Consider the following 57494-nt stretch of genomic DNA (forward strand, 5'->3'; position numbering starts at 1 on the left):
TGTGCGCGGCGGCACCGTGCGTTCCGGTCTTCTTCCGGCCAAGACGGCGCTCTCCTCCGCGCTGCCCGCCCGTCCCCCGGCCCCGGCGTCCACGGCCCGGCCCGAGCCACGCCCGGGCGCTGCAACAGGCTTGCAGTGGGCGGCCGAGGCGGCAGGTTGACGCCCGCGCCGGGCTTCTCGGCTTCCGCGGCCACCCGGCCCGCGCCCGCCGCGCGGGTACCGGCCGCATCAGGAACCCCGCAGGTGACCCGGCCAGGGGCGGCGGGCGGCCGCGGCCCGGCGCGGTGCGCGGCCGTCGCACGTCAGGTCGCCGAGGGCGCCCGCGCCGGCCCCGGAGAAGCCGCTGCCGCCGCCCTGCCGGGGCCGGACGCCCCCGCCGGGAGTCGTCTCCCGCAGGGGCGTCAACGGGCCCGTGGGCCTCACTCCGAAGGGTGGGATCCCTTCACCATCCGGCCAGTTGTCCGGTACGAGGTACTGACGTCACATCACCTGTGTGGCTAACATCACGTCCAATGCGGCGATGGGGCCGAGGCGTTAGGGAGGCTGACGTGATGCACAAGATGTGTGTGATGGGCGTGCGCACGTCCTGGCGGACCGTCGCCGACGGCGAGTTCTTCTGCCCGGAGTGCGGCGGGGACCGCAACTACCTCCGGCAGACGGGACGCCGCCGCCTCACCCTCCTCGGCGTGCCCCTGCTCTCGCGGGGTGACGCGGGCCCGGTCCTGGAATGCTCCGCCTGTCAGGGCCACTTCGGCCTGGACGCGCTGGACCACCCCACCACCGTCCGCTTCTCCGCGATGCTCCGGGACGCCGTCCACACCGTCACGCTGGCCGTGCTGGCCGCCGGCGGCACGTCCTCCGGCGCCGTACGCGACACCGCCGTCGCCACGGTCCGCGCGGCGGGCTTCGCCGACTGCTCCGAGGACCAGCTGCTCACCCTCCTCGCCGCGCTCGCCGCCGACACCGGCAGGCTCACCGGCACCTACGACGCGGTGACCGGCGGCGACTGTGCCCCCAACGGCCTCGACCCCTGCGGCACCGCGCTGGCCATAGAGCTCCACGAGTCCCTGGAGCCGCTGGCCCCGCACCTCGCCCCGGCCGGGCGGGAGTCGGTCCTCCTCCAGGCCGCACATATCGCTCTGGCCGACGGTTCCTACACCCCCGCGGAACGCGAGGTCCTCACCACGGTCGGCACCGCCCTGATGCTCCGCCCGGCCGACACGAACCGGTTGCTGGCGGCGGCGCGCACGCCGTCCTGACCGCCCGCCGTGCCCGCCGCGGACCCGCGCGGCCCCCGAAACCCCCACGACCCCGCCACCGAGCCGGTGGCGGGGTCGCGGCGTGGAGCGGCCGGGGCCCGGTCAGGCCGGGGTCAGCCGGATCGGGAGGCTGCGCAGCCCACCGGAGATGAAACCGCCGGTGGGCTCCAGCTCCTCGGCGGGAACGGCGAGTTCGAGGTCGGGGAAGCGGGCGAACAGCGCCGGCAGCGCGATCCGGGCCTCCATCCGGGCCAGCGGGGCGCCCAGGCAGTGGTGCACGCCGTGACCGAAGGCGAGGTGCTCGGTGGCCTGCCGCTGGATGTCGAAGTGGGAGGCGCTCTCGCCGTGCTGCTCCGGGTCCCGGCCGGCGGCCGCGTAGGCCGGCAGGATCGCCTCGCCCTTGCGGATGGTGGGGCCGTCCGGGATGTCGATGTCCTCGACGGCGAAGCGGAGCGGGAGCGCGGCGATGCTGGGCGCCCAGCGCAGGGTCTCCTCGATGACGTCGTTCCAGGACGCCTCGCAGGAGAGGACCATCTTGAGCTGGTCGGGGTGCGTCAGCAGCGCGTGCACGGCGTTGCCGAGCAGGTCCACGGTGGTCTCGTGCCCGGCGCCGATCACGAGCAGGAGGGTGTCCAGCAGCTCCTGCTCGGTCATCCGCTGACCGTCGTCGTCCCGCGCCGACACCAGCAGGCTGGTGAGGTCCTCGGCGGGCTCCTCGCGCTTGGTGGCTACCAGCCCGCTGAGCAGCGTGTGCACGGCCGCCCCGGTGGCGGCGGCCTGCTCGGGCGTGGCCGTGGTGTCCATGATCGCCTGGACCAGGTGGGCCAGTTCGGCGCGCTGCTCACCCTCGGGAATGCCGAATAGCTCGCAGATGACCTGCATCGGCAGCGGGTGGGAGAACGTCTCGCGCAGGTCGACGACGCCCCCCGCGGGCACCGCCGCGAGGTCGTCGAGCAGGCCGGACGTGACCCGCTCGACGCACGGGAGCATCGCGTCGGTGCGCCGCGCCGTGAACGCCGGGGCGATCAGCTTGCGCAGCCGGCGGTGGTCGGCGCCGTATGCGGTGAACATGTTCGTCACGCCGATCCAGGACTGCAGCCAGCTGCCCCGGACGTCCTCGCGCTGCCACTCGGGCCAGTGGTCCCGGGGGTTCTTGGAGACGCGGGGGTCGGTCAGCAGCTGCTTGAGCAGGCCGTGGCTGGTGACGGACCAGGCCGCGATGCCGCCGGGCAGCTCGACGAGCGCCGCGGGACCTAGCGCGCGGAGGCGGGCTGCCTCTCCGTGGATGTCCGCTCCGACGGGGTCGATGACGACGGGCTGCTGTCCCATGGCGTAGCTCCTGCCTGGTCGGGAGTGATGGGGGTGAAGCGGGCGGGCAGCGCCGCGAGTGCTCGGTGGAAGGCGCCGTTGCGCCACACCAACTCGTCGCGGTCCACGGCGAGTTCGATGTCGGAGAGCCAGGCGGTGAGCCGCTCGATCGCCGTGGTGGCGATCAGCAGCGCGTCGCGCTGGACGGGGCATCCGTGCGGGCCCGCGGACCAGGACAGGTGCGAGCCGCTGCCCGAGCGGGTCCGCTCCAGGGGCGCCACGCCGAACTGGCTGTTGGCGGCCGCGTAGGACACCATCACCAGCTGCCCCGCGCGCACCCACGTGCCGTGGAAGAAGACGTCGCGGACGGGGAAGTGGGCCGAGTAGTTCCCCAGCGGCGGGTCGTTCCACAGCACCTCGTTGATGGCGTCGCGCGGGGTCAGCGCGCCGCCGGAGAGGGTGTTGTAGTAGCGGTCGTCGGAGAGCATCCGGGCGAGCGCGTTGCCGATGAGGTTGGCGAGCGGCTCGTTGCCCGCGCCCATCGTCAGGATGATGTTGTGGATCAGTTCCTCGTCGGACAGCCCGTTGGGGTGGTCCATGAACCACGAGGTGAGGTCCTTGCCGCGCTGGGCCTTCTTGGAGCCGACGAGCTCCATGATGTAGCGCTCGTACGCGGCATTGGCGGCCGCGGCCTCCTCGGGGGAGTTGCCCTCCAGCATCCCGGAGAGGGCCGCGATGAGCTGGTCGCTGTAGGAGTCGGGCATCCCGAAGAGGTTGTTGAACATCAGCAGCGGGATGAGCCGGGCGTAGTCGGCGATCAGATCGGCCCGGCCCTCCGCGCCGAAGCGCCGGATCAGGGTGTCCGCGGCGTGGTGGACGCGGGCGCGCAGCTCGTGCGGCTCGACGAGACGGAAGCCGTCGGTGATGACCTCGCGGTAGCGCTCGTGCGCCGCACCGTCGCTGAAGAAGACGTTGGGGCGCCAGCCCAGCATCGGCATGATCGGCGAATCGGCCGGGACGGTCTGCATCCAGGCGCGGGAGTCCTTGGACCAGGTGGTGTCGTCGTGCAGCAGGTCCAGCGCGGCCCGGTAGTCGGTGACCAGCAACGCGGTCACGTCGGGGGCGATCTCGACGGGCGCCAGCGCGCCGAACTGCCGCAGGTGCCGGTAGAAGCGGTGCGGGTCGGCCGCGAAGTCCGGGCCGTACAGCTTCACCGGCGCGGAGGCGTCGGGCTGGGCCGGGGAATGGCCGGCCGCGGCGGGCGGCACGGCGCCCGCCGGGCAGCCCGGAGGCGGCTGGGGCACGGCCTGGGCCGGGCAGCCGGGGGGCGGGGTGGCGCCCGGCTGGTGCGGGGAGGTCACGGGTTCTCCTCGGGCGTGTGGGCCAGGACATGGCCGACGAGCGCGATCAGCGCGTCGACGGACTGCTCCCGGTCGCGGGCGTCGCACAGCACGAGCGGCGTCTCGGGGTGCAGGTCGAGGGCGTCGCGGAGCTTTTCGACGTCGTACTGCGGCGCGTCGGGGAAGGTGTTGACGGCGACGGCGTAGCGCAGACCGGCTTCCTCGACGATGTCCATCACCTCGAAGGAGTCCGCCAGCCGGCGGGTGTCGGCGAGGACGAGGGCGCCCAGCGCGCCGCGGGCGATGTCCTCCCACAGGGGACGGAAGCGCTTCTGCCCGGGGGTGCCGAACAGGTAGAGCACCAGGTCCCCGGGGAGGGTGAGCCGCCCGAAGTCGATGGCGACGGTGGTGGTGGTCTTGTCCCGGACGCCGGCGAGGTCGTCGACGACCGCGCCGGTCTGCGTCATGACTTCTTCGGTGTGCAGCGGCGGAGTTTCGGAGAGCGCACGGATGAGCGTGGTCTTGCCGACTCCGAACGGCCCGGCGACCAGGAGCTTGACGAGCGTCTGGTCGGCACCGGAGAGGTACATGTTGCCGGTGTCAGGACTTGAGAGAGCGGAGTCCATCGAGAACCCTCTCCAGGATCTGCCGGTCGAATTGCTCGGCTTCGGGAATGGGGACACGGGCGTGCAGACGGCCGGCATCGACAAGGTCGGCCACCAGCACCTTCACCACGCTGACGGGCAGGTGAAGATGGGCTGCGACCTCGGCCAGAGACAGCGCGCCGGGCTGGAGCAGCTCCAGGATCCGGTGCTCTTCCGGTCGTACATCACTGGTGACCGGCATCCCCGAGCTGTGCAGCAGGGAGAGCCGGTCCAACGTGTTGCGGCTGGGGCGGGCGCGTCCGCCGGTCGCCAGATAGGCCGGTACGAGGCGCCTGTTGCTCTGGCGCGGGGTCATGCCGGGCTGCCTATATCCCGAGCCGGGCTGTTCATGACCTTCTTGCCCAGCGTGGTCACCTGGATCTGCATGTGGTGCGCGACGACGCCCATGTTCACCTCCGGTGCGCAGAAGACGGCCAGGCAGGTGTTCTCGCCTGCCGGGATGGCGAAGACGAAGCCCTCGTCGGACTCGATGACGGTCTGGCGCAGCTTGGCGGCGTCCCGGCCCGCGAACGCCGCGGTGACGGCACGGCCCGCGCCCTGGAGGGCGGACATCATCGCGGCGACACCCTCGGCGGAGTCGCGCTGCAGACCGGGCGAGCAGCCCTCGATGAAGCCGTCGCCGGAGATGACGGCTGCGTGGATAACATGCGGCAGCTCCAAGAGGGGTGCCAGCACCCAGGTCTTGTCCTCGGTGACACGGCGGCGGGTGGGGCTGTTCATGAGTGTGCGTTCCCTTCAGGACTGCGAGGGGGGTCAGGCTGCGCTGCGGCCCGGCCGGATTCGGTGCCTTGCTGGAGTGCGGCCCAGCGGGAGGCGGTCTCTTCCGGGGAGCGCGGCGGGTTCGGTTCGGTACGCGGGGCACCGTGGTCGAGTTCCGACGCCGGCTGGCGGCGTCGCCGGCGCGGCAGTTCGCCCTCGGCGGGCGCGGGCTCGACGGGCGGTGCCTCGGCGGGCGCGGGCTCGGCGGCCTGGGCCCGGTGCCGGGCAGGAGCCGCACCACGGGCCGCGTCCGCGGTGGGGGCGGGCGCCGAAGGGGTGGGCGCGGCACCGGTCGGGAGCATGCTGGAGGAACGGTCCGGCACGCCGGCACGGCGCGGCAGCGGAGCCATGACAGACATGGGTTGGGCGCTCTCGTCGAGGACGGTGAGGAGGGGGTCCCCCGGGATGTAGACGACCGCGCGCACACCGCCGTACGGGGACGACTCGACGTGCACGCCGTAGCCGTACTGGCGCACCAGCTGGCCGGCGGCCGCGAAACCGGACCGCGGCGGGTCGCCGAGCTGGGTCAGCAGCACGTTGTCCTCGCCGGACAGCAGCTCCGTCGCGCGCTTGATCTCGTCGTCGTGCATGCCGACTCCGTAGTCGTCGATGATGACGGAGGCGCCGCGGTTGCCCTGCTGGAGGGTGACGATGACGGGCAGTTCCTGGTGCGAGTGGTGCAGCGCGTTGGCCAGCAGCTCGGTGACGGTGATCGCGATCGGCTCGACGGCGCGGGCGACGACGGCGACCGGGTCGCGCAGCTGGTTGCTGACCTGCACACGCTCGTAGCCGCGCAGCCGGGAGGTGGCGCCGACGACCAGCTCGGCGAGGTAGGAGTCCTCGCGGGTCAGTCCGGGCCAGGCGCCGCACACCACGCCGGTGGCCTGGACGCGGCGCAGCGCCTGCTCGTTGAGGAAGTCCACGGTCAGCAGGTCCTGGGCGACGTTGGGGTCGTCGTAGCGGTGCTGCATGTCCTGGAGCGCCGTCTGAAGCTGGTAGAGCAGCGCCTGGATGGTGGTGGTCGCACCCCGCAGGGTGGACTGGGCGGCGGCGTCGACGCGCTGCCGCTCCGAGGTGACCGCCTCGCTGATCTGGTCCAGCACCGCGCTCAGCGCGTGGTCGGTCTCCGAGCCGGCGAATCGGGAGTCCAGCATGCCGCGTACGGGCACGTGGGGGTGGGCGAGGGCCATCGTGAGGTCGGGGATACGAGCCCCGGCCAGATGCCGGATCTCGGCCTCGGTGGCCCGAAGCCGGGCCGACAACTCCGTGTTGCTGTGGAGCGTGGCGCTGTGCTGTTCCTCAGCGGAGGTCAGGCGCGCTCTCAGGTCGACGCGCTGCTTCCATGCGCGGACCGAGAACGCCGCCAGGACCACGGCGGCGGCCGTACCTGCGCTGAGGCACCACAACAGCGCCTCCGGTATGGATGTCATCGAGATCCTCGTGTGGGGTACTGACTGGGTCGGCCGGCCGTCACGGCGTCGTGTTGCCGATCATCACCGGATGCTACCGGGGAGTTGACGTCCCGTGAGGGCCAGTTGGCCGGGGCGACGGAGAAGTACGGAAGGTCACCTTCCGCCCCCGATGACCGGACGATAACGTGATGCGGCCCTGCCAACCAGGGGGATGGCAGGGCCGATGATCCAGTGAGGCGAAGTCAGGACGCCCGCAGCGATCCGCCTTTGACGGCATCGACAAAGGCGGTCCAGCCGGGGGCCGGCACGACCAGCACGGGCCCGTGCGGAACCTTGCTGTCCCGCACGGGGACAACACCGGGGAGGTCGTCGACGACCTCGATGCAGCTGCCGCCGTTGTCGTCGCTGTAGCTGCTCTTGCGCCAGCGGGCTGCTCCCGGGAAGTCGTAGGCAACCTCGATGCATTCGCCGCCGTCGCCGTTGCTGTAGCCGCTCTTGCGCCACCGGGCAGTGCTCAGGTCGTACTTGCGCATCGCCTGTAGTCCTCCGCCGCCGACTCGATCAGGGCCAGGGACGCCTCCGGCGACAGCGCGGCGGCCCTGAGCAGATCGTAGGCGTCCTGTGCCCGCTTCACCAGCGCCGGATCGTCAAGCAAGTTGCCGGAAAACACCGACTCTGTATAGACGGTCGGAGGTGCGTCATCGAACTCCATGAGTCGCATCATTCCGGCCATGGCGGCGTGGGCTCCAGCTGAGTCCGGCAGAACCTGCACGAGCACTGTGCATTCTTGAGTGAGGGACACGACCTGCTCCAGCTGTTCGGCCATGCCCAATGGCCCGCCGACAGGGATGCGTAACACCGGCTCGTGCAGGATCACCCAGAACGCCGGCCTTTTGGCGCCTCTCAGGAGGTGCGCGCGGTCCATTCGGGCGGTGACCTTCTCCTCGACGTACTCGAAGCTGGCGAACGGGTTGGTTGCACGTGTGACAGCGCGGGCGTAGTCAGCTGTCTGCAAGAGCCCTGGCATAACTGTGGGCGCGTAATCACAGATCTTGGTTGCCATGCCCTCCAGTTCGGCGACCGCAGCAAAGTAGTCCGCGTACCGCTTGTCGTTGATCAGCTCGCGACACATCCGCTCGAAAAAACCATCGGTTTGCAGTACCTCATCGATCCGCTTGGCCACGTCTATCTGCGGCTTACGAATCGCCTGCTCGAACTGGCCGATATGGCCGCCGGATACGAATACCCGGCGGCCTAAGGCTTCCTGGGTGAAGCCCGCGTCCTCCCGTCGCCGCTTGAGTTCCGAGCCGAAAAACTCCCACGCCGCCTGTCGTTGACCATTGGCCATGGCTGACCGCCTTTTCCTGCCCCACAGTTGTGGTGCTGACCTCGTTGCGCAGCCTGGTTCCGTGCCGTCACGCTCTGAATGCGAACGGTAGGAATTCTCACGGAAAGTGTGACCGGTGATGCAGCGGATCAAGGCAGTGGAAAGTGCAACCAAGGAATTGCGTGAAGCCCTGGAACGCGAAGGCATCGTGCTGCCTTCGCTGCGCCCCGACCCCGTCTCGTGCGCGAATGAGTACATGCTGCCGCTCGTGGAATTGGGGCGGTGCACGATCGCGGTCGCGCAGCGGCTGACCGCCGCCCTGGGGGAGCGGTGAGCGCGGTGAACCGCCCCCCGCTCCGCTCGTTCGTCGTGGACACCCGCAGCGCGCGGGTCGGCAAGGTCGTGGCGGCCGACGGCGACCGCCTCCGGCTGCTGCCGATCGGGGGCGGCGGGAAGTGGGGCTGCACCGCGGGCGCCGCCCGCCCGGCGACGGTGACGGAACGGCTGAGCGCGGCCACCGCGTACCTGAACGCCCGCAGCAGAGGGGAGGCGGTCTGAGGTCAGTGCTGCCGCATGACGGCCTGGACGCGATTGGTGACGCCCAGCTTGCGGAGGATGGTGCTGACGTGGGTCTTGACGGTGGTCGGACTCAGGTGCAGCGTCTCGGCGATGCGTACGTTCGTGAGCCCGGCCGTCATGAGCCGCAGCACCTCCCGTTCGCGGGGTGAGAGCCGGGGCGAGGTGTCCGGCCGGTCGCTCGGGTGAGGGTGAGCCGGCACGGTCGTCGTCGCGCGGGTCACCTCGGGTACGTCGGCGGCCTTCCGGGCGCGCGGGGCCACCACGACGTGTCCGGAAGCCAGCAGCCGGGCGGCAAGGCCGAGTTCGCCGCCGCTCATCGCGAAGTCCAGGAATCCGGAGGCGCCCGCGCTGCGAGCCTGGGCGGTGGTCTCGGTGACCGGGTCGTCGGTGAAGACGCCGAGCGGCACCCGGTCCGCGAGGCGCCGCCCGGACTCCGTCCAGCCGGGGGAGCGAAGCGTGCCGGGGGCTCCGGCGAGGACCACTTCGGGGCGATGGGCCTCCAGTTGGCCGAGCGCTTCGCGTATGCCGCACATGGCGACGACGGTGACTCCCTGCGCCTCGGTGAACCGGCCGTAAAGCCGGGATCTCTCAGGTGAGTCGTCCATCGCGAACATGACTCTGGTCATGGGTCGATCCCCCGTTGTGCCAAGTGAAATCAGTGGTCGAAGGCCCGGCCGGCGGCCCGGTGGTCAGCCGGTCCGTGGGGCAGGGCGGGTAAAGATTATGCAATGCGGACATCGAGAGCAAAGGGTGTGAGGGCGTTCACGGGCGGAGATTGCGGAGAGGCGAGCGGCCCCCGATGCGGTGGTGGAGCCCCGGGATTCGGGGCGTCATCCTCCATTGGGAGGGGGTCTGTTGGCGGATGGTGGGCTCTGCCCCGCGCTGCCAAGATCGTTTTCGGCCCGCCGTCGACGCCCGGCGCGGCCTCGTCCCGCCGCTAACGAGACGAGACCGCTGTCCGTGGACACGTGTGGGCCGTGTCTGCCGCGAACTACCCGATGCCGCGGCGCCTATTCATCCACGGAGGAACCCTATGACCAGAGGTCAGCGTCTGCTCGCCGCCACCCTCATCACCGGTGCGCTGATCGGCGTCGGCGCCCCCGCCGCGTCGGCCGCCACCGCCGCACCGCATGCGGCGACCGCTGCCGTACGGACCGTCGACCGCGCCCCGGCCGCCGTCTCGCACACCGCTCCCACCTCGCAGTCCGCACCCGCCTCGGCGGCCGCGGCGGTCGACGTCAGGGCGGGCGTGCAGGCGCGCGGCATCAGCTCGGCGGCGAAGAAGCTCGCGGAGAAGATAGCCAAGAGCAAGTACGGCAAGAAGGCCATCGCGGCGGCGAAGAAGGGCCGCAACTCCTTCAAGTCCTGGGTGAACGGGCTCTCCAACTTCAACCCGCTGAAGTGGGCGATCAAGGCCGCGCCCGCATACATTCTCGATGAGGTCATCAGCTACCTCGTCAACCACTTCTAGGATATTTCGCGTTCGCCACCCGCGGCCTCCTTCTCCCGTGAGGAGGAGGCCGCATCGTGATGGGAAGTCAATGTCGCAACAGCGGGCAGTCGTCATCGAGCGGAACATATGGGCCTCGCCGGTGCTCTTCGTGATGGTTGCGTGGGTGCTGTTCAAGGCGGGCCAGGGGCCTGCCGCCTGGCTCGTCTACGGCGCGGGCTGGCTGCCGGCGCTGGGCATGCTCGGCTGGTGCGCGGCCCGGCGCCGCGCGCCCGGCATCGGCGCCGTCGTCGGCTTCGGGCTGCTGCTGGTCCTGGGCGGCCTGTTCTGGCTGAACCACGGGTGACCACGCGATGATCGAAGTCGTGGGCCTCACGAAGTCGTACGGCGGCAAGCGCGTCGTGGACGACCTGTCGTTCACCGTGCGCGCGGGTGCCGTCACGGGATTCCTCGGCCCGAACGGATCGGGCAAGACCACCACCCTGCGCATGCTCCTGGGCCTGACCCGGCCCGACTCCGGGCGGGCGCTGATCGACGGCAGGCCGTATCACGCGCACCCCGAACCCCTGCGCGTCGCCGGCGCCTTGCTGGAGGCCGGCTGGGCGCACCCCAAGCGGTCGGCCCGCGCTCACCTCACCTGGCTCGCGCACACCCACCGCATTCCCCTCTCCCGGGTCGACGAGGTGCTCGCGGCCGTGGGCCTGGCCTCGGTGGCCGGACGGCGCGCCGGAACCTACTCGCTCGGCATGGCCCAGCGCCTCGGACTGGCCGCCGCCCTGCTCGGCGACCCGCGCCTGCTGATCCTCGACGAGCCCGTCAACGGACTGGATCCCGAGGGCATCGCGTGGATGCGGACGACGATCCGCGCACTGGCGGCCGAAGGCCGTACGGTCCTCGTCTCCAGCCACCTGCTCGCCGAAATGGCGCTGACGGCCGATGAGTTGGTGATGATCGGGCAAGGCCGGCTGCTGGCCCAGCGCTCCGTGGCCGAGCTGACCGCGGGCGGTGCGGTGGACCGGAGCCTGGTGCGGACACCGGAACCGGAACGGCTGCGCGCCCTCGTCGCCCGGTCCGGCGGCACGGTCACCGACGCGGCGGGCACGGACGCCGGCTCCTTCCTCGTCCACGGGATGGGCTGCGAGGACATCGGACGGGCCGCCGCGCACGAGGGCCTGGTGCTCTACGAACTCACGCCGCGCCGGGCGACTCTGGAGGACGCCTTCCTGCGGCTGACCGGGGAATCCGTCGAATTCCGGGGCGCCGGCACGCCCCTTCCGCAGCCACCTGTGACGTCCGAAGGAGCAGTCCGATGAGCCTGGCGCTCGCGCGGGCCGAAACGGCCAAACTCCGCTCGCTCGCGTCCACCTGGTGGTTCCTGGGGGCCACCGTGGCCGTCTCGCTGGTCTTCAGCGCGCTGGGCAGGCTGATGGCCGACGAGGGCGCGCGGCCGGGAATTGCCGAGGCGATGACCGGGCCCGCCTTCGGCCAGATCCTGATCACCGTCCTCGCCGCCCGCGCGGCGACCCAGGAGTTCGCCACCGGCACGATCTGGGCCTCCTACCTCGCCGTGCCGTCCTGGCGGCGGCTGCTGTGCGCGAAGGCGGCGGTCCTGGCCGCCCTGGCGTGCGTGGCGGGGGCCGTACTCGCCCTGGGCGGACTGGCCGTCGCGGCACTCACCCAGGGCGCGGGCGCCGACCTCGTCCCGGACACCGCTCTCGAGCTGCGTCAGCTCGCCGCCGTACCGGCCGCCTACGCGGTCTGCGCGCTCTTCGGCGTGGCCGCCGGTGTGCTGCTCAGGAGCGGCGGCCTGACCGTCACCGTCCTGCTGGTGTGGATCCTCGCCGCCGAGTCCCTGGCCGGTGCGCTGATCAGCTGGCTGCTGAAGGCCGAGGCGGCCGCCTGGCTGCCGTTCACGGCGCTGGCCGACTTCCTGGGGCAGCCGGGCACCGCGCACTTCCCGGCGGGGCCCTACGCGGCGGGCCTGTACGCCGCGGCCCTCGCCGGTGCGGCCCTCGCCGCGGCCGTCGCCGTCCAGGGCCGCCGCGAGAGGTGAGCGACGCGGGCTGACCCCGGCCGGGGCGGGGACGGCCGGTCGGGGCCGGTCGCCGATGCGGGACAATGACTCCCATGAGTCTGTTCCGCGACGACGGCATCGTGCTGCGCACCCAGAAGCTGGGTGAGGCGGACCGGATCATCACGCTGCTCACCCGTGGCCACGGGCGGGTCCGTGCCGTGGCCCGCGGGGTGCGGCGGACGAAATCGAAGTTCGGGGCGCGCCTGGAGCCGTTCTCGCACGTCGATGTGCAGTTCTTCGCGCGCGGCGGCGAGCTGATCGGCCGCGGCCTGCCCCTGTGCACGCAGAGTGAGACGATCGCCGCGTACGGCGGCGGCATCGTGACGGACTACGCCCGCTACACGGCCGGCACCGCGATGCTGGAGACCGCCGAGCGGTTCACCGACCACGAGGGCGAGCCCGCCGTACAGCAGTACCTGCTGCTGGTCGGCGGTCTGCGCACACTCGCCCGCGGCGAGCACGAACCGCATCTGGTGCTGGACGCCTTCCTGCTGCGCTCCCTCGCCGTCAACGGCTACGCGCCCAGTTTCGACACCTGTGCGAAGTGTGGGCTGCCCGGCCCCAACCGGTTCTTCTCGGTGGCGGCCGGCGGCGTCATATGCGGCGACTGCCGGGTACCGGGGAGCGTCGTACCCTCCTCTGAGGCCATCGGGCTCCTGGGCGCGCTGCTCACCGGCGACTGGGAGACGGCGGACGCCTGCGAGGCGCGGCATGTCCGGGAGGGCAGCGGCCTCGTCGCGGCGTATCTGCACTGGCATCTGGAGCGGGGCCTGCGCTCCCTCCGGTACGTGGAGAAGTAGCGCCGCCACGTAGCGAAACAGCCGAACCGAGACAGCCCTCAACGAGGCATACGAGACATGGGAGACGTGGGCCGCATGGCACGACGCGGGATTCTGGGCCGTAATCGACGCGAGTACGAGACGCCCGAACCGCACCCTTCCGGTGCGCGGCCGCCGAAGATCCCCGGCGAGCTCATTCCGAACCACGTGGCCGTCGTCATGGACGGCAACGGCCGGTGGGCGAAGGAGCGCGGGCTGCCGCGTACCGAGGGCCACAAGGTCGGCGAGGGCGTCGTCATGGACGTCCTCAAGGGCTGCATCGAGATGGGCGTGAAGAACCTCTCGCTGTACGCGTTCTCCACCGAGAACTGGAAGCGCTCACCGGACGAGGTGCGCTTCCTGATGAACTTCAACCGCGATGTCATCCGGCGCCGCCGTGACGAGATGGACGCGCTGGGGATCCGGATCCGCTGGGTCGGGCGGATGCCCAAGCTGTGGAAGTCCGTCGTGCAGGAACTCCAGGTCGCGCAGGAACAGACCAAGGACAACGACGCCATGACGCTGTACTTCTGCGTCAACTACGGCGGCCGCGCGGAGATCGCGGACGCGGCGGCGGCCATCGCGGCGGATGTGCGGGCAGGCAAGCTCGACCCGTCGAAGGTCAACGAGAAGACCGTCGCGAAGTACATGTACTACCCGGACATGCCCGACGTGGACCTCTTCGTCCGGCCCTCCGGAGAGCAGCGCACCTCGAACTACCTGATCTGGCAGAGCGCGTACGCCGAGATGGTCTTCCAGGACATCCTGTGGCCGGACTTCGACCGGCGGAACCTGTGGGACGCCTGCCACGCATACGCCCGGCGCGACCGCCGATTCGGGGCGGCCCCGGAGGAGGACACGTCGGCGAAGTAACCGGGACCGGGAACCACCGGGACGAGAGCCGAACGCCGCACGGGCCGCCTCCGAGGGAGGCGGCCCGTGCGGCGTTGTCGCTGCTGCCGCGTGCTCCGCGGTGTCCGGCGCTCCCGCGCCTGTCTACCGCTCCTGCGCCTGCTGCGCGGCGCAGTCGCCGCAGGTGCCGAAGATCTCGATGGTGTGCCCGACATCACGGAAGCCGTGCTCGGCGGCGATCTGGTCGGCCCACTTCTCGACCGCCGGACCCTCCACCTCAACGGCCTTGCCGCAGGCCCGGCACACCAGGTGATGGTGGTGATCGTCGGTGCTGCACCTGCGGTAGACGGCCTCGCCGTCGCTGGTCCGCAGCACATCGACCTCGCCGGCGTCGGCGAGGGACTGCAGCGTCCGGTAGACGGTGGTCAGCCCGACCGAGTCGCCCCGGTGCTTGAGCATGTCGTGGAGCTCCTGCGCGCTGCGGAACTCATCCACCTCGTCGAGTGCGGCCGAGACAGCGGTCCGCTGCCGCGTCGACCGGCCGCGTACCGGAGATCCCGCGCTCGTCGCCACCGTTGCCTCCCTAGGACGTCAGGTATTCCCCCGCTGGCGGGGCCCTCCCGCGCCGTGGGGCGCGGACGAGTCCGGCCATTGTGCCAGGTGATGACCGGACCCCTGGTGGGACGCTTACGCCTCCCTCCGTCTGCGTGTCGCGCCGATCGTCTGCGTGCCGCGGCCGGTCCCGCGGCGGTCACACGTTGACGTCGTCCGCCGGCGTGCCCTTCCCGGGTACCTCCAGAGTGCACCTCTCGGCCGCCGCCGCCGAGGCCCTGGCACGTTTTTTCGCAAGGGGCGCAGCCAGCCCCGTGAAGAGCACGAAGAGGCCGATGGCGAAGAGCACGATCGTCGCGCCGGACGGCACGTCCACGTAGTACGAGGTCGCGGTGCCGGTGACGGTGACCGCGACGCCGATCCCGATGGCCACCGCGAAGGTCATCGCGAAGCTGCGGCTGAGCTGCTGGGCGGCCGCGACCGGGATCACCATCAGCGCGCTGACCAGCAGCAGACCCACGACACGCATGGCGACCGTGACCGTCACCGCGGCGGTGACGGCGACCAGCAGATTCAGCAGCCGCACCGGCAGACCCGTCACCCGGGCGAACTCCTCGTCCTGGCACACCGCGAACAGCTGCCTGCGCAGCCCCACGGTGATCACCAGCACCAGGGCCGCCAGCACGTAGATCGTCGTCATGTCCTGCGGCGAGACGGTGGTGATCGAGCCGAACAGATACGTGCCGAGATTGGCGTTGGAGCCGGCGTCGGAGAGGTTCATCAGCATCACACCGCCCGCCATACCGCCGTAGAACAGCATCGCCAGCGCGAGATCACCGCGGGTCTTGCCGTACCAGCGGATCAGCTCCATCACCACCGAGCCGAGCACCGCGACGGCGGTGGCGACCCAGACCGGGCTGGTGTTCAGCAGAAAACCGAGGCCGACGCCGGTGAGGGCGACATGGCCGATGCCGTCGCCCATCAGGGCCTGCCGGCGCTGGACGAGGTAGATGCCGATCGCCGGAGCGGTGATGCCGACGATCAGCGCGGCGATCAGCGCCCGCTGCATGAAGGCGTAATTGAGGATTTCCATCAGGTCAGCAGCCCCGTCCGGATCGGTTCCGCGGCCACGTCGGCATGCGGGTGGACATGGTCATGGCCGGGCAGCGCGTGCTGGCCGACGGCCGCGGGCGGCGGACCGTCGTGCACGACGCAGCCGTCCCGCAGAACCACCGCGCGGTCGATCAGCGGCTCCAGCGGACCCAGCTCATGCAGCACCAGCAGCACGGTGACGCCGGCCGCGACCTGCTCGCGCAGGGCGCCGGCCAGCACCTCCTGGCTGGCCAGGTCCACCCCGGCCATCGGCTCGTCCATGATCAGCAGTTCCGGGTCGCCGGCCAGCGCGCGGGCGATCAGCACCCGCTGGTGCTGGCCGCCGGAGAGCGCGTTGACGGAGTCCTTGGCGCGGTCGGCCATGCCCACCAGCTCCAGAGCACGGTGCACCGCCGCCCGGTCGCTCTTGCGCAGCATCCCGAGCTTCGTACGGGCCAGCCGCCCGGCCACCACGACCTCGCGGACGGTGGCCGGCACGCCGCTGGAGGCGGTGGTGCGCTGCGGGACGTAGCCGATGCGGGCCCACTGCCGGAAGCGCCGGAACGGCGTACCGAACAGCGACAGTTCGCCGCCGGTGAGCGGCACCTGCCCTATCACCGAGCGCACCGCCGTGGACTTGCCCGAACCGTTCGCGCCGAGCAGCGCGACGACCTCGCCGGTGCGGACGGTGAGATCGATGCCGCGCAGCACGGGACGCCCGCCCAGCGCCGCGGCGGCTCCCCGCAGGTCGATGACCGGCTGTTCCATGGTGACCTCCGTCACGTGGTGGGTCGTCTGCCGCGCGGTGCGCTCCGTCACGCGCTGCGCTCGCTCTGTCACTTGGTGCCGAGTGCCTTCTGGAGGGCGGCGAGATTGGCCTGCATCACGCCGATGTAGTCCTTGCCGCGGGACTTGTCCGTGATCCCTTCCAGCGGGTCCAGGACGTCGGTCTTCAGGCCCAGGTCACCGGCCAGCGACTTGGCGGTCGCCGGATTGGCGATCGTCTCGAAGAACACCGTGGAGACATGGTGCTTCCCGGCGAGGGTGTGGAGTTCCTTGATGCGGTTGGCGCTCGGCTCGGACTCGGGGTCGAGGCCGCTGATCGCCTCCTCGGTCAGGCCGTAGCGCTCGGCGAGGTAGCCGAAGGCCGCGTGGGTGGTGATGAAGGTCCGGGAGGGCCGGTTCTTCAGGCCGTCCTCGAACTCCGTGTTCAGCCCGTCCAGCTTCTTGACCAGGGCATCGGTGTTCTTCTGGTACTCGGCCCTGTGGTCCGGGTCGGCCTTGGCGAGGGTCTTGTTCACACCCTTCGCGACCTCCGCGTACTTCACGGGGTCGAGCCAGATGTGCGGGTCGCTGCCGCCCTCGGACTCGGAGTGCGAGTGGTGGTCGCCGGTGGCGTGGTCGTGCCCGTCGACCTCGGTGCCGTGCTTTTCCAGGCCGGTCAGGGAGGCCGCGTCGGCGACGTTCTTGACGCCGGACTGCTGGATGGCGTCGTCCACGGCGGGCTGCAGGCCCTTGAGGTAGACGACCGCGTCGGATTCGCCGAGCTGCGCGGTCTGCTTCGGGCTGAGCTCCAGGTCGTGCGGCTCCACGCCGGGCTCGGTGAGGTTGGAGACCTCGACGCGCTTCCCGCCGATCTCCTCGGCGAGGTACTGCATGGGATAGAAGGACGCCGTCACCTGCAGCTTGCCGTTGCTGCCACCGGCGTCGGAGGGGGAGCAGGCGGAGAGGGCCAGCAGCCCGAGCACCGAGGTGCCGGCCATGGCTGCGGTGGATATGCAACGGCGTACGTTCATGACAGTCATTTTCAACAAAGTTGGAAACGGTTGTCAACAAAGCGGTCGGGCGCACGCCGGGGCGCACACTGGAGGGACGCCCGCCGACGATGAGCCCGGAACCGATTTGATCCAAGGGGTACGGCCGCCGGTACCCTGAGCTATTCGCTCATCCGCCTACCGACCACCACCCCGCATCGAGGCGCTGGGCGCTGCCCCATCCATCGTTCGTCGTCGTTAATGAAGAGAGCACCGTGGCCGCCGACAAGATCGATACCATCGTCAGCCTGAGCAAGCGCCGTGGCTTCGTCTACCCCTCCAGTGAGATCTACGGCGGCTCCCGCGCTGCCTGGGATTACGGGCCCCTCGGCGTCGAGCTCAAGGAGAACATCAAGCGCCAGTGGTGGCGCTCCATGGTCACCTCGCGCGAAGACGTCGTCGGTATCGACTCGTCCGTGATCCTGGCCCCCGAGGTGTGGCAGGCGTCCGGCCACGTCGCCACCTTCACCGACCCCCTCACCGAGTGCACCTCCTGCCACAAGCGGTTCCGCGCGGACCACCTTGAAGAGGCGTACGAGGCGAAGCACGGCAAGCTGCCCGAGAACGGCATGGCCGACATCAACTGCCCGCACTGCGGCAACAAGGGCGGCTTCACCGAGCCCAAGCAGTTCTCCGGCCTGCTCTCCACCCACCTCGGCCCGTCCCAGGACACCGCCTCGGTCGCCTACCTGCGCCCCGAGACCGCCCAGGGTATTTTCACCAACTTCGCCCAGGTGCAGCAGACTTCGCGCAAGAAGCCGCCGTTCGGCATCGCGCAGATGGGCAAGTCCTTCCGGAACGAGATCACTCCGGGCAACTTCATCTTCCGCACCCGTGAGTTCGAGCAGATGGAGATGGAGTTCTTCGTCAAGCCGGGTGAGGACGAGGAGTGGCAGGAATACTGGATGCAGCAGCGGTGGAACTGGTACACCGACCTGGGTCTCCGCGAGGAGAACATCCGGTGGTTCGAGCACCCCGCCGAGAAGCTGTCGCACTACTCCAAGCGCACCGCTGACATCGAGTACCGCTTCCAGTTCGGCGGCTCCGAGTGGGGCGAGCTGGAAGGTGTGGCCAACCGCACCGACTACGACCTGTCCTCGCACTCCAAGGCGTCCGGCCAGGACCTCTCCTACTTCGACCAGGAGGCCGGCGAGCGCTGGACTCCGTACGTCATCGAGCCCGCGGCCGGCGTCGGCCGGGCGATGCTCGCCTTCCTGCTCGACGCGTACATCGAGGACGAGGCGCCCAACGCCAAGGGCAAGATGGAGAAGCGCACGGTCATGCGTCTCGACCCGCGCCTGGCGCCGGTCAAGGTCGCGGTCCTGCCGCTGTCCCGCAACCCGCAGCTCTCCCCGAAGGCCAAGGGCCTGGCGGCGGACCTGCGCAAGAACTGGAACATCGAGTTCGACGACGCGGGCGCCATCGGCCGTCGCTACCGCCGCCAGGACGAGATCGGTACGCCGTTCTGCGTCACCGTCGACTTCGACACCCTCGACGACAACGCCGTCACGGTGCGCGAGCGCGACACCATGAAGCAGGAGCGCGTCAGCCTGGACCAGATCCAGGCGTACCTGGGTGCGCGACTGCCGGGCTGCTGAGCCCCCACGGGCCGCGCGCCCGCGGGCTCCCCGCGCCGCGCCCCGCCCGCTGACTCAAGCGCCGGTCAGGCCACGGAGACCCTCCGCCCTGACCGGCGCTTTTGCGTGGGGGTGGGGTGGGGGTAGCGGTGGGTGGGGCGCTGGACGGGGGGTGAGGGGGCGTTCCCGATGGTTCGCTTCCCCCCCCGGGCCCCCGCCCCCCACCCCCTCCGCCCCGCAATCGTCATTCGATTGTTCAGGCCCAGGCACAGGCCCAGGCACAGGCACAGGCCCAGACCCAGGCCCAGACACAGGTACGGACATGCAGCCTGCCTGTCCTTCAGGCGCGCAGCCCGCCGGCCCGCTGCGGCGCGCGGGTTCCAGCCGCTGTTCGTTAGGCGCACGCAGGTCGCCCGCTGTCTGTTCATGCCCCCAGCCGTGCAGCCCGCCTGGCCGTTGCGGTGCGCAGGCGCCCATCCGTTACGGCGCGCAGGTCGCCGCTGTCTTTCAAGTGCCCAGACATACAGGCCCTCTGCCGCTACCAGGCGTGCAGCCGCCGTCCGTTCAGGCGGACAGGCCGCCTGCCCGGTTAGCGCCCGCGCCGCAGCAAGCTCTCGGTTGAGGCGCGCGCAGCCCGCCCCTCCGTTAGAGCGCGCAGGTCGCAATCGCCTTCGGTTCAGGCGCGCAGACCGCAGCTGCTGTGCGTTACGGCGCGCAGTCGCAGTCGCAGCCGCTGCCGCTGCCGCTGTCTGCTCGGGCCGCTCGTCCGTTGTTCGTTCAGGCGCGCAGGCCGCGCAGCACCAGGCCGCGGACGGCGTCGAAGTCGGTGGCGATGTCCGGGCGGGACCACTCCGCGGCGTAGCAGGGGTCGTGGAACCGGCCGGTGGCGTCGAAGACCGCGCGAGCGGTGGTGGCCGGGGAGGCGGTGTCGAAGGTGCCCTCGGTGACGCCCGCTTCGATGATGGTGGTGAGCTGGGATTCGAGGTCGGTGATGTGGCGGTCGACCGCGCCGCCGCTCTCTCCGACGAGCGTCATGTAGGTGGCGAAGAGCTCGGGGTCGTCACCCGCCTTGTGGCGCTTGGCTTCGAAAAGGGCGGTGAGCCAGCGGTCCAGGCGGCCGGCGGCCGGGCCCTCCTCTGTGACGATGCTCGCCAGCTCCTGGCTCGTACGGTCCAGCCAACGCTCCGTGACCGCTTCCCGCAGCGCCGCCTTCGTACGGAAGTGTCGGTAAACGCTGCCGTGGCTGACGCCCAGGGCGCGCGCGACATCGACGACCGTGGCCTTCGCCGGGCCATAGCGCCGCAGCACCTCCTCGGTGGCTTCGAGGATGCGCTCGGGGGTCAACGTCTCGGGGGGCATGGGGCGGACGGCCTTTCGGAGGGAGGCGGGCGGAGGCGGCGGGGCACCGAGGAGCGCCTACGCCAGATACCTAGGGACGGTACCCGGCGCCCACTGGGGCGCGCCCCCGCGGTCAGCGCTCGCTGTCCAGGTGCGCCATCTGCGCCGCCGGGTAGCGGTCGCCCGAGGCGGACCCGGCCGGCACCGCGGCCTCGATCGCGGCCAGGTCATCGGCGTCCAGCCGGTAGTTCGCGGCGCCGAGGGCCTCGGCCAGACGGTCGCGGCGACGGGCGCCGACCAGCGGGACGATGTCCTCGCCGCGGGAGAGCACCCAGGCGATGGCCGTCTGGGCGACCGAGACGTTCCGCTGCTCCGAGATCTTGCGCAGCGCGTCCACCAGATCGAGGTTGCGGTCGAGGTTCTCGCCCTGGAACCGCGGCGACATCCCGCGGAAGTCGGTGGCGTCCAGCTTGCGGTCGCGCTGCCAGTGGCCGCTGATCAGGCCACGGGCGAGCACGCCGTAGGCGGTGATGCCGATGCCCAGTTCGCGAGCGGTCGGCAGGATCTCGTCCTCGATCCCTCGGGAGATGAGGCTGTACTCGATCTGGAGGTCGGAGATCGGGGCGACCGCCGCGGCCCGGCGCAGGCTCTCGGCGCCGACCTCGGACAGGCCGATGTGGCGGACATGGCCGGCCTCGACCAGCTCGGCGATGGCGCCGACGGTCTCCTCGATCGGGACGGCCGGGTCGAGCCGGGCGATGCGGTAGATGTCGATGTGGTCCCGGCCGAGGCGCTGGAGGGAGTAGGCGGCGAAGTTCTTGACCGCCTCGGGGCGGCCGTCGTAGCCGGCGAAGGCGCCTTCGACGGTGCGCAGGGCGCCGAACTTGACGCTTGTCTGCGCCCTTTCGCGGGCGGCCGCGGGCGCCGTCCGCAGTGCTTCGTTGATCAGCAGTTCGTTGTGGCCCATGCCGTAGAAGTCGCCGGTGTCGAGCAGGGTGATGCCGGCGTCGAGGGCGGCGTGAACCGTGGCGATGGACTCGGCGCGGTCGGCGTCGCCGTAAAGGGCGGACATGCCCATGCATCCGAGGCCGAGGGCGGAGGTCTGGGGGCCGGTGGTGCCGAGGGTGCGGGTCTGCACGGTGCGCTCCAGAGGGAGGACGGGGGCGAGGGCGCGAGCGGCCGGTGAGGAGTCCCGCCGGAAGCTCGTGAAACAACTATGGCATGACGGCTGACAGATTTCAATATTTGTCAGTCGTTGGGTGTGAGGCGGTCTTCGCGTTGTGGTGTCAGGCCGCCTCGTCTGCCGGATTCCCTCGCCCGTCGGCACCTCGACGGAGGCTCCCACGCAAGCCCCCAGCGGCCGGCCCGGCCAAATGGGGCCCGGCCGACGAGGGCCGTGCCGCTGGCAGCATCCGCCCCGTTCTCGCTCTAGCGCTCGCCCTCGTTCTCGTTCCCCGTCAGCGCACGGCGCGCGGCAGGCGCAGGGCGAGCGCTGTGGTGCCCAGGACGATGAGCAGTTGCGCGAGGAGCACGGAGAGCAGCGCGTCGCGGATGCCGAGGGACGGCAGAAGCGTGAGGAACAGGGTGCCGAGGGTGGCGACGCCGAGCGCCAGACCCGACTGCTGAGTGGTCACCATGACGCCGCTCCCGACGCCCGCCTGGGTCGCCGGCAGCTCGCTCAGCACGATGCGCACCAGCACCGGCAGCACCAGGCCCTGGCCCACGCCGAGGACCGCCATGCTCGGCGCGAGGCCGGCCACCGACACGTCGGGCCAGCCGGCACGGAAGGTCAGCGCCAGGGCGAGCAGCCCGGTCGCCTGGATCAGCGACCCGGTCAGGACCACGCGCCGGCCGAAGCGCTGTACCAGGCGTGGCCCGGCCAGCGAGGCGAGGAAGAACGTGACGCACAGGGGCGCCAGGGACAGGCCGGCCGCGAACGGCCCGTAGTGCAGGCCGTTCTGCAGGGCGACTGCCACCACGAACATGAAGCCGCCGAAGCCCACGGAGAACGGCACCAGCATGGACAGCCCGCTGTGCACGGAGGGGATGCGCAGCAGTGAGGGCGGGACCAGCGGGGTGCGGCCGGCCTGTTCCGCGCGGCGCTCGACCAGGACGAACGCGACGGCGACGAACGGGAAGACGCCGAGGAGCAGCCACGACCACAGCGGCCAGCCGGCCGCCCTGCCCTCGGTCAGCGGCAGCAGCAGGGTGATCAGCGAGACGGCGAGCAGCACGGTGCCCGTTCCGTCGACCCGGGACGGGCGTGGGGAGCGCGTCTCGGGGACGGTGCGGGCGGCCAGCAGCCAGGCCACGGCGGCGATCGGGACGTTCACGAGGAAGACCGCACGCCAGCCGGTGCCCGCGAGGTCCGCGGAGACCAACAGCCCGCCGAGCACCTGGCCGACCGCGCTGGAGACGCCGGCCGTGCCCCCGTAGAGGCTGACCGCCTTGGCGCGCCGCTTGCCGGTCGTCGTCGCCTGAATGGTGGCCAGCACCTGCGGCAGCAGCAGTGCGGCCGCGCCGCCTTGCGCGACCCGGGCGATCACCAGCGTCCACGCGTCCGGCGCCAGCCCGCAGGCGAGCGAGGTCACGCCGAAGGCGGCCAGGCCCCACAGGAACAGGCGGCGGCGGCCGATCATGTCGCCGAGCCGGCCGCCGAGGACCAGCAGCATGGCGTACGAGACGCCGTAGCCGGCGACCACCATCTCCAGCATCGCGGGGCCCGCCCGCAGATCCTGGTCGATCGTGGGCAGGGCGACGTTGACGATGAAGAAGTCGATCAGGGGGAGGGCCGCGCCGAGGAGCACGGTCAGCAGGCCGAGCGGGGTCAGCAGGGAGGTGGCCGGGGTGGTGGCCGCTGCGGACGCCGGAGAAGCCGGTGAGACCGGAAGTGCGGAGGAAGCGGAAGAAGGGGCCGGGGTCGTGCCGGCCGGGGCGTGCGGGTCGGTGGTCGGGACTCGGGTATCGCTCACGACAACGACGATCGCCGTACGCTCAAAGGGGTACCAGAGTCTTCTTATCCTGGTACCAGCGCTACCTGGCAACCGGCTGCCGACTGCGGCACCCTGAAGGCATGAGCGTGGACGTGAGCAGGACGCAGGCTCCCACAGACCCCCGTGGCCCGGGTACGCATGTCGCCGCCCCGGGTGACGAGGGCGGCAGCCGCGGCGCCGCCCGCGGGGGCGGCGCCGCCCGGCGGGCCGAGCTGGCGGCCTTCCTGCGCAGCCGGCGGGAGCGCATCACGCCCGAGCAGGTCCGGCTGCCGCGCGGCAGCCGCCGCCGCACCCCGGGGCTGCGCCGCGAGGAGGTCGCACAGCTCGCCGCGGTCGGTGTCACTTGGTACACCTGGCTCGAACAGGCCCGGGACATCCACGTCTCACCGCAGGTGCTGGACGCGGTGGCCCGTGCGCTGATGCTCGACGGCGCCGAGCGCAGCCATCTGTTCTCGCTGGCCGGGTCGGTCGATCCGCTGCCCGGTACGGAGTGCACCGGTGTCACCGAGGGGATGTGGCAGGTCCTGCACCAGCTCTCGCCGTTCCCCGCGGTGGTGCAGAACAGCCGGTTCGACATCCTGGCCCACAACCGGGTGTACGGGCAGCTGATGTGCGATCTCGACGCGCTGCCCAAGGAGGACCGCAACTGCATGTGGCTGGCGTTCACCCACCCGGAGTGGCGGTCCAGGGTGGTCGACCTGGACAACACGGCCCGGCTGATGGCCGCCAAGTTCCGGGCGTCGATGGCCGAGCACGTCGCGGAGCCCGCCTGGAAGGCGCTGCTCGCACGGCTGTCGGAGGCGTCGCCGGAGTTCCGGGAGGTCTGGGCGCGGCATGAGGTCGTCCGCCCGTCGAGCAACACGAAGGTCTTCCGGCACCCGCAGGTGGGCCTGCTGCAACTGTCCGCGACGAGCCTGTGGACGGGGCCCAACCCGGGCCCCAAGGTGCTGGCCTACACGCCCGTGGACGAGGCTTCGCGGGAGCGGCTGGAACGGCTGGATCGCCTCGTGCGGCGAGAGGGGGCACGGTCGGTGGAGCCGGCGCCGGCCGGAGCGTGAACCGCAGGCCGGGCACGGTGGCCGACCGTAACGACGAGACACCGTAACGCCGTAACCCGGCAGTGCCGCATGCCGCATGCCGCATCCCGCAGCGCCGTACGGCCGCAACGCCGCCATGGCCCGACGCCCGAGGCCGCACCGGCACAGTCGGCTCGCGCGCCGCGGGACCCCGTACCCGCTCAGGAGTTGGCGTTCGCCGCGCTCCGGCCAGGGGACGCCTCGTCGAAGAGGGCCGCCGTGCGCCGGGCGGTGCCGCGCGCCCAGGCTCCGGTGGTCAGGGCGCCGAGCAGCAGGACGGCCGTGCCGCAGCCGGTGATGATCCACCACGCCGGGCGGCCGGCCGCGATGAAGGCGCCGTCGCTCGCCGCGTCGTGGGCCCCGCTCGCCAGCACGGCACCGATCACCGCGACGCCGAGCGTCTGCCCGACCTGCCTGCTGGTGGAGGCGACCGCGGCGGCCACACCCGCCTGGGCGCGTGGCATCCCCGACACCGCGGTGTTGGTGATCGGCGCGTTGACCAGCCCGAAGCCGATGCCGAACACGACGTAGCCGGTGAACAGCAGCGCCGTGCTGGACTCGGCGTCGAACGCGGCGAACAGCACCCCGCTGAGAGCCATCGTGGTGCCAGCGAGCAGCAGGGACAGGCGGGGGCCGCGGTTGCCGACCAGCCGGCCGGACAGCGGCGCGAAGACCAGCGTCATCCCCGCCATGGGCAGCATGTAGAGGCCCGCGTCCAGGGCGGAGAGGCCGCGGACGTTCTGCAGGTAGAGGGTGTTCATGAAGAGGAAGCCGCCGAGCGCGGCGAAGGCGCAGACCGCGATGACGGTGGCTCCGCTGAACGGCGCACTGTGGAAGAACCGCAGATCGATCAGGGGCTCACGGCGCCGCCGCTCGTAGCCGAGCAGCCCCGCGAGGGAGACGAGCGCCAGCAGGGCGAAGCCGAGGATCTGCGGGGAGTGCCAGCCGGCTTCGGGGGCCTCGATGATCGCGTACGTCAGCGAGCCGAGCAGCGTGATCACCAGCAGCTGGCCCACGGGGTCGACGCGGCGCGGGGCGGGGGCGCGCGACTCAGGGACGTAGCGCAGGGTGAGGAACAGCGCCAGGGCGGCGATCGGGACGTTGAGCCAGAAGATCGAGCGCCAGCCGGCGGTCTGCACCAGCAGTCCGCCGATGACCGGACCGGCCGCCATGCTGATGCCGACGACGCCGCCCCAGATCCCGATGGCGCGAGCCCGCTCGCGCGGCTCGGTGAAGGTGTTGGTGATGATCGACATCGCCACGGGGTTGAGCATCGAGCCGCCCACGGCCTGCACCATGCGGAAGACGATCAGCCACTGCAGATCGGCCGCGAGGCTGCACAGCAGCGACCCGACGGCGAAGACGACCAGCCCGATCAGGAAGATCCGGCGCCGGCCGAGCCGGTCGGCGGTCGACCCGGACAGCATCAGCAGCGACGCCAGCACGAGGGTGTAGGCGTCGATGGTCCACTGCATGCCGGATACCGAGGCGTGCAGCTCGCGCTGCATCGAGGGCAGGGCGACGTTGAGGATGGTGTTGTCGAGGCTGACGATCAGCAGGCTCATGCAGCAGATCGCCAGCACGAGCAGGCGCCGCCGGTGGCTGAGCTCAGGCATGGTTGAACGCTACAACGACCTGTCGTGACCGGCCCTGGCAGGACAGGTCGCGCGGTGCGGGACAATGGGAGGTCGCACGACCGTGCCGCCCCCTGCCGGCCCCGCGACCCGCCTCGCCCGACCCGTCGAAGGAATCCGCCTCCCATGACTTTGCTGCAGATCGGTCCGCACTCGGTGCAGCCGCCTGTCGTGCTCGCACCGATGGCCGGGATCACCAACGCACCCTTCCGGACGCTGTGCCGGGAGTTCAGCGGCGGCAAGGGCCTGTTCGTCAGCGAGATGATCACCACGCGGGCACTGGTCGAGCGCAACGAGAAGACCATGCAGCTGATCCACTTCGACGCGACCGAGAAGCCGCGCTCGATCCAGCTGTACGGCGTCGACCCGGACACCGTCGGCAAGGCCGTGCGCATGATCGCCGAAGAGGACCTCGCCGATCACATCGACCTGAACTTCGGCTGCCCGGTGCCGAAGGTGACCCGCAAGGGCGGCGGCTCCGCGCTGCCGTACAAGCGGAATCTGCTGCGCTCGATCCTGCGCGAGGCGGTGGCGAACGCCGGCGCGCTGCCGGTGACGATGAAGATGCGCAAGGGCATCGACGACGACCACATCACCTACCTCGACGCCGGGCGGATCGCCGTCGAGGAGGGCATCACCGCGATCGCCCTGCACGGGCGGACCGCGGCCCAGCACTACAGCGGCACCGCCGACTGGGACGCCATCGCGCGGCTGAAGGAGCACGTCCCGGAGATCCCGGTGCTCGGCAACGGCGACATCTGGTCGGCGGACGACGCGGTGCGGATGATGCGCGAGACGGGCTGCGACGGCGTCGTCGTGGGGCGCGGCTGCCTGGGCCGCCCGTGGCTCTTCGGCGACCTGGTCGCGGCGTTCGAGGGCACGGGCACGGCCGCGCAGCCGACGTTCAAGGAGGTCGCGGCCGTGATGCTGCGGCACGCCACCCTGCTCGGCGAGTGGATCGGGGACGAGACGCGCGGCGTGATCGATTTCCGCAAGCACGTCGCCTGGTACACCAAGGGCTTCTCGATCGGCTCCGAGATGCGCCGGAACCTGGCGGTGACCTCCTCCCTCGACCAGCTGGACGCCCTGCTGTCGGAGCTGGATCTGGACCAGCCGTGGCCTGCGGGCGCGGACGGCCCCCGCGGGCGCACCTCCGGCCGCGACCGCGTCGTCCTGCCGGACGGCTGGCTGAACGACCCGTACGACTGCGCGGGCGTGGACGCCGGCGCGGAGCTGGACACCTCGGGCGGCTGATCGCCCGGCGGTCCGGCCGCGGCCGTCGAGGGGCGGCGCCGTGGGCCGTGCGCGAGCAGCGCTGGGCCGGACGGTGGGAGCACCCCGATCAATGGCGGTATCGAGCTCCCGCGGCGGTAAGGATGGGGCGCGCGGCGCGCACGCGAGGGCGTACGGGCGACCCCAGGGAGATGCTGTGGTGAGCGGGCACCGTTCCATCAGGGACACGGAGAAGGCAGTACAGGCCAAGCTCGGCGACACGACCGTCCGGCACGAGCCGATGGCCGCGGTCGCCAACATCTACCGCGCCGCGGCCGCCGTACGCCAGCACCTCGAAAACTCCGTGCTGCGCACCGCGGACCTGACCTGGACCTCCTTCGTCGTCCTGTGGGTGGTGTGGATCTGGGGCGAGCGGGAGACCCGCCGGGTCGCCGAGCAGGCGGGGATCTCCAAGGGCACGCTCACCGGCGTCGCCCGCACCCTGCAGGGCCGCGGCCTGCTGGAGCGCAACGGCCACCCGACCGACGGCCGGCTCGCGCTGCTCTCGCTCACGCCCGAGGGCGAGCGGCTGATGGCCCGGCTCTTCCCGCAGTTCAACGCCGAGGAAGCCTTCGTCACGGACGGGCTGGCGGACGACGAGGCGCTGACGCTGGCGGATCTGCTGCGCCGCGTCGTGATGCAGGTCGAGACGCACGGCGAGGAGCGTCGGCTGGAACTGCTGGACGGCAAGGACCCACGGCCGCGGCGCAGCGGACGGCGAGCGAAGGTCTGAGCCGGTGCCGCCGGTCCGCTCAACTGAGCGGCGTCCGGTCGCCGAGCCGTATACGACCCCGGACGCCGACGCGGTGTTCCCGCCGCCTGCGAACGATTGGCTTGATCCGGGCTCTCGCTGTCGCGGGCCCGGATCAAGCTCCTGGCCTGGCTGTTGGGCCCCGCCCACACGGCCTCCAGGGGCCGCTGTCGGCTCGGGCGGAGCGGGCCCCGCAGGTCGACGCCGCAGGTCGACGCCCTCTTCGACCAGGTGGCCGAAAGTGCGCCGGCGGCACCCGTCCTTTCCGCCACGGAGGTCTCCGGCGGGTCCGCGGGACGGCTGGGACCACCAGGTACGGGCCCGCCCGACGGCCCGCGAGGCGGTCCGGATGGTGGAATCGGGACCCCTCCCAGCGCGTGATTCTCGCCACCCCTGATAGGGGGTGCGCTCAGATGAGCATTTCGAGCAGGGCTCCACCTCTCCAATGGTGGCACCGGGTGCCACGCGTCATGCGTTCGATTGATCAAGCGAACCATTGCTCTCCGTAGCGCATCCATCCACTTTCGATTGCGTAGCGGAGTGCTGCATTCAGGTAATGAATGCAGTCTCGAAGGGGAGATCACTTTCGATCTGCTGGCGGACGGCTGGTTACGCGCGTATGTCGACCAAGTGGACGTACCCATGTGCCTTCGATCTGGGTATGTTCCTCGCCGTCAGGGCAGCCGTCCGCGAGGAGTCCAGTTCCGTGTCGGAAACACAAGATCCCCACGTAACCCAGCACGAGACCGCGAAGTTCGTCTACGACTTCACCGAGGGCAACAGGGACCTCAAGGACCTCCTCGGTGGCAAGGGCGCGAACCTCGCCGAGATGACCAACCTGGGTCTTCCCGTCCCCCCGGGCTTCACCATCACCACCGAGGCATGCAAGGTCTACCTCGACAGTGGTACGGAGCCCGCGGCACTGCGTGCCGAGGTCTCGCAGCACCTCGACGCCCTTGAGCAGAAGATGGGCAAGAAGCTCGGCCAGGCCGACGACCCGCTGCTCGTATCGGTGCGATCCGGTGCGAAGTTCTCCATGCCCGGCATGATGGACACCGTCCTCAACATCGGGCTGTCGGACGCGTCGGTTTCCGGCCTCGCCGCGCAGGCCGGTGACGACCGCTTCGCGTGGGACTCCTACCGCCGCCTCATCCAGATGTTCGGCAAGACCGTGCTGGACGTCGACGGCGAGCTCTTCGAGGAGGCGCTGGAGGAGGCCAAGCAGGCCAAGGGCGTCAGCGTCGATGTCGACCTGGACGCCGCCGACCTCCAGGCGCTGGTCGACCAGTTCAAGCAGATCGTCGCCAAGGAGACCGGGCGGGACTTCCCGCAGGAGCCCCGCGAGCAGATGGACCTCGCCGTGCGCGCGGTCTTCGACTCGTGGAACACCGACCGCGCCAAGCTCTACCGCCGCCAGGAGCGCATCCCCGGCGACCTCGGCACCGCGGTCAACGTCTGCTCGATGGTCTTCGGCAACCTCGGCCCCGACTCGGGCACCGGCGTCGCCTTCACCCGCGACCCGGCCAGCGGCCACCAGGGCGTCTACGGCGACTACCTGCAGAACGCGCAGGGCGAGGACGTCGTCGCCGGTATCCGCAACACCGTGCCGCTCGCCGACCTCGAAGGCATCGACAAGGCGTCGTACGACGAGCTGATGCACATCATGGAAACCCTCGAAACGCACTACAAGGACCTGTGCGACATCGAGTTCACCATCGAGAGCGGCAAGCTGTGGATGCTGCAGACCCGCGTCGGCAAGCGCACCGCGGGTGCCGCCTTCCGGATCGCCACGCAGCTCGTCGACCAGGGCCTGATCGACGAGGCCGAGGCCCTCCAGCGGGTCAACGGCGCGCAGCTCGCGCAGCTGATGTTCCCCCGCTTCGACCTGGGTGCGAAGTCCGAGATGATCGGCCGCGGCATCGCCGCGTCGCCCGGCGCGGCGGTCGGCAAGGCCGTCTTCGACTCCTACACCGCCGTCAAGTGGTCCCGCTCCGGCGAGAAGGTCATCCTCATCCGCCGGGAGACCAACCCCGACGACCTCAACGGCATGATCGCCGCCGAGGGCATCCTCACCTCCCGCGGTGGCAAGACCTCGCACGCCGCCGTCGTCGCCCGCGGCATGGGCAAGACCTGTGTCTGCGGCGCCGAGGACCTGGAGGTCGACACCAAGTCCCGCCGGATGACGACCCCCGAGGGCACCGTCATCGAGGAGGGCGACGTCGTCTCCATCGACGGCTCCTCCGGCAAGGTCTACATCGGCGAGGTACCGGTCGTACCGTCCCCGGTCGTGGAGTACTTCGAGGGCCGGATGCACGCCGGCGCCGAGGACGCGGACGAGTTGGTCAAGGCCGTCCACCGGATCATGGCGTACGCGGACCGGGTGCGCCGGCTGCGCGTGCGGGCCAACGCCGACAACGCCGAGGACGCCGCCCGCGCCCGCCGCTTCGGCGCCCAGGGCATCGGCTTGTGCCGCACCGAGCACATGTTCCTCGGTGAGCGCCGCGAGATGGTCGAGCGCCTCATCCTGGCCGACACCGAGACCGACCGGGACGCCGCGCTCAGCCAGCTGCTGCCGCTGCAGAAGGCCGACTTCATCGAGCTGTTCGAGTCGATGGACGGGCTGCCGGTGACCGTCCGGCTGCTGGACCCGCCGCTGCACGAGTTCCTGCCCGACATCACCGAGCTGTCGGTTCGGGTCGCCCTCGCCGAGGCCCGCAAGGACTCCAACGAGAACGACCTGCGCCTGCTCCAGGCCGTGCACAAGCTGCACGAGCAGAACCCGATGCTGGGTCTGCGCGGCGTCCGCCTCGGCCTGGTCATCCCCGGTCTGTTCGCGATGCAGGTGCGAGCGATCGCCGAGGCGGCCGCGGAGCGGAAGAACGCCAAGGGCGACCCGCGTGCGGAGATCATGATTCCGCTGGTGGGCACCGTCCAGGAACTGGAGATCGTCCGCGAGGAGGCCGAGCAGGTCATCGCCGAGGTCGAGAAGGCCCGCGGCGTCAGCCTCAAGCTCACCCTCGGCACGATGATCGAGCTGCCCCGCGCCGCGCTGACGGCCGGCCAGATCGCGGAGTCCGCGGACTTCTTCTCGTTCGGCACGAACGACCTCACGCAGACCGTGTGGGGCTTCTCCCGCGACGACGTCGAGGCCAGCTTCTTCACCGCGTACCTGGAGAAGGGCATCTTCGGCGTCAGCCCGTTCGAGACGATCGACAAGGACGGCGTGGGCTCGCTGGTCCGCAACGCCGCGGAGGCGGGCCGCGCCACGCGCCCCGACCTCAAGCTCGGTGTGTGCGGTGAGCACGGCGGTGACCCGGAGTCGGTGCACTTCTTCCACGAGGTGGGCCTGGACTACGTCTCCTGCTCGCCGTTCCGCATCCCGGTCGCACGACTGGAGGCGGGCCGCGCGGCGGCCGAGTCCAAGGGCAGCGACAGCCGCTAGTCGGAGCGGCACGGGGACCCTGGGCGCACAGCGCGCCCGGGGGACCCGGGAAACCACCGGAGTCCGAGGCCCGGCACCAGACCCTCAGCCGCCCGGCTGTCGGCTCCGGAACCCCGACGAGGGCGGCACCTGTGCGGAGGTGCCGCCCTCGCTTTTCTCCGGACTCCCCCCTCGGGAGTTGCCGCCACCCCAGTCGGCGAGGGAAGGCGGCCTTCAACGGAGCGCCGAACGGCCGGTCATTTGCCCATCACCCCCCACGGGATCGAGCAATCCGTTCCGTTCGCGTCGCCGTCGAATTGAGTACAGCATTCCTGTCCCCGTGCAGGTGGCGCGACCCTTTTCAAGTCTGGCCAAAAGGGCATGGTGACAGGGCGTGTTGGCGTGCATACTCAGGCGTAGCCGGGGGCCGACTGAGGAAACCAAGGGTGGGGGTTCGGTGTTACGCGTCCATTTCAGTGGACTCGATCTGGCCCGCGTGCGGATTGCTGCACGCCCGGACGCGCTGTGGGAGACCGTTTTAAGTTTTCACCGACTACGTGACAGACGGGACGATCCGGCGTTCGGCAAATGGCGTTCGGCGACCCGCGGAAAGTTGAATGGCGAAACGCGTCTGCTGGCGCCACTCGTGCCCACGCGCGGCTATTTTCCGGATTTCCTGACGCCCGCCGAAGGGCTTCTCGGGATGGACGACGCCCTGTGCGCACTGCGCGAGACGCCCGCCGTCCGGCTGCACGACGAGCTGTCGCGGCTCTCCACGGCCCGGCCGCTCCCGCCGTGGGTACGGACGATGGCCGAGGGCGACACCCGCCCGCTCGGCCGGCTCGCGGGCGTCCTCCGGCGTTACTACGAGGCGGCCGTCGCGCCGCACTGGCCGCGTCTGCAGGGCCGCATCGAAGCCGACCGGGCCGCCCGCGGGCGGGCCCTGCTCGACGGCGGCGCGGACCGGCTGCTCGCCTCGCTGCCGCCGATGATGCGCTGGCGGGCGCCCGTCCTGGAGGCCGACTATCCGGTGGACCGCGACCTCCACCTCAACGGGCGGGGACTGCTGCTGCTGCCCTCGTACTTCTGCCGCCGCACCCCGGTGACCTTCCACAACCCGGACCTGACGCCCGTACTGGTCTATCCGGTCGAGCACCAAACGCCCCGCCTGGCGCCGCCGACCCCGCCGGAGCGCTCGCTGGGCCGGCTGGTCGGCCAGACCCGCTCCGCGATCCTGCGGGGCATCGGCGTCGGCTGCACGACCAGTGAACTCGCCCGCCGGGTCGATGTCTCGCTGGCCTCCGCCAGCCAGCACGCGACCGTGCTGCGGGACGCCGGGCTGCTGGTCACGCTGCGCCAGGGCAACGCCGTGCTGCACACCCTCACTCCGCTGGGCGCGGCACTGCTGCGTGGCGCACGCCCGGAGGCGGCGGTCTGCGAGCGGCAGGTCTGACGCCGTGGGCGGCCGGTCGGACGGCTGGTCAGGACGGCCGGTCAAACGGGCCGGTCAGAACGGTCGGTCGCCCGCGATCGCCACGCGTTCGGCGACCCTGCGGTGCGTGCCGTAGTCGTTCACCGCGTAGTGCTGGGTGGCACGGTTGTCCCAGAACGCCACGTCCCCGGCCTGCCAGCGGAACCGCACCTGGAACTCCGGCACCTGCGCCTGCTGGAAGAGCAGCCGCAGCAGCCGGTCGCTCTCCGCCTGCCCGAGCCCCACGATCCGGGTGGTGAACGAGGCGTTGACGAACAGCATCCGCCGCCCGGTCTCCGGATGGCGCCGCACGACCGGATGCTCGACGGGCGGGAACTCGTCCTGATACGGGGCGAGTTGCTCGGCCGAGTAGAAGCGGGAGAAGCCCGGGAGGTAGTCGTGCACGGCCCGTGCGCCGTCGATGCGCTCCCGGACGTCCGCAGACAGGTTGTCGTACGCCGCGGCCATGTCGGCCCACATCGTGTCACCGCCCGCCGGAGGCACCTCCCGCAGATGGAGTACCGCGCCCAGGGCGGGGCGGGCCCGGAACGTCACATCCGTGTGCCAGACGTTCTCGAAGGTCGGGACCGCATCGGCCGCCTTGTCGAACCGCACCACGTCCCGGGCGTCGCCCCGCGCCAGCAGCGGATTCGTCTCCAACTCGCCCCAGTTCCGGGCGAATGCGCGCTGCGCGTCGGACGCCAGATGCTGACCGCGGAAGAACAGCACCTTCCACTCCAGCAGCGCCCGGTTCAGCTCCGCGCGCAGGGCCGGCGACAGCTGTCGGGACAGGTCGACACCGCGAATCTCGGCCCCGATCGTGGCACCCTGCGGCACCACCTCGAAGAGGTCGTAGGGCCGGTCGTCCCAGTCGTCGGGCGTGCGGCGCAGGACGCGGTGGCCTTCGTACAGGCCGTCGGCGGGGATGCGGTGATCACGCAGGACGGGGGAGGCGGGCGCGGTGGACGTGGCGGGAACGGCGGAATCGACGATGGCCGTCAACTGATCCTCCTGGAAAGGGAGAGGCAACGCAGGGCGTGCCGCGGAAGATGAAGGCAGGCGGTGCTACGGAGGAGGGGAGAGCTACGTCGTGAACCGGGGCCGGAGGCCGACGGCGAGCGCCGGCGGTCGGAGCACCGTCAGGACGTACAGAGACAACAGGCCGGGGGAGAACCCACCCGGCCGCGGCGGCAGAGGAAGCTCAGGCCGCGGGGCGCGCACTCACCGTGGGGGCCGCGGTCTCGCGGCTCCGCCTCACGGGAATCGAGTTGCGTGCTCATGTCCGCACCGTACCTCATGACTCAGTCGTCGATGCCGGTGCGTTCCACCCCTGCCACGATGTAGCGCTGCAGCAGCAGGAAAACGATCACCAGCGGGGCGATCGAGACAGTCGCCGCGACGAACAGTTCGTGCAGGTTGAGGCTCTGCGCGGTGGTGAACGTGGACAGCGCGACCTGGACCGTCCACGCCTCCTGGTCCTGGCCGATCACCAGCGGCCACAGGAACGCGTTCCACGCCCCGATGAACACGATCGTCCCGACCGCCGCGAACACCGGCCGGGAATTGGGCACGACGATGCGCCAGTACGTCCGCCAGTACCCGAGCCCGTCGACCCGTGCCGCGTCCTCCAGCTCCTTGGGGAAGCCGAGGAAGTACTGCCGGAAGATGAAGCAGGCGAAGGCGCTGAACAGGGTCGGCACGACGAGACCGCGCAGCGTCGAGATCCACCCGAGCGACGACACGAGCACGAAGCTCGGCACGAACGTCACGGCCGCCGGAACCATCAGCGTTCCCAGGATCGCGGAGAAGACGACATGAGAGTGGCGGTAGGGGATCCGGGCCAGTCCGTACCCCGCCAGGGAGGCCAGAACCACCGTCCCCACGGTCGTCGACACCGCGATCAGTGAGGAGTTCAGCAGCGCCCGGCCCAACGGCAGACCCGGGTCCTGGAACACCTCGGCCAGATTCGACCACTGCAGCTCACGCGGGAAGAACGTCCAGTCAGGCGCTGTGATGTCCCGTTCGGTCGACAGCCCGTTGCGCACCAGCAGATAGAACGGGATCAGGAACAGCAGCGCCAGGGCGAGCGCGACGACGGTCCGCAGCGCACGCCCGGCCCGGAGGAGAGCGTCATGCGTCGTGGGGGGAGCCATGCGGGGCATCGCGCTCATTCCTCCTTGCGGCCGAGGCCGAACCAGCGGGCCTGGACGATGGTCGCCAGCGCGATGATCAGCGCCAGAATCACCGCACCCGCACTGCCGAGCCCGAGGTTCTGCTCCCGCCCCAGCGCCGTGTAGTAGAGATAGACCAACGGGGGCCGGGCGTACGGCGGATAGCCGCGTGCGTCGCTGAGCAGGTTGTAGAACTCGTCGAACGCCTGGAACGCGTTGATCACCAGCAGCAGCGCCACCGCCACGGAGGTGGCGCGCAGCTGCGGGAAGGTGATGTGCCGGAAGACCTGCCAGCCGGGCCGCGCGCCGTCCACCGCAGCCGCCTCGTACAGCTGGGGTGAGATCCGCTGGAGCCCGGCAAGGAAGAGAATCATGTAGAACCCGGCCTGCAACCACAGCCGTACGGTCACGATGACCAGCCAGTACCAGGGCGGATCGGTGGTCGACAGCCAGGCGGTCTGGTCCGCGCCGAACCACCCCAGCACCGTGTTGGCCAGTCCGAACCGCACCCCGTTGAAGATCGACAGCTTCCAGATCAGCGCCGCGACGACGTACGAGCACGCCGTCGGCAGGAAGAACACCGACCGGAAGAACGCCTGGGCGACACGCAGTCGGTTGACCATCAGCGCCAGCCCGAGCGAGAGCACATACGTCGCCGGCACGATGAACGCCGTGAACAGGGCGAACGTCCCCAGGCTGCCGAGGAACGCCCCATCGGTCAGCATCGCGCCGTAGTTCCCCAGCCCGACGAAGTCCGACCCCTTCGGGCTCACCGTGTTGTGCGCGTCGAAGAAACTGAGATAGACGCTCCACGCCAACGGCACGTACGTGAACAGCCCGAGACCGATCGCGAACGGGCCGACGAAGAGCCAGAACCACAGGTTGCGGCGCTGCGGCCCGAGCAGGCGGGCGGTGAACGTGCCCCGGGCGGCCGCCTTCGTGTTCGCCTTCAGGGTTGCCGGAGTTGTCGCGTCGGCCTTCGGTGTTGCCGGGGCTGCCGGGGCTGCCGGGTTCGCTGGTGTCTCCGGGGCTGTCGGATCCGCCGGGTCCGGGTCGCCCACCGCCGTCCGGTCGACCGTCACGTCTTCCCGACCCGCTGCAGCTCGGCGTTGACCTTGCGCACCACGCGCTTCAGCTCACCCTCCGGGTTCGCGCCGTCCTTGATGATCCGGCTCAGCGCATCCTGGTAGGCGGTACGGTCCGCGGTCGTCCACAGCAGCGGCTCGGCGTAGCCGTACTCCGTCGCGTACCGCACCGCATCCGCGGCCGGCCCCTCCCGCAGCTGCTCGGCCTTCTTCGCCAACGAGATCCGCGCCGGGATGTGGAACCCGTACGACAGCGCGAAGTCCCGCTGGAAATCTGTCCGGTCCACCCACAGCCACTTGGCGAACGCCTTCGCCTCCTCCTTGCGCGCGCTCCGCGCACCGACCGCGGCACCGTACGCGCCCACCGGCACGGACGGCTTGCCTCCGCTTCCGTCCTTCGGGAACGGCAGCACCCCGAAGTCGTCCCCCAACGCCTTCTTTATCTGCGGCAGCGCCCACAGCCCCGACCACTGCATCGCGGTCAGCCCCTGGATGAACGCGGCCGGATCGGACCAGTCGGTGGGCGCCCCGAGCAGCAGTGACTTGTCCGCGTACAGCTGTCGCATCTTGCCGAGTGCACGGGCCGCAGCCGGATCGTCGAACCCGACCTTCCCGTCCTCATTGATCAGACTCAGCCCGGCAGCGAACAGCGGGGTCCCACCGAGCACCCCCACCCCGCCGTCGTTCCCCAGGAACAGCCCCTTGGTCTTCTTCGTGCTCAGCTTCTTCGCCGCGTCCACCAACTCGTCGAGCGTCCGCGGGGGTTCGACACCCGCGTCCTTCAGCAGACTCTTGCGGTAGTAGAGCAACTGCATGTCGACGACCTGCGGGATGCCCCAGATCTTGTCCCGCCAGATCTTCGGGGCGAGCACGGCCTGATTGAAGTCGTCCCGGACCGGCTCGACCTCGGCGGTCAGATCGACGACCTGGCCGCCCTGGATCTGGTCCAGCAAGGGCCCGTTGACCTCGAAGACGTCCGGCCCGGAATCGGTCAGCAGCGCCGCCGCCGTCTGCCGGTCGTAATCGCCGGGCCGCCACTGCACCGTGACGTCCGCCTTCTTGTACGCGGCGGCGTACCGCTTCACGGCCTGCTGCGTGCCGGGCTCGCCGTACTGGTGGTACCACTGACTGAGCGTCGGCCCCGAACCGGAGCCGCCGCGGCCGGTGTTGGAGCCGCAGGCCGTGGCCAACGCCGCGGCGAGAGCCACCCCGCTACCGGCCGCCAGCACCCGCCGCCTGTCGATACTCGCCTTCACGTCCCGTCGCCCCCTGCGTTCGTCGTCTGCCGCCTACCGGTACCCCACTGCCGCATGCTGCCCGCCGGCGACCGTCGATCACCGCATGGCGCGATCATCCACTCTGCCGCACGACCGTGAAGCACACATTGCATCTCCACGAAGCACCATGACGAACCGGGGGCGGGAGCGATTTATGCCCGGGTGCTCGCGTCGGGGCAGCCGAATCAGGCCACCAATCGGGCCGGTGCGCCGACCGGTCACGTGCACTGGCCGGGCCGGGCCGTGCACCTCAGCGTGCGGCCGGTGACGCCGGTGCGGCGCTACAGCGTGTCCGGCCGGGCGCGTATTGCGTCCGGGCGATCTCCAGGGGGCCTCCCCACCACTCTTCGGCACGGGCCGCCCGTCCGCCTCCCCTGCCCCGGAACGCGCCACCCCTCGGGCCTCCGCGCTTACGGGTTGGGGTGGTGGCGCTTGCGGTAGAGGGCGATCGCCGACTTCGGGGGGAAGTTGGGCACGAAGGTCGGCGCCCCGTCAGTTTTGGAGAGGATGAGATGACTACCGCCGAACGAACGCGGCTCGGTCGGGGGAAAGGTGGCGTAGATGAGGTAGCCGATGTCGAACTCTTCGACATGCAGGGATGCCGGGGTGCCGTCGCGGCAGCGGGGCTTGAATCTGGCGCCGGCGATCTCCAGCGCCTCCTCGGATGTTGTCGGCGTGCGGTTCTCGGCTTCCGGTGGGTCGTTCGCCGGCACGTGATTCTCCTTGCTCGGTCGGGCTCGATATGGGCTGCCGGAGTATGTGCGAGGGTCCGCGGCGAACAGCTGCCGGGTGATCCCCAGTTACGAATTGTGGAAGGCGTATGCCCAGGCGGGTGCTTCTGCTCCTACCGGGTCGATGCGCTTGTGGGCGGCGAGCACGTGATCGGGGAGGAGATAGGCCTCGTCGTCACCCTCGACAAGTCCTCTGGTGAGATGGCCGGTGACCCACAGGGCGACCATGGTGAGGAAGCTCTCCAGGCTGTGCGCAGCGGGTAGGCCCGCCAGGTGCTCTTCACCGTGCTCTGTCGGGACGCGCAGTACGTGTCCCGTAGGGCCGTCGATGACGAGTTCGCCGCCCATCCAGAAGCCGATCTGAAAGAAGGGCCCGGTTTCCTTGACGGTGTCGAGGTTCGCCGGCCAGTTGACTTCTTCAAAGATGTCCATGCGGCTATCGCCGAGAGGGTAGATGCCCAGGCCGTCTTCATTGCTCAATGCGGGCAGACCGAACTCGATGAGCGTACGACGCGTCGGCTCGTCCGTAATCCCCTCGGGCAGCATGCTCGCCGGAAAGGCGTGTATGCATCGGGGCCCGTACAACTCGACCAGATCGCTGGGACCGGGCGGAGGAGCATCGACAGGGGTGACCGCGGTGGTGAAGGCATAGCGTCCCGAAAAAGGCTCAGTGTACGAGTAGTTGATGCCGGAGAGCGCTTTTCCTTCTGTGGACTCGATGGCGAACAGGCCCCCCGAACCACCGACGATCACCTGGTTCCCGAGGGACAGTGGAGGACTGCCGAGAAACAGATCGTGAACCGCTTCCTCATCGGAGATGGCGTCCTCGAAGTCGTCGACGGTTTGGGGGCCCGGGCCGCCTTCCTGTTCACCAGGAGGCCAGGACAGGTCGCAGTGATACTCCTCCGGAATCTCTTCGTACCAGGGCCCGGCCAGGGGTTCACCGGAGACCGCGTCCCAGATGTCCGCACGTGATGTCCACGACTCGAGGGCGGCAACAGCGGGACGGCCCTGCCAGCGCACTTCGACCAGTCCATCTACCGGGCCCGGTTCGAGGAACCGCCAGTGGTAGCCGCCCGGTGGACGCCAGTGTGTCCACTTCGCTTTCCACGGCAAGTGCACACCGGAGTCGGTGATGGCGGCGGCGAGGGGCCGGTCGCCACGGGCGGTGGCCATCAGGTGCAGCCATGCGGCCCACTCCGGCTGGCTGGGCGGGATCACGCCGTACGACCAGAGGTGTATGGCATCGCCGGCGGCGCTGTTACCTGGGAGGTCGACGACGAAAGCGCAGTATGCGGCGTCCATCAGCGTCGTCTGAGGGATATTGGCCAGCGCGCCACCGTCCTGAAGCAGGCCCATGAAGAGGGACCCGTGGGTGCCGTCACCGACCGACACCGCTTCAGCGGAGTCCGCCTGTGCTGCGTGCATGGCAAGCCCCTCAGCGGCGTACAGCCCCTCAGGGCCTGACTTCGCCCATCCCTCCGGGTGCAGGAACTCGGGTGAGATTTCCGTGAGCCACTCGGCCATGTGCCGGTTGACCCGGCTGACCTCCTCGTCTCCCGTGCTGTGCCGGAGTTCTTCGGCCAGGCCCTCATCGGCGAACGCCACGCCGTGCTCTCCGGACACCAGGTGGTCGGAGTAGTTTTCCAGCAGGCTGTGGAGTGCGTTTTCAGTGACGGGCTCCTCGCCGAGAGCCAGGGTGAGTTCGACCCACACACGCAATGGCACGACCCGAGGCTGGGCCAGTGCCAGTGCGCGAACAGGCGTCGGCCAGGCTGTCTCGGAGACGCCCCGGCTCTGAATGGTGAAGGAAACGTCGGAGAGGCGAGAAAGTCGGAAAGGGGTGTGATGGAGGATCACCCCGGTTTCTCCTTCGCTCAAATCCTTGGCGGTCCAGGAAATCACCTTGTCCGGTTCGGAAGAGCTGCGGGTACGGCCTGCCCGATGAGCGTTCATGATGAGGATGAGCCGCTTCTCGTGCCGTCCCCTGAGCGCATGGCGCCAATCCGACCGCTTGCCTGGAGACACATCGACACCGAGGGAACGCAGCGCCTCGGCATGTACTTCCTCGGCCGTCCGCCCAGCAGCGTCCAACAGGACGCTGCCTTCAACCTGCCGGTGTACCTCTCGCAGAGCAACAGCGCCGTCGGACCCCGATGGGTCCGCGAGGTGGGCCAACCGATCTCCGGGCCGCCGGTTCTGCCACCACCTCACGAGGAGGGAAATGATCTCCTGACCCGAGGCGCCGGGCTCTGCTTGATCGTGCGACGTCATGTCCGTTCCTCTGGCTACTGGTGCTACTTCAGCTGGTTGGGCGCCGAATCCGGGTCATCCAGCCAAGCCTCAACCCGCGCCATGGCACGCTGTCATCGCACTTGGCCCCCGAGGGGCAGCGTTGCTACGGCTCGTCAGCGGCCACCGCTAGTGCGTTCCGGCTCGGCGAGGCGTACACGGGCGGCCGACGCGGCGCTACGAAATTACCTTCTTTTCGTAGAGCTCTATGAGGTCTTGGGGTCTGGGCGGAGGGCGCTCGAACGGACTGCGGCGCGGGCCCGCCCCCTGGGCACGACGACGTGGATGGCTCGTGCGGTGGTGGATTGCCGCCGGCTCGGCCGGGCCTTGCCAGGAGGCAGCACCCACGCATCCCTCGACAGTTCATCAGGGCCAGCTGCCGCCCACGAGCGGCTCTTCGAACCCGGCGCCCCGGATCGCATCTGCCGGCTGTCTGCGCGCACATGCCTGCGGCGGGCCGTGCCACGTTGCTGAGCTCGCCCCAAGAGGCGCAACGTGTGGCGATCAGTGCTACACGTCTCCGCTACCAGGGGATAGCTTCCGGGTCCAGCCGTCATACTGAGCCCCTTGATGGTCAATGGCTGACAAGAGGCCATCCACTGACTTCCGAATGAGATAAGCATCGTGCTCGTTCACACGTGTGCTCAGCATGCGCAGTCCCCGGTGAAGAACGAGCAGCAGGGCTGTGAAGTGAGCGAGACTGGACGCGATGAGTTCGTCCTCCTCGTGCTCGTCGAGGAGCAGCATCTGACCGTCCTCTCCGTCGATGATGACCGGCGTTTCGTCCCACGTCCCAATGGAAAAGTCAGGCCGGTCAGGATCGTCCGGCCAGACGATCTCCTTAAGCCCTTGGTCGGCCAATGGGCGGAGCTGCAGGCCCGCAAAGCTCGTCACTGGCAGTCCTACAGTCGTGAGCCAGTCACGGGAGGAGGGGTGAGCGAGTCCGCTCGGCACTTCGTCCTCTGACATTCGTTGGACCGCTCCGGAGCCGAAGTAGGCTTCGATCTCACTGCGGGTGGGCGGTGAGAAAGCAGGAGGGACAGGTCCTCGGGGCCGGCCGAACGGCGGCAACAACGAGCTGTTCGAAAGCATCAGAGCGTCCACGGTAGGTCCGCTTTTGGCCTTGACGGCGAACAGACCGCTGTCGCCGGCGTATACGCGTACCTCTCCAATTGGCAGGGAGCACAGGCGCATGCCGTCTTCCCCACGCTCGATGTCGCGCAGAGTCGCCTTCCTGGGCTCGTCCGGCAGCGGATGTCCGTCCGGAGCAAGAGGGAGGGCGAGCTCCGCCGAAACAGATGCCGGTGTTTCGCCCTTCCAGGGCCCGGCGGTCACGGAACCGTCAGTCACATCCCACACCCGGGCCTGGCGATCTGCGCCTGGGCCGATGGCGAGAACGGCAGGGCGACCATTCTGTACGACGTGCATGAGGGTTTCCAGGCTGCCGGGGTGCACGAGTTCAGGGGAGATACTCCCGGGGGGCCGCCAGGATGCCCAACAGGTTTTCCAGGGAAGACGAACGCCGGATGCTTCGATGCCGCGTACGACGTCCGTGCGACCGCGCGCGGTGTGCGTGAGGTGGAGCCAAGCGGCCCAGGCAGCTTGGCTACCGTCAGGGTCGACTCCGCAGCGCCACAATTGGCGTGCGTCGCTAGCTGCACTGTCTGTAGCTGCGTCGCCCAACTTGGAGGCGGCGCAAGCCGCGTCCAAAATCTCCCGTTGCCCGATGTTCGCGAGTGCTACGCCGTCCTCGAGGACCGATGGCAAGTGCCCGCTGTGGGCCGCGTGCATCGCGAGTCCACGAGCCGCGTACAGGCCCACCGGCCCTGAAGCCGCCCATCCAAGAGGATGCCGCAACTCCTCCTCACGTGCGCGCAGCCAGGACACGATATTCGCGCCAACAGACGCCATCAATTCCGGTCTTGCCGAATTCCGCAAACGGTCGGCAAAGCTTTCGCGGCGAAAGCTCACACCCTCTGGGCCGTCTATGAAGAGCTCGGTTTCCGTGTCCACCAACTGCTGGAGGTCGGTGCCCTCCGCTGCCGACGGATCGATAGCCTGGGCGAGAGCTGACCAGACCGGCACCGGTACATTTCTGGGTTCAGCCAGCGCCAATGCGGTCAGGAGAACAGGGGGTACGGCGGTGGTCTGTTCGCAGGTGTCTTCGAGCGTCTGCTCCGGCAAGACGTAGCGTGTACGTCGAAGACCCGGCCCCGTAACGGGCATCACTTCGACCACGACGGCAAGGCCGACGCGCGCCAGTCCGGACGCGATCGTGTCGTGCACCAGGTCGCCCTGCAGCGACGTACGGGTGGCGCCGGAGCGCTGGGTATTGCTCAACAGCACCAGCCGATGCCGGCGGGCCACAGGCACCGTGTCGAGAAACTGCCGGACCCAACCAGGACCTTCTGGCGTCGGTGGGGGCGCCCCGAAGGTCTCGAACACCTCGGCGAGCAGAGCTTCCGGCGACTTCGATGTCGTGTCCAGCAGGACGGCGTCCGCCTCCTGCTCGGCGACTCGACGCAGAACCGCCGTCTTGCCGGCCCCGAGAGGCCCGGCAACTTCGAGAACCCGCCGCTCCGACGACTGACGGTCACGCCACCATGCGACGATTTTTTCGGCCGCATCCTGGCTGCGCACCTGTTCCAGCACAGGGGCCAGGACGTTCATGGAGTCTCTCTTCCGGCGGTGAGGTGGGTGACGAACGCTATTTTGTGCCGCACATTTCTACCACAGCTGCGGCTGGGTCGTGATCCAGATTTGTGCCAACGAACCCAAGTGGTCCGTAAACTCCTTATCCCGGGCCTTCTCTGCGTCGGTCCAGACGTCGGGATTGTTCTTGATGTCCCGGGCAATCTTCTTGCTGTCTATCGGCTCGTTATTGTCCTTCGCTTCCTGCTTGAGTCGTGTGCGTTCGGCATCTCGAATGGCGACGCCTTCCCTGTCGGACCGGTAAGTGAGGCTGTAATAGACCGGAACGCCCTTGATGCGTGAACGGAGTTGGTCGGAGCAGTTGGCGTGCCCCTGCCCCAAGCCGCACGGCTCGCGCTCGGTGTAGAGCGCGGAGATGTTGTACTTGTTCTCCTGATCCTCAATCTTCCCTCCGTTCTCTTTTGCCGCTGCTTCGCGCGCTTCCAGGTTCGCGTTGTGCATCCAGTCCAGCAGGTGCTTTTCCGAATGGCGAGGAGTTACGCCCTTCTCGCCGGCGGGGACGGAGGAGTCCACCACGTAGGTGGTGTTTCCCTTGTCGTCGGTCACCTCAAGCACAGCGAAATTTCGGCCGGAGAAGTCGGGGCGATGTTCTCCCGAGCGGTTTAGCAGTTCATCTATGCCTATCTTCGCCAGCTCTTGCTTTATCTGGTCGTTGAGGTGGGCATTGGAGTCGATTTCCTCTTGGCTTTCGTGATGCTCCGCTCCGTGCTGGTGCGCTGACGCGGCTTGTTCGCCCAGTTTTTCGACAGCGCGACTTACGTCTGGGTTGGCGTTGAGCTCGTCTGGCCAGGATGCGCCGGAGCGTTTACGTACTGAGGCGGACTCGTCGAAACCGGCCGCGGCATCGGGATTTTTCGGGGCTTTGATCCGGCGACGTTTCCTTGGTTCACCCTGCCCCTCGTCCGCCGCATTGTCTGCCCAGCGCTTCTGTTGCGCCGTGGGGATAGGGCGGTAGGCATTTTCGCTGCGGTGCGGGCTCCGGCTCACTGAGTGGCTTTGATGGAAGGACATGCTCAGGCGGCCCATGGCGGAAATGACAGCAAGTTGCTGGCCTTGATGGAGATGGGCGAAGCCTGGCAGCAAGCTTTCCAGTTTCTGCTTGGGTACAGGCCTGGGGCCTTCTGGTCCCTTTCCTTGATCGGCGACGAATCGCAGAGCGCCGGCCAAGTCACCGTTACTCGCCCACTGGTTGAGCATCTGAGTGGGTAGGTCAATGTCTGTGCGGTGTACCGGGTTACCAGTTTCGGCATCACGCAGATCATCTTGCGCGCCGTCCAGCGGTAGTTCGCGCTGCGGGGCCTGTTCCAGCAAGTCGGCCTCTGAGGCATCGGGGTCGCGATGCAGCGGAAGCTGATGGTTGAGGTGTCCCCGTTCCTCCCTCGGAGGGATCGGATTTCGGTTGTCCGGGTCGACATCACTGCCTGTCGGCTGCTCGGGGGAGGCTCCCGGAGCCATTGGCGGTGGGGGAGTGTGATGTTGCTGCGACGAGTCGTCCGCATGCGGTAGGGAGGAACCCGGCGAGTGGGGTTGCTGGTAGGGCCCGGGCTGGTGGGAGTACGGGCCTGGCTGCTGCTGGTGGGGTTGTTGCGCGTAGGGGCTCTGCTGCTGTTGGGCGTACGGGGTCTGCTGGTACTGCTGTGGGCTGGGCTGCTGTTGGTACGGCCCAGGCTGCGGCTGCTGGGTGTACGGGTTCGCCTGCTGCTGGGCGTACGGGCCCGGCTGCTGTTGGTGCGGCTGCTGGTGAGGCCCGGGCTGTTGGTGCTGCGGCTGCTGAGCGTAAGGACCGGGCTGCTGTTGCTGCGGCTGCTGGGTGTACGGGTTTTGTTGCTGGTAGTGCTGTTGCTGTTGCGGCTGGGCATACGGGCCCGGCTGCTGGGTGTAGGGATTCTGCTGCTGGTGCGGCTGGGCGTATGGGCTCTGTTGCTGCTGCTGGGCGTAGGGGCCCGGCTGCTGCTGTTGGGTGTACGGGTTGGGCTGGTGTTGAGCCTGGGTGTGCTGCTGTGCCTGTGCCTGAGCGTGCGCCTGAGCTTGCGCGTGCTGCTGAGCCTGAGCTTGCGCGTGAGCGTGCTGCTGGGCCTGCGCCTGGGCGTGCTGCTGAGCTTGAGCTTGTTGCTGCGCCTGCTGCTGAGCTTGTGCTTGCGCCTGTTGCTGGGCCTGGGCGTGCTGGGCCTGTTGTGCTTGCTGCTGGTTCTGCTGGTTGTTCTGGGTCTGTTGCTGTGGGTTTTGGTTCTGGGCTGCGGCGGGGTCGAATGGTTGGCGGTTGGCGTCCAGGACGAGGTGCCAGACGTTTTGGGCGCCAGTGTTGATGGGCTGGTCGCTGACCTTGCCGGTCTGGCTGTCGACCCAGACGACCTTGCCGTTGTGGTTGACGGCGTTGAAGACGTGGGCGCCGCCGGAACTGCCGTCGGGCTTGTCGGGCCAGGTGACCAGGACCGCGGCCGCTGCGCCGGGGCCGGCCTTGCGGAGGTCGTCGGCTATGCGGTCGTAGCCGTCCTTGGAGTTGGGCCCGGAGTTACGGAAAGAGGTGCCCGCCCACTGCTCGATGTTGGCGGTGCCGTTCTGTTCGCCGGATGCGCGGTCGATGCCGCCCTTGCCGTCCGGGTCGTAGGTGCGTGGCGAGGACACCTGCGGGTTGCCGTACCAGGACTCGATGAAGGAGCGGGTGCAGTCGGCGCAGTTGTTGGAGCGGCCGAGGACGGTGTGGCCGCCGTCGTTCTGGAGCTGGGCCCAGGGCTGGAACGGGTCGTTGAACGCCCGCGGGGTGCCGTCCGGGTTCCGCGGGAAGGTGTTCAGCAGCGCCTGTTGGTCGTGCGGGAACGGCGAGTACAGGCCACCCGGCTGAACGTTGAGGCCGATCCGCACGTCGGTGTGGCTGCGGAGGTTCGTGGGCTGCGGGACCGGTGCCTGGTGCTGAGGTTGCTGTTGCTGCTGGGGTGGGACGGGCTGGGTCTGGTTGGGGTCCTGGTGGTGCGGAGCCTGCTGCTGGTGGGGTGCAGGTTGCTGCTGCGGCGAAGGCTGGTGTTGCTGGTGTTGCTGTTGCTGGGGAGTCTGCTGCTGGGTGGGGGTGTGGCTCTGGGGAGTGGGTTGCGGCTGCTGCGGGGTCGGTTGCTGGTGCTGCGGCTGCTGGTTCTGGTGCGGGATGTTCGGGTTCGGTGCGCTGGGCGTTTGGGCGCCCGGGCGCGTGGGGGACTGGGCACCGGGCTGCGACGGGGCCTGGTCGGGGCCGGCGTCGGCCTGTGTCCGGTCAGGGCGGGAAGGGGACGGCTGAGCGGACGGACGCGTTTCGTCGGGACGAGCCGGGTCGGGACGAGCCGGGTCGGGGCGCGTCCCGTCCGGGCGAGTAGCGTCGGGCCGGGCCGCATCCGGGCGAGCAGCGTCGGGGCGGGTGGCATCCGGGCGGGCCGCGTCCGGGTGGGTGGCATCCGGGCGGGCCGTATCCGGGCGAGCGGCGTCCGGGCGGGCCGCGTCGGGACGGGAGCCTTCCGGGCGGGAGCCTTCCGGGCCGTCCGCAGACGGGCGGGTGCTGTCCGGACGTGTGTCAGAGCCGGTGTTGTCGGGCCGTGTGTTGTCGGGGCGCGGTGTTGAGGCGTCCTGACGGGGCTGTTGCTGGTTGTCCGGGCGAGAGGCGTCCGGGCGGGTGTTGTCCGGGTGGGAATCGGTGTCGCGGCGCGGGTTGTACGGGCGGGACGTTTCTTCCCGGCGGGGGCCGTCGAGGCGGCGGTTGTAGGCGGGGGCCTCGGGACGGCTCTGCTGGGTGGCGTCGTGGATGGCCTGGGAGCCGTCCGGGCGGCGGTTGGTGCCCGCAGAAGCGTTTCCGTTGCTGCCGGCGGGGGTCCCGCCGCGGGGCGGTGTGCCGGCGCGTGGGGTGGTGGTGCCGGCGCCGCCCTGGTGGGGGATGCCACCCATCATCGGGCCGGGGGTCTGGGGGCTGTTGGACTGCTGCGCCTGCTGGGGGGTGGGGTTGGCGGGCGCGCCCGTGTCGGGGGCGTGCTGGGTGGGAGGGGGAAGGGTTGCGGTGCCTGCGGACTGAGTGGTGACTGTGTCGTCGGGGGTGTCCACCGTGGGCATGGGGTCGCCGGGAGCCGGGTCGCGCTGCTGGATAGGCGGGCCGGACGAGGGCGAGTGTTGGACGGGGGCACCCTGCGACGGCGTGCCGACATGTGGCATCGAAGCGCGCCCGCTGCCGCCGGCGGAGTTGTCGCCGTTGTTGTTGGTGGCGTTGCCGCTGCCGTCGTGGGAACTGTCGCCGTTGGAGGGCGGGTTGCCGGGCACGGGACCCGGGCCCGAGTCCGGGGCCGGTGCGGGCTGGGGCGCGTCGGGGCGCGAAGAACCACCCTCGTGGGGTGTGGAGTCCGGCGCCGGCTGGGTGCTGACGGGGTCCGGCGCGGGGGCGGGACGGGGGGCGTCGGGGGTGTTGTCGGGGGTGGGCTGGGTGGTGACCCCGTCCGTATCCGGGCGGTCCGGGCGCGCGAAGTCAGGGGTGCTGCCCCGGGCGGGCTGCGTGCTGACCGGGTCGGAATCCGGGCGGGTGGCGTCCGCGGTGTTGTCCGGGGTGGGGCGGGTGCTGACCGAGTCCGCGTCGGGGCGGGAGGCGTCGGGGGTGTTGTCCGGCGCCGGCTGGGTGCTGATGGCGTCTGCGTCGGGACGGGTGGCGTCCGCGGTGTTGTCCGGGGTGGGGCGGGTGCTGACCGAGTCCGCGTCCGGGCGGGCGGCGTCGGGGGTGGCGCCCGCATCGGGACTGTGGCCCGAGTCCGGGGTGGGGGAGTTTGCGTAGGGGCTGTCGTTGCCGCCTCGGAAGCCCTCGTCGAAGGGGGAGCGCTGTTCCGGGGGCGGCAGGGGCTGGGCGTCGGGGGTGCTCCGGGCAGGGTCGGAGCCGTTGGACGTGCCGTCCGTGGGGCTGTTGGTGGGGCTGTTGGAGGAGGACGGATCGCTGCCCGTGCCGCCGGAGTCCGTGCCGCCGGTGCCGGGGCCGCCCGACGTGCCCGCGTTGTCCGAAGCCCGTGGGGTGTGACTCGTGGAACCGCCGCCGTCCGAGCCGCTGCGGTTGCCGCCGCCCGAGCCACTTCCGCTGGAGTCGGTGGAGCTGTTGCCGGAGCCGGAGCCGGAGCCGGAGCCGGAACCCGAGCCGGAACCGGTTCCGGAACCAGAACCGGAGCCGCCGTCGGAGCTGCTGCCCGAGCCGGACCCCGTACCGGACCCGCCGCCATCGGACCCGCTGCCGGAACTCGACCCGCTGCCGGAACCCGACCCGCTCCGCGAGCCCGCCCCGCTCCCGGAGCCGTCGGCCCCGTCGGACCCGCCGCCGCTGTCGTGACCTGCGGCGCTGTCGAGGCCCTGGCGGGCCCGGTGCCCCGCGCGGCCGCCCGCGCCGTCACGAAGGCCCTCACCCAGGCTCTCGCCCATGTTGTCGAAGGCGTCCTTGGCGGCCTTCTGGCCCTCCTTGGCGGTGCGGCCGAGGTCGTAGCCCTTCTGGGCGCCGAAGTTCTGGTTGACGGTCTGGGCTATGAGGTCGGAGACCATGGCCTCGAGCGCGGAGATCACCGGCTCCTTGGCGGCTTCCACGATCGCTTGGAGGAGCTGCTGTGCCACTTCCTTCAGGATGCGGCGGACCACTTCACGTGTGGCCAACGTCGCTGCCGCGGCGCCGATTTCGGACAGGCCGAGGGTGAAGGGGGCGGCGGCCTGGGCCGCGATGATCTCGGCGGCCAGGATGGCCAGCTGGACGATCACGGCGGTCTTCATGCCGATGACCAGCATGGCCGCGGCTTCCAGCGTGAAGGCGATGACCTCGGCCGCCTCGGCGGCGTCGTTGAGGTAGCCGGAGCCGCCGGAGAACTTCTCCCACGCCTTGCTGAAGCCCTCGATGGAGTCGCCGGAGTTCTCGCCGAGCACGTTGCTCGCGTACGTGTTGCCCCGCGCCGCGTGGCCCTGGACCTCCGCCGCGAAGGTGCGCCAGACCTGGGCGCACTCGATCAGCTTGTCTTCGTCTGCATGCGGCCAGTTGAAGCCGAGCATGTCCAGGACCCACTCAAGCGGATCCGGCAGCATCAGAGACAAGGTGGAGCTCCCCCGTGAAATGAAATGCGTTATGGCGTACTGCGGAACGGGCCGTGCGGAAAGACGCCCGCGTCAAGAGGTCGGGACCGGCCGGTGGTCCAGGGACCGGACAGTCCGGTGGGTCAGGACGGGCCGGTGAGGCGGACCTCGGTGAAGGTGCCCTTCGCTGGTTCCTTGGTCGGGTCCTGCCACCCCTGCTGGTTGGCGACATGCTGCTTCATCAGCGAGTCGTTGAAGTCCTCGTTCTCCGCGTGGTGCTTGGACATCGAGGTCAGCGCCTTGCCGATTTCCTGGAGCTTCGAGGAGAGGTGCCCCATCGACTCGTACATGCCGTCACGGACGCCCTCGTAGGCGACGCCGAACTTCTCGCCGATCTCGTCGTCCCCCCACGGAGGGGCGTCGGCCTTGCTGGCGAACGACGTCAGACCGCTCACGAACTGCTCGCCGAAGGACTTCTTCTCCTCCGGCGGTCCTTCGTCCCCGTTGCTGGGTGGCCCCGCGCCCAGCGCATTCAGGCCATCCATCAGCCGCGCCACCGAGGAATAGAAGTCCTCGCCGAGATTGGCGAAATTCGTGCCCTCGGCCTTGAGGCCCTCCACATTGGTCTGGAACCCAGCGCCCGCCACAACGTCCCCCGTGTTCGTAATGGTTACCCAATGAGATGTTCAAGCTAAAGCTTAGCCAGACGTGCTGACAGCTCGCCATGCCCCACCCGGCGACCCACCCGGCGACCAACCCGGCGTCGCTCAGGAGCCGCTGGGGCGATAGGAGCTGTGGTAGAGCTCGACCGCCGCTTCTGGGGGGAAATTGGGGAGAAAGGTCACCTCGCCGTTGGCCTTGTTGATGACGATGTTGCTGCCCCCAGGGGCCGCGGGAGGGGCGGTGGGGTCCTCGGGGGCCGGCCAGCCGGCATGGATGAGGTAGCCGATGTCGAATTCATGGACGTACAGGGCGGACGGCCCGCCCGCTGATCCGACCTCGGGGAAGTGCTGTCGGCCGATCTCCAGGGCCTCGGCCTCGCTCGTCGGCACGGGCCGCGGTCCGGCGTCCACCGGCTCGGGCGGGAGCGGGGGAGGCGTCGGAGGCAGGCCGGGAGCGCTGCCCGTGTGGTCGGATTCGGTCATGGTGCGGTCTCCCTGGCACGTGGTTCGGTCGGTGACGTTCAACCTAACTCACGCCATGGCGGGCTCGTTGGTTCGTATGAGGTGCCGGTCCGGCTGCCTCCTGCCACCGCCCGCCGGCCCGTCCGCCGGGCGCGGAGGCAGGCGCTCGACCCGATGCGGGCGCTCACGCGAAGAGCACCCGAGCCGGCCGGAATTCCAGCAGCTCCTTGTCGCCGAGGACGCCGAGGACGCCGAGGACTTCGAAGGTGTCGCTGTCGACGGGGACGCGGCCGGAGGCCCGGTCGGTTATGTCGGTGCCGTGCGCCTCGTAGTCCGTGGCGGCGGTGCTGCGCGGCCGGTTTCGTGTGCGGTGTGGCCGCATTTGGGCGCCGGTGTCAACGCCGTGTCATCGCCGCGTCAAGGTTCGCGGGGGCCGCGTCAGCGCCGTGCAAATGCCTCTGGCCGCCCGGCCGCTCGGCTCTAGCTTCGATGTATGGGACGGCGACGTGGCCTGGGGCCCGATTTCACGAGGGATGACGGAGACGACCGAGACGACGGAGGCAGTGGGGAGAAGGCGGACTGCGCGGGCAAGAGGGAGGGCTGTGGGGTCGACGGGGGCTGTGGGGACAGGGGCGGACGGTGGAGACTCCGGTCGGCGGTGCTGTTATCGCTGCCGGGGCAACCGGGGCATGGTGAGCCGGGTGGCCGGGACCGGAACCGGCTGTCCGAGCTGCGCAGCGCGTTCTGGTGCGCGGCCGGGCTGCTCACCTGCATGCTGCTGGTCGACCTGGCCAACGGGACTCTCGCGCACTGGCGCGCGCTGTGCTGGACGGCCGTCGCGCTGGCGCTGTTCGCGGTCCTCTACCCGCCACGCGTGAGTGCGGGCGAGGGCTGGCTGGCCTCCCGCGGGCCGGTGCGTACCTGCGTGGTCCGCACCGACCTGCTGGTCCTCGTGCGCCGCAGTGACGGCATGTCCCCGAGGCTGGTGCTGCGCGACGCCCTGGGGGGACGGGTGGAACTGGACCCCGAGGTGCTCACCGCCAACCCGCTGCTGTGGCACCGCCTTGAGCAGGGCGTGGGCCGCTCGCGCGAGCGCGGGCTGCTGCGGTGTGGTGCGGCACCGCTGCGGGAGCTGGCGGAGCGGATCGATCACGACGGGGCGCGGGCGGTGTTCCAGGCGTCGGGGTTGGGGTGAGGGTGGCCCGGTCGAGTACGCGGGGCCGGCCGCTCCCGGTGTGCGGGTGTTGCAGCACCCCGGCCACGCTCCGCCCCTGGACCGGCCGCCCCGTGCCTCAGCGCGGGTGCTGCTCACCCTGCGGCTCGGGTGCCCCCATCCCCACCGTCAGAGCGTAGTCGGCGGTGTGAAGTCGTAGCGGACGCCGGTGAGTTCGACGGAGGCTGCCCACAGGCGCTCAGAGGTGGTGTCCTTCTTGGTCCACGGGGCGCGGAAGGACGGGGCCGGGGCGCCGCGCAGGCCGCTGCGGGGCCCGATGAAGGCGTCCGGCTTCATGTGCGGGGCGGTGGCCGCGCAGAGCGTACCCAGGGCGCCGCCGTCCGGGGGCTGGGCGATGATGCGGTTGCCCATGTCGATGAACCGCTCCGCGGACCTGCGGCCCTCCATCCGGGCGCCTGCGGTCTGGAGGTTGGTGGAGGCGTAACCGGGGTGCGCGGCGGCCGCGACGACCTTTGAGCCGGCCGCGGCCAGACGCCGGGACAGCTCGTGGACGAAGAGGAGGTTGGCGCTCTTCGACCGGCCGTAGGCGACCCAGCGGCGGTAGGACCGCTCGCTGTTGAGATCGTCGAGATCGATGTCGGCGATGGCGTGCAGCATGCTGGAGACGGTGACGACCCGCGCGCCCGGGGTGGCGAGGAGTTTGGGCAGCAGGAGCCCGGTCAGCGCGAAGTGACCGAGGTGGTTGGTGCCGAACTGCATCTCGAAGCCGTCGGTGGTGGTGCGGTACGGCAGGGCCATCACGCCCGCGTTGTTGATGAGCAGGTCCAGCCGGTCACCGTCGAAGTCGCCGAGCGTGGCGGCGAAGTCCCGTACCGACGACAGGTCGGCCAGGTCCAGCTGCCGGAACTCCGCTTCGGCGGTGGGGACCTCGGCGCGCAGCCGCTCCAACGCGGCGACACCCCGGGCCTCGTTGCGGCAGGCCAGCAGGACACGGGCGCCGCGCCGCGCCAGTTCCCGCGCGGCGACGTAGCCGATGCCGCTGTTGGCGCCCGTGACGATGGCCGAGCGGCCGGTCTGGTCGGGGATGTGGCTGGTGTTCCACCGGGTCACGCCTGCACTCCTCCGTAGGGGGCACCCAGGGTAGCTCCGGCAGGCGGGGGGCTCTCGGGTAGGTGGGTCCGCGTCAGTGGCCGGAATTGCGGGCCTCTGGGGGCGGTTCCCGCTCGGCGAGGCGCTTGATGGCCGAGAGGCGGGTGTCCCAGTCGGCGGCGACACGGTCCATCCAGCGGGCGGTGAGACCGAGGAGCTCGGGGCGCACCCGGTAGCGGGCCTCGCGGCCCTCGCGGTGGCCGGCGACCAGGCCGGCGCGGTCGAGGACCCCCAGGTGTTTGACGATGGCCTGGCGGCTGACCGGCAGTTCCGACGCCAGGACCGTGGCGGTCGCCTCGCCGTGCGCGGCGAGCGCGTCGAGTATCCGGCGACGGGTCGGGTCGGCCAGCGCGGACAGCACCTCCGCCACGGTGTCGCTGCCGCCGTCGGTGGTGCTGTCGCCGCCGCTGCCCGTGGCGCCGTCGGCGGTCATGCCGCGAGTCGCTCCGCGTACCGGCGGATGTTCTCGACCTGTCCCGACCAGCCGTCGGAGTGGCTCTCGTACGAGCCGCCCGGCCGGTCCTCGGGAATGGTGAGGTCGGCGAAGCCGGTCTCCACTACGCGCAGCCGGGTACCGTCGCCCTCCGGGGTGAGGGTGAACTCCACCAGGGTGGAGTTGCCCTCGGCCGCGACCTCCCTGGGGAACGCGCTGGCCCACCGGTAGGAGAAGCGGTGCGGCGGGTCGACCCGGACGATGGTGGTCGGGAACTGACCGTAGGCGCCGTGGTCGAGCTGCATGATGCCCCCGGGGCGGAGGTCGACCGGGGTGGGAGTGCCCTGCCCGAACCAGGAGCCGACGTGCTCCGGCTCGGTGAGCACCGCCCAGACGCGCTCCACGGGTGCGTCGATGCTGATCTCCCGTGCGATGCGGTTCCCGGGGCGCTCCGTATCCGCCCCGCCGGCGCTCGTGCCGCTCTCGTCGCCTGGGACGCCGTCGGCGAGGCCGCTGAGGCTGTTGGGGTTCTCGGGGGTGTTGGGGTCGTCGGGGTTCATGGCGTGGGACCTCCCACCGTGTCGGGTAGACCTGACGTGCTACTCGATGGTTGCACGTCATGGCAGGGAGGTGCAACCCGTGGGTTGCGCCTTAGGGGTGTCCGGTGGTGCGCGCCCGGTTGTCAGCTGCCGGTCGCGCCGTTCCGGGTGCGTACGCGGTAGGTGGGCACGGACATCGCCGCGTCGTCCAGGCATTCGCCGGTCGCGAGGTCGAACCGCTGCTTGAGCAGCGGCGATGCCACGAACGGGCGGCCGTCGGTGGAGCCCGTCAGTCCCCGGGAGAGCACATACGCGCCGGTGAACGGGTCCCGGTTGCCGATCGCGTACGCCCGGCCGGCGCGGTCCACGAACAGCGCGGCCTGACCGCCGTCGGGGAGCAGGGCGGCCACCCCGCGCCCCGCGATGAGGTCGTCGAGCGAGCAGACCGCGAACCAGCCGTCCTCGCAGAGGATCTCGACCGCGGCGGTGGAGGCAGGCGCGGTGGACGCGGTGCTCAGTGTGGTGCTCGGTGCGGTGGTCATCAGACAGTGGTCCCTTCCAGAGTGCGTACGGGCAGGGTCGGGCCGGCCAGCAGCGTCAGATCCGGCTTGACCTGGTCGCGCTCGGGCACGAACCGGACCGACGGGTCCGGCGCGTCCGGCGCGTTGACGAAGGAGACGAAGCGGGCCAGCCGCTCCGGGTCCGCGAGGGTCTCGGCCCACTCGTCGCGGTAGTGCGAGACATGCGCGGCCATCAGGGCTTCCAGCTCGTCGCACAGGCCGAGGGAGTCGTGGACGACGACGTCGCGTACGTGGTCCAGGCCGCCCTCGATCCGCTCCAGCCACGCCGAGGTGCGCTCCAGCCGGTCGGCGGTGCGGATGTAGAACATCAGGAACCGGTCGATGAGGCGGACCAGTTCGGCGTCCGAGAGGTCCTGGGCGAGGAGGTCGGCGTGGCGCGGATCGGCGCCGCCGTTGCCGCCCACGTAGAGGTTCCAGCCGTTGGAGGTGGCGATGACGCCGAAGTCCTTGCCCCGCGCCTCCGCACACTCGCGGGCGCAGCCGGACACCGCGGACTTGAGCTTGTGCGGCGAGCGCAGGCCGCGGTAGCGCAGCTCCAGGTCGATGGCCATCCGGACGGAGTCCTGGACGCCGTAGCGGCACCAGGTCTGGCCCACGCACGACTTCACGGTGCGCAGGGCCTTGCCGTACGCGTGCCCCGACTCGAAGCCGGCGTCCACCAGCCGGGCCCAGACCTGCGGGAGCTGGTCGACCCGGGCGCCGAACAGGTCGATCCGCTGACCTCCGGTGATCTTGGTGTAGAGCCCGAAGTCGCGGGCCACCTCGCCGATGACGATCAGCTTCTCCGGGGTGATCTCACCGCCGGGGATGCGCGGCACGATCGAGTACGAGCCGTTGCGCTGGAGGTTGGCGAGGAAGTGGTCGTTGGTGTCCTGAAGGGCGGCCTGCTCGCCTTCGAGCACGTAGCCGTCGGCGCCGACGGACGGGGCGAGGGAGGCGATGATCGAGCCGACGGTCGGCTTGCAGACCTCGCAGCCGTCACCGTCCCTGGCCTCCGGGCGGCCGTGCGAGTCCAGCAGCTCCGCGAAGGTCGTCACGCGCAGGGTGCGGACGATCTCGTAGAGCTCGGCGCGGGTGTGCGGGAAGCAGCTGCACAGGCCCGAGTCGATGGTGGCGCCGTTCGCGGCCAGTTCGTCGTTGACGACGGCGGTGAGCGTCTTGATGCAGCTGCCGCAGCCGGTACCGGCCTTGGTGCACTTCTTGACCTCGGGGAGGGTGGTGCAGGAGTGCTCGGTGACGGCGGCCCGGACGGTGCCCTTGGTGACGTTGTGACAGTTGCACAGCACGGCGCTGTCGGGCAGTGCGGACGGGCCGAGCGCGGCGCCGGCTCCGTCGGCAGCGAACCCGGCGGGGAGCACCAACTGCTCCGGCGCCAGCGGGGGAACGGTGCCGGTGAGCGGGCGGAGCATGCCGTACGCCTCGGCGTCGCCGACCAGGACGCCGCCAAGCAGCTCGCCCTCGGAGCCGATCACCAGCTTCTTGTAGACGCCGCTGCGGGAGTCGGAGTAGACGACGTCGAGGCAGCCGTCGGTGGTGCCGTGCGCGTCGCCGAAGGACGCCACGTCCACGCCGAGCAGCTTGAGCTTGGTGGAGAGGTCGGCGCCGGTGAACGCGGACTCCTCACCGTCGGCCGCGCCGTCGGCCGGTGCCGTGCTGCGGGCGATGGCCTCGGCCGCCGTGCGGGCCATGTCGTAGCCCGGTGCGACCAGGCCGTAGACCCGGCCGTCACTGGCCAGCGCGCATTCGCCGATCGCGTAGACGGCGGGGTCGCTGGTGCGGCACTGCTCGTCGATGCTGATGCCGCCGCGCTCGCCGACCGTCAGGCCGCAGTCCCGGGCGAGCTGGTCGCGGGGGCGGACACCGGCGGAGAAGATGACGAGGTCGGTGTCGAGGCGGGAGCCGTCGGAGAGCTCCATGGCCGTGACGGTGCCGCCGCCGTCCGCGACGATCTCCTTGCCGCCGACGCCGGTGTGCACCTCCAGGCCCATGTCCTCGACGGTGCGGCGCAGCGCGCTGCCGCCGCCCTCGTCCACCTGGAGGGCCATCAGCCGCGGGTTGAACTCCACGATGTGGGTGTGCACTCCGAGGCCCTTGAGCGCACCTGCCGCCTCCAGGCCGAGCAGTCCGCCGCCGACGACGACGCCGGCGCGGGCGTTCTTGGCGTACTCCTCGATGGCGAGCAGGTCCTCGATGGTGCGGTACACGAAGCAGCCCGTGCTGTCCTTGCCCGGGACCGGCGGGACGAACGGGTAGGAGCCGGTGGCCAGGACCAGCGCGTCGTAGCGGACGGTCAGGCCCGAGCGGGCGGTGACCGTGCGGGTCTCGCGGTCGATGCCGGTGGCCGGGTCACCGAGGTGCAGCTCGATGCCGTGCCGGTCCATGAAGTCGCCCTCGACCAGGCTCAGATCCTCCGGCGTCCGGCCGGCGAAGTACGAGGTCAGCTGTACGCGGTCGTACGCGGCGCGGGGCTCCTCGCAGAGCACGACCACCCGGGACCGCTCGGTGACGCCCCGGTCGGCGAGCTCCTCCAGGAAGCGCTGGCCGACCATGCCGTGGCCGACGACCACGAGGGTGGGGCGCGCGGAGTCCGGTACCGGTGCGGTGCCCGAGGCGGACGGGAGGGGAGTTGCGGCGCTGTTCGGGTGCGGGGTGGCGGCTGCGGCCATGATCAGAAGCCTCCATCGGTGGTGAGCAGGTGGAGCAGCGGGGCTGCGGGGAGCGGCTCGTCGCCCTCCCAGGTGCGGGCGAGCGCGCCGACGGTGCCGAGATCGCCGAGGAGGATGCCGCCGACCAGCCGGTCTCCGCGCACCACGACCTTGCGGTAGAAGGTCCGGGTGGCGTCGGAGAGCCGGACGACGTCGTCGCCGGGTCGGGGAGTGGTCTCGCCGAAGGCGGCGAGGTCGAAGGGGAGGGACCGGCCGGTGACCGGATCGGTGACGGGCACCGGGCCCGCGGTCTGCGACGCGAGGGTCAGACGGGTCAGGGCACGGGTGCCCGTGTACGGGGCGGCGCCGGGCGCGGCGTCGGCGGGGTCCGCCGGGCGCTCGGTCAGCACCCCCGAGAGCACGTCGGCCTGTTCCTGGGCGGCGCCCGCCAGGCCGTACACCGTGCCGTTGTGCTCGGCGCAGTCGCCGATGGCGAAGATGTCCGGGTCGCTGGTGCGCAGCGTGTCGTCCACGCGGATGCCGCGGCCGACGTCCAGGCCGGCGGCCCGGGCGAGGCCCGTGCGCGGCCGCACACCACAGGCGAGGACGACCAGTTCGGCGTCCAGGCGGAAGCCGTCGGCCAGCTCGACGGCCTGCACCGCGCGGGTGGCGGTGCTGCCGGGCGACTGCCCCGCGGCCGGCTCGCGCAGC

At 70.3% G+C, this 57494-nt stretch carries 50 protein-coding genes (1 of these 50 only partly in view); 16 read left to right on the forward strand and 34 right to left on the reverse strand.

The features are described from left to right. The first annotated feature begins 551 nt into the window (after nt 1-551). Nucleotides 552-1259, forward strand: a complete 708-nt coding sequence (locus QOM21_RS24820; RefSeq protein ID WP_407555791.1) for a TerB family tellurite resistance protein — start codon at nt 552-554, stop codon at nt 1257-1259. Between the two features lie 102 nt (nt 1260-1361). Here QOM21_RS24820 and QOM21_RS24825 read toward each other — a convergent pair whose 3' ends face one another. The 8 genes from QOM21_RS24825 to QOM21_RS24860 all read right to left on the reverse strand — a co-directional run bounded on the left by QOM21_RS24825 (nt 1362) and on the right by QOM21_RS24860 (nt 8091). Continuing rightward, a complete protein-coding gene (locus QOM21_RS24825) occupies nt 1362-2588 on the reverse strand; it encodes a cytochrome P450 (RefSeq protein ID WP_407553237.1) in 1227 nt (408 codons plus the stop codon). Then, a complete protein-coding gene (locus QOM21_RS24830; RefSeq protein WP_407553238.1) occupies nt 2513-3928 on the reverse strand; it encodes a cytochrome P450 in 1416 nt (471 codons plus the stop codon). The genes QOM21_RS24825 and QOM21_RS24830 overlap by 76 nt, the downstream gene beginning before the upstream one ends. Continuing rightward, on the reverse strand, nt 3925-4533 hold the full coding sequence (locus QOM21_RS24835) for an ATP/GTP-binding protein (protein ID WP_393891894.1): 609 nt from the start codon (nt 4531-4533) through the stop codon (nt 3925-3927). Before QOM21_RS24835 ends, QOM21_RS24830 begins: the two co-directional genes overlap by 4 nt. Next, nucleotides 4508-4867 (reverse strand): DUF742 domain-containing protein, encoded by a 360-nt coding sequence (locus QOM21_RS24840; protein WP_393891895.1) that lies wholly within the window; start codon nt 4865-4867, stop codon nt 4508-4510. The genes QOM21_RS24835 and QOM21_RS24840 overlap by 26 nt, the downstream gene beginning before the upstream one ends. Beyond that, complete coding sequence (locus QOM21_RS24845; protein WP_407553239.1) at nt 4864-5292, reverse strand: roadblock/LC7 domain-containing protein; 429 nt, start codon at nt 5290-5292, stop codon at nt 4864-4866. Before QOM21_RS24845 ends, QOM21_RS24840 begins: the two co-directional genes overlap by 4 nt. Then, the gene (locus tag QOM21_RS24850) at nt 5289-6761 is read right to left on the reverse strand and encodes an ATP-binding protein (protein ID WP_407553240.1); all 1473 of its coding nucleotides are present in this window, start codon (nt 6759-6761) and stop codon (nt 5289-5291) included. The genes QOM21_RS24845 and QOM21_RS24850 overlap by 4 nt, the downstream gene beginning before the upstream one ends. Before the next feature lie 224 nt (nt 6762-6985). Beyond that, nucleotides 6986-7276 (reverse strand): DUF397 domain-containing protein, encoded by a 291-nt coding sequence (locus QOM21_RS24855; protein WP_407553241.1) that lies wholly within the window; start codon nt 7274-7276, stop codon nt 6986-6988. Continuing rightward, complete coding sequence (locus tag QOM21_RS24860; protein WP_407553242.1) at nt 7258-8091, reverse strand: Scr1 family TA system antitoxin-like transcriptional regulator; 834 nt, start codon at nt 8089-8091, stop codon at nt 7258-7260. Before QOM21_RS24860 ends, QOM21_RS24855 begins: the two co-directional genes overlap by 19 nt. Nucleotides 8092-8209: 118 nt before the next feature. On the opposite strand from QOM21_RS24860, the gene QOM21_RS24865 reads away from it, so the two are divergent. Then, complete coding sequence (locus QOM21_RS24865; RefSeq protein ID WP_393892353.1) at nt 8210-8404, forward strand: hypothetical protein; 195 nt, start codon at nt 8210-8212, stop codon at nt 8402-8404. A gap of 5 nt (nt 8405-8409) precedes the next feature. After that, nucleotides 8410-8628: a hypothetical protein gene (locus tag QOM21_RS24870; protein ID WP_407553243.1), complete on the forward strand. Its 219-nt coding sequence runs from the start codon at nt 8410-8412 to the stop codon at nt 8626-8628. Nucleotides 8629-8630: 2 nt separating this feature from the next. On the opposite strand, the gene QOM21_RS24875 is transcribed toward QOM21_RS24870, so the two are convergent. After that, entirely contained in the window at nt 8631-9275 is a 645-nt protein-coding gene (locus QOM21_RS24875; RefSeq protein ID WP_407553244.1) for a DNA-binding response regulator, read from the reverse strand. Between the two features lie 407 nt (nt 9276-9682). Here QOM21_RS24875 and QOM21_RS24880 point away from each other — a divergent pair, with 407 nt between their 5' ends. From QOM21_RS24880 to QOM21_RS24905, 6 genes are all read left to right on the forward strand, one after another. Further along, complete coding sequence (locus QOM21_RS24880; RefSeq protein WP_407553245.1) at nt 9683-10120, forward strand: hypothetical protein; 438 nt, start codon at nt 9683-9685, stop codon at nt 10118-10120. A 70-nt stretch (nt 10121-10190) separates the two neighbouring features. After that, nucleotides 10191-10445, forward strand: a complete 255-nt coding sequence (locus QOM21_RS24885; RefSeq protein WP_407553246.1) for a hypothetical protein — start codon at nt 10191-10193, stop codon at nt 10443-10445. A gap of 7 nt (nt 10446-10452) precedes the next feature. Continuing rightward, entirely contained in the window at nt 10453-11412 is a 960-nt protein-coding gene (locus QOM21_RS24890; RefSeq protein ID WP_407553247.1) for an ABC transporter ATP-binding protein, read from the forward strand. Beyond that, complete coding sequence (locus tag QOM21_RS24895; RefSeq protein ID WP_407553248.1) at nt 11409-12152, forward strand: hypothetical protein; 744 nt, start codon at nt 11409-11411, stop codon at nt 12150-12152. The genes QOM21_RS24890 and QOM21_RS24895 overlap by 4 nt, the downstream gene beginning before the upstream one ends. 74 nt (nt 12153-12226) lie before the next feature. Then, nucleotides 12227-12973: a DNA repair protein RecO gene (recO, locus tag QOM21_RS24900; protein ID WP_407553249.1), complete on the forward strand. Its 747-nt coding sequence runs from the start codon at nt 12227-12229 to the stop codon at nt 12971-12973. 75 nt (nt 12974-13048) lie between these two features. Beyond that, complete coding sequence (locus QOM21_RS24905; protein ID WP_407553250.1) at nt 13049-13864, forward strand: isoprenyl transferase; 816 nt, start codon at nt 13049-13051, stop codon at nt 13862-13864. 123 nt (nt 13865-13987) lie between these two features. On the opposite strand, the gene QOM21_RS24910 is transcribed toward QOM21_RS24905, so the two are convergent. From QOM21_RS24910 to QOM21_RS24925, 4 genes are all read right to left on the reverse strand, one after another. Beyond that, nucleotides 13988-14416 (reverse strand): Fur family transcriptional regulator, encoded by a 429-nt coding sequence (locus tag QOM21_RS24910; RefSeq protein ID WP_407553251.1) that lies wholly within the window; start codon nt 14414-14416, stop codon nt 13988-13990. Between the two features lie 178 nt (nt 14417-14594). Next, on the reverse strand, nt 14595-15488 hold the full coding sequence (locus QOM21_RS24915; protein WP_407553252.1) for a metal ABC transporter permease: 894 nt from the start codon (nt 15486-15488) through the stop codon (nt 14595-14597). Next, nucleotides 15488-16255: a metal ABC transporter ATP-binding protein gene (locus tag QOM21_RS24920; RefSeq protein WP_407555793.1), complete on the reverse strand. Its 768-nt coding sequence runs from the start codon at nt 16253-16255 to the stop codon at nt 15488-15490. Before QOM21_RS24920 ends, QOM21_RS24915 begins: the two co-directional genes overlap by 1 nt. Before the next feature lie 68 nt (nt 16256-16323). Next, nucleotides 16324-17283 carry a metal ABC transporter substrate-binding protein gene (locus QOM21_RS24925; protein ID WP_407553253.1) on the reverse strand — a complete coding sequence of 320 codons (960 nt, stop codon included), beginning with the start codon at nt 17281-17283 and terminating at the stop codon, nt 16324-16326. Nucleotides 17284-17516: 233 nt separating this feature from the next. On the opposite strand from QOM21_RS24925, the gene QOM21_RS24930 reads away from it, so the two are divergent. Beyond that, nucleotides 17517-18899, forward strand: a complete 1383-nt coding sequence (locus QOM21_RS24930; RefSeq protein WP_393891914.1) for a glycine--tRNA ligase — start codon at nt 17517-17519, stop codon at nt 18897-18899. Between the two features lie 756 nt (nt 18900-19655). Here QOM21_RS24930 and QOM21_RS24935 read toward each other — a convergent pair. The 3 genes from QOM21_RS24935 to QOM21_RS24945 all read right to left on the reverse strand — a co-directional run bounded on the left by QOM21_RS24935 (nt 19656) and on the right by QOM21_RS24945 (nt 23188). Next, nucleotides 19656-20237: a TetR family transcriptional regulator gene (locus QOM21_RS24935; protein ID WP_407553254.1), complete on the reverse strand. Its 582-nt coding sequence runs from the start codon at nt 20235-20237 to the stop codon at nt 19656-19658. 112 nt (nt 20238-20349) lie between these two features. After that, nucleotides 20350-21354 (reverse strand): aldo/keto reductase, encoded by a 1005-nt coding sequence (locus tag QOM21_RS24940; RefSeq protein ID WP_407553255.1) that lies wholly within the window; start codon nt 21352-21354, stop codon nt 20350-20352. Between the two features lie 319 nt (nt 21355-21673). Continuing rightward, nucleotides 21674-23188, reverse strand: coding sequence for an MFS transporter (locus tag QOM21_RS24945; protein ID WP_407553256.1), 1515 nt, complete (start codon nt 23186-23188; stop codon nt 21674-21676). A gap of 101 nt (nt 23189-23289) precedes the next feature. Between QOM21_RS24945 and QOM21_RS24950 the strand changes: the two genes are divergently transcribed. After that, a complete protein-coding gene (locus tag QOM21_RS24950; protein WP_407553257.1) occupies nt 23290-24267 on the forward strand; it encodes a helix-turn-helix transcriptional regulator in 978 nt (325 codons plus the stop codon). Nucleotides 24268-24446: 179 nt separating this feature from the next. Here the strand turns inward: QOM21_RS24950 and QOM21_RS24955 are convergent, their stop codons facing one another. Then, complete coding sequence (locus QOM21_RS24955) at nt 24447-25901, reverse strand: MFS transporter (RefSeq protein ID WP_407553258.1); 1455 nt, start codon at nt 25899-25901, stop codon at nt 24447-24449. A 144-nt stretch (nt 25902-26045) separates the two neighbouring features. Here QOM21_RS24955 and dusB point away from each other — a divergent pair, with 144 nt between their 5' ends. From dusB to QOM21_RS24975, 4 genes are all read left to right on the forward strand, one after another. Beyond that, nucleotides 26046-27173, forward strand: a complete 1128-nt coding sequence (gene dusB, locus QOM21_RS24960) for a tRNA dihydrouridine synthase DusB (RefSeq protein WP_407553259.1) — start codon at nt 26046-26048, stop codon at nt 27171-27173. 178 nt (nt 27174-27351) lie between these two features. After that, nucleotides 27352-27924 carry a MarR family winged helix-turn-helix transcriptional regulator gene (locus tag QOM21_RS24965; RefSeq protein ID WP_407553260.1) on the forward strand — a complete coding sequence of 191 codons (573 nt, stop codon included), beginning with the start codon at nt 27352-27354 and terminating at the stop codon, nt 27922-27924. Nucleotides 27925-28648: 724 nt separating this feature from the next. Beyond that, complete coding sequence (gene ppdK, locus QOM21_RS24970; RefSeq protein ID WP_407553261.1) at nt 28649-31384, forward strand: pyruvate, phosphate dikinase; 2736 nt, start codon at nt 28649-28651, stop codon at nt 31382-31384. A gap of 592 nt (nt 31385-31976) precedes the next feature. Next, a complete protein-coding gene (locus tag QOM21_RS24975; RefSeq protein ID WP_407553262.1) occupies nt 31977-32816 on the forward strand; it encodes an ArsR/SmtB family transcription factor in 840 nt (279 codons plus the stop codon). A gap of 54 nt (nt 32817-32870) precedes the next feature. On the opposite strand, the gene QOM21_RS24980 is transcribed toward QOM21_RS24975, so the two are convergent. From QOM21_RS24980 to QOM21_RS25030, 11 genes are all read right to left on the reverse strand, one after another. Further along, the gene (locus QOM21_RS24980) at nt 32871-33836 is read right to left on the reverse strand and encodes a TauD/TfdA dioxygenase family protein (protein WP_407553263.1); all 966 of its coding nucleotides are present in this window, start codon (nt 33834-33836) and stop codon (nt 32871-32873) included. A 299-nt stretch (nt 33837-34135) separates the two neighbouring features. Continuing rightward, a complete protein-coding gene (locus QOM21_RS24985; protein WP_407553264.1) occupies nt 34136-35005 on the reverse strand; it encodes a carbohydrate ABC transporter permease in 870 nt (289 codons plus the stop codon). Further along, nucleotides 35002-35958 carry a carbohydrate ABC transporter permease gene (locus tag QOM21_RS24990; protein ID WP_407555795.1) on the reverse strand — a complete coding sequence of 319 codons (957 nt, stop codon included), beginning with the start codon at nt 35956-35958 and terminating at the stop codon, nt 35002-35004. Before QOM21_RS24990 ends, QOM21_RS24985 begins: the two co-directional genes overlap by 4 nt. Nucleotides 35959-36083: 125 nt before the next feature. Continuing rightward, complete coding sequence (locus tag QOM21_RS24995; RefSeq protein WP_407553265.1) at nt 36084-37346, reverse strand: ABC transporter substrate-binding protein; 1263 nt, start codon at nt 37344-37346, stop codon at nt 36084-36086. Between the two features lie 431 nt (nt 37347-37777). Next, the gene (locus tag QOM21_RS25000; protein WP_407553266.1) at nt 37778-38080 is read right to left on the reverse strand and encodes a hypothetical protein; all 303 of its coding nucleotides are present in this window, start codon (nt 38078-38080) and stop codon (nt 37778-37780) included. A gap of 87 nt (nt 38081-38167) precedes the next feature. Beyond that, nucleotides 38168-40372 (reverse strand): SUKH-4 family immunity protein, encoded by a 2205-nt coding sequence (locus tag QOM21_RS25005; protein ID WP_407553267.1) that lies wholly within the window; start codon nt 40370-40372, stop codon nt 38168-38170. A gap of 528 nt (nt 40373-40900) precedes the next feature. After that, nucleotides 40901-43060, reverse strand: coding sequence for an SUKH-4 family immunity protein (locus tag QOM21_RS25010; protein WP_407553268.1), 2160 nt, complete (start codon nt 43058-43060; stop codon nt 40901-40903). Nucleotides 43061-43117: 57 nt separating this feature from the next. After that, nucleotides 43118-49150: a toxin glutamine deamidase domain-containing protein gene (locus QOM21_RS25015; RefSeq protein ID WP_407555797.1), complete on the reverse strand. Its 6033-nt coding sequence runs from the start codon at nt 49148-49150 to the stop codon at nt 43118-43120. A 131-nt stretch (nt 49151-49281) separates the two neighbouring features. Beyond that, nucleotides 49282-49785, reverse strand: a complete 504-nt coding sequence (locus QOM21_RS25020) for a hypothetical protein (RefSeq protein ID WP_407553269.1) — start codon at nt 49783-49785, stop codon at nt 49282-49284. 120 nt (nt 49786-49905) lie between these two features. Beyond that, a complete protein-coding gene (locus tag QOM21_RS25025; RefSeq protein ID WP_407553270.1) occupies nt 49906-50283 on the reverse strand; it encodes a hypothetical protein in 378 nt (125 codons plus the stop codon). Between the two features lie 163 nt (nt 50284-50446). Beyond that, on the reverse strand, nt 50447-50644 hold the full coding sequence (locus QOM21_RS25030) for a hypothetical protein (protein WP_407553271.1): 198 nt from the start codon (nt 50642-50644) through the stop codon (nt 50447-50449). A 276-nt stretch (nt 50645-50920) separates the two neighbouring features. On the opposite strand from QOM21_RS25030, the gene QOM21_RS25035 reads away from it, so the two are divergent. Continuing rightward, nucleotides 50921-51457: a hypothetical protein gene (locus QOM21_RS25035; protein ID WP_407553272.1), complete on the forward strand. Its 537-nt coding sequence runs from the start codon at nt 50921-50923 to the stop codon at nt 51455-51457. A 147-nt stretch (nt 51458-51604) separates the two neighbouring features. Here QOM21_RS25035 and QOM21_RS25040 read toward each other — a convergent pair whose 3' ends face one another. The 6 genes from QOM21_RS25040 to QOM21_RS25065 all read right to left on the reverse strand — a co-directional run. Further along, nucleotides 51605-52546, reverse strand: a complete 942-nt coding sequence (locus QOM21_RS25040) for an oxidoreductase (protein WP_407553273.1) — start codon at nt 52544-52546, stop codon at nt 51605-51607. Between the two features lie 73 nt (nt 52547-52619). Beyond that, nucleotides 52620-52955 (reverse strand): ArsR/SmtB family transcription factor, encoded by a 336-nt coding sequence (locus QOM21_RS25045; protein ID WP_407555798.1) that lies wholly within the window; start codon nt 52953-52955, stop codon nt 52620-52622. 59 nt (nt 52956-53014) lie between these two features. Further along, nucleotides 53015-53578: an SRPBCC family protein gene (locus QOM21_RS25050; RefSeq protein WP_407553274.1), complete on the reverse strand. Its 564-nt coding sequence runs from the start codon at nt 53576-53578 to the stop codon at nt 53015-53017. Between the two features lie 122 nt (nt 53579-53700). After that, complete coding sequence (gene nirD, locus QOM21_RS25055; RefSeq protein ID WP_407553275.1) at nt 53701-54099, reverse strand: nitrite reductase small subunit NirD; 399 nt, start codon at nt 54097-54099, stop codon at nt 53701-53703. Then, nucleotides 54099-56804: a nitrite reductase large subunit NirB gene (gene nirB / locus QOM21_RS25060; protein WP_407553276.1), complete on the reverse strand. Its 2706-nt coding sequence runs from the start codon at nt 56802-56804 to the stop codon at nt 54099-54101. Before nirB ends, nirD begins: the two co-directional genes overlap by 1 nt. Before the next feature lie 2 nt (nt 56805-56806). Next, nucleotides 56807-57494 carry the final stretch of an NAD(P)/FAD-dependent oxidoreductase gene (locus QOM21_RS25065; protein WP_407553277.1) on the reverse strand. It continues 713 nt past the right edge of the window, so the window shows 688 of its 1401 coding nt (coding positions 714-1401); its start codon lies beyond the right edge, outside the window — the gene reads right to left on this strand; its stop codon occupies nt 56807-56809.

The sequence above is a fragment of the Streptomyces sp. Pv4-95 genome (genome assembly GCF_045782725.1).
Taxonomy (GTDB): domain Bacteria; phylum Actinomycetota; class Actinomycetes; order Streptomycetales; family Streptomycetaceae; genus Streptomyces.

Excerpts from the sequence above, each read along its gene's own strand:
- QOM21_RS24820 (WP_407555791.1), top strand. The coding sequence starts at position 552 with ATGCACAAGATGTGTGTGATGGGCGTGCGCACGTCCTGGCGGACCGTC.
- QOM21_RS24825 (WP_407553237.1), bottom strand. The coding sequence starts at position 2,588 with ATGGGACAGCAGCCCGTCGTCATCGACCCCGTCGGAGCGGACATCCAC.
- QOM21_RS24835 (WP_393891894.1), bottom strand. The coding sequence starts at position 4,533 with ATGGACTCCGCTCTCTCAAGTCCTGACACCGGCAACATGTACCTCTCC.
- QOM21_RS24840 (WP_393891895.1), bottom strand. The coding sequence starts at position 4,867 with ATGACCCCGCGCCAGAGCAACAGGCGCCTCGTACCGGCCTATCTGGCG.
- QOM21_RS24845 (WP_407553239.1), bottom strand. The coding sequence starts at position 5,292 with ATGAACAGCCCCACCCGCCGCCGTGTCACCGAGGACAAGACCTGGGTG.
- QOM21_RS24850 (WP_407553240.1), bottom strand. The coding sequence starts at position 6,761 with ATGACATCCATACCGGAGGCGCTGTTGTGGTGCCTCAGCGCAGGTACG.
- QOM21_RS24855 (WP_407553241.1), bottom strand. The coding sequence starts at position 7,276 with ATGCGCAAGTACGACCTGAGCACTGCCCGGTGGCGCAAGAGCGGCTAC.
- QOM21_RS24860 (WP_407553242.1), bottom strand. The coding sequence starts at position 8,091 with ATGGCCAATGGTCAACGACAGGCGGCGTGGGAGTTTTTCGGCTCGGAA.
- QOM21_RS24865 (WP_393892353.1), top strand. The coding sequence starts at position 8,210 with ATGCAGCGGATCAAGGCAGTGGAAAGTGCAACCAAGGAATTGCGTGAA.
- QOM21_RS24875 (WP_407553244.1), bottom strand. The coding sequence starts at position 9,275 with ATGACCAGAGTCATGTTCGCGATGGACGACTCACCTGAGAGATCCCGG.
- QOM21_RS24880 (WP_407553245.1), top strand. The coding sequence starts at position 9,683 with ATGACCAGAGGTCAGCGTCTGCTCGCCGCCACCCTCATCACCGGTGCG.
- QOM21_RS24885 (WP_407553246.1), top strand. The coding sequence starts at position 10,191 with ATGTCGCAACAGCGGGCAGTCGTCATCGAGCGGAACATATGGGCCTCG.
- QOM21_RS24890 (WP_407553247.1), top strand. The coding sequence starts at position 10,453 with ATGATCGAAGTCGTGGGCCTCACGAAGTCGTACGGCGGCAAGCGCGTC.
- QOM21_RS24895 (WP_407553248.1), top strand. The coding sequence starts at position 11,409 with ATGAGCCTGGCGCTCGCGCGGGCCGAAACGGCCAAACTCCGCTCGCTC.
- recO (WP_407553249.1), top strand. The coding sequence starts at position 12,227 with ATGAGTCTGTTCCGCGACGACGGCATCGTGCTGCGCACCCAGAAGCTG.
- QOM21_RS24905 (WP_407553250.1), top strand. The coding sequence starts at position 13,049 with ATGGCACGACGCGGGATTCTGGGCCGTAATCGACGCGAGTACGAGACG.
- QOM21_RS24915 (WP_407553252.1), bottom strand. The coding sequence starts at position 15,488 with ATGGAAATCCTCAATTACGCCTTCATGCAGCGGGCGCTGATCGCCGCG.
- QOM21_RS24920 (WP_407555793.1), bottom strand. The coding sequence starts at position 16,255 with ATGGAACAGCCGGTCATCGACCTGCGGGGAGCCGCCGCGGCGCTGGGC.
- QOM21_RS24925 (WP_407553253.1), bottom strand. The coding sequence starts at position 17,283 with ATGAACGTACGCCGTTGCATATCCACCGCAGCCATGGCCGGCACCTCG.
- QOM21_RS24935 (WP_407553254.1), bottom strand. The coding sequence starts at position 20,237 with ATGCCCCCCGAGACGTTGACCCCCGAGCGCATCCTCGAAGCCACCGAG.
- QOM21_RS24950 (WP_407553257.1), top strand. The coding sequence starts at position 23,290 with ATGAGCGTGGACGTGAGCAGGACGCAGGCTCCCACAGACCCCCGTGGC.
- QOM21_RS24955 (WP_407553258.1), bottom strand. The coding sequence starts at position 25,901 with ATGCCTGAGCTCAGCCACCGGCGGCGCCTGCTCGTGCTGGCGATCTGC.
- dusB (WP_407553259.1), top strand. The coding sequence starts at position 26,046 with ATGACTTTGCTGCAGATCGGTCCGCACTCGGTGCAGCCGCCTGTCGTG.
- QOM21_RS24985 (WP_407553264.1), bottom strand. The coding sequence starts at position 35,005 with ATGAGCGCGATGCCCCGCATGGCTCCCCCCACGACGCATGACGCTCTC.
- QOM21_RS25005 (WP_407553267.1), bottom strand. The coding sequence starts at position 40,372 with ATGACGTCGCACGATCAAGCAGAGCCCGGCGCCTCGGGTCAGGAGATC.
- QOM21_RS25010 (WP_407553268.1), bottom strand. The coding sequence starts at position 43,060 with ATGAACGTCCTGGCCCCTGTGCTGGAACAGGTGCGCAGCCAGGATGCG.
- QOM21_RS25015 (WP_407555797.1), bottom strand. The coding sequence starts at position 49,150 with ATGCTGCCGGATCCGCTTGAGTGGGTCCTGGACATGCTCGGCTTCAAC.
- QOM21_RS25025 (WP_407553270.1), bottom strand. The coding sequence starts at position 50,283 with ATGACCGAATCCGACCACACGGGCAGCGCTCCCGGCCTGCCTCCGACG.
- QOM21_RS25030 (WP_407553271.1), bottom strand. The coding sequence starts at position 50,644 with ATGCGGCCACACCGCACACGAAACCGGCCGCGCAGCACCGCCGCCACG.
- QOM21_RS25050 (WP_407553274.1), bottom strand. The coding sequence starts at position 53,578 with ATGAACCCCGACGACCCCAACACCCCCGAGAACCCCAACAGCCTCAGC.
- nirD (WP_407553275.1), bottom strand. The coding sequence starts at position 54,099 with ATGACCACCGCACCGAGCACCACACTGAGCACCGCGTCCACCGCGCCT.
- nirB (WP_407553276.1), bottom strand. The coding sequence starts at position 56,804 with ATGGCCGCAGCCGCCACCCCGCACCCGAACAGCGCCGCAACTCCCCTC.